This window comes from Streptomyces hydrogenans, assembly GCF_014656075.1.
GTDB lineage: Bacteria > Actinomycetota > Actinomycetes > Streptomycetales > Streptomycetaceae > Streptomyces > Streptomyces hydrogenans.
The window spans coordinates 57,456-102,450 of the sequence record NZ_BNBS01000012.1; the positions used below are offsets into that span (position 1 = coordinate 57,456).

Consider the following 44,995-nt stretch of genomic DNA (forward strand, 5'->3'; position numbering starts at 1 on the left):
CGTAGTCGCCCTCGAAGTAGACGTGGCCGAGCTTGTCGCCCTTCTTGAGCCCCTTCTCGGTGACGAGGAAGTCGACCGCGTTGATCGTCTCGACGTCGTAGGTGGCGCCGAGGACACGGATGTACGGGGAGCCGAGGAGGGACGCCGACCAGGCCTGGGGCATGACCAGGCCCTTGTCCTGGCCGTCGACGCGCTGCTTGACGGCGGCGACGAACGGGGAGCCGATGAACTGGGCGTAGCCGACGACCTTCGGCTCCAGCTCCGTGTAGGCGGCGAGCGCCTTCTGCGGGTCGTAGCCGTGGTCGCGGACGGTCAGCTCCAGCTTGCGGTCGCAGATGCCGCCGGCGGCGTTGGTCTGCTTCACCCACAGCTGCTGGGCCTGGGTGACGCTCTTGCCGAGGGTGGCGTAGACGCCGGTCATGTCGGTGAGCGCGCCGAGCGTGATGGTGGTGTCGGTGACGCCCTCGCCCATCTTCACCCCGCCCGCGCCGGTCTCCTTGGCGTCGCCGCTCTTCGCCTTCGAGCTGCATCCGGCGGCGGTGAGCGCGACCAGTGTCGCGAGCGCCGCGGCGAGGCCCCGCACGGCCTGTCGTCTGTGGTTCATCGAGTCTCCCCTGAGGGTCGGTGGATCGGGGTTCGCGCGACGAGCCTCGCGAGGCCGCCGGGCAGGAAGAGGACGGTGCCGACGACGGCGGCGCCGTAGAGGTAGCGGGCGGCCTCGCCGGGGGCGATGCCGCCGGTGCCGGGGGCGGAGACCAGCGGCAGGGCTTCGGCGTACCGGTTGAGGACCTGCGGGAGCAGGGCGACGAAGATCCCGCCCGCGACGGCTCCGGCGACGGAGCCGAGCCCGCCGATGACGATCATCGCCAGGTACTCCAGGGAGAGCGCCATGCCGAAGTACTCGGGGACGGTCCGCTGGAAGACCAGGGCGAGCAGGACGCCGGCGAGGCCCGCGTACATGGAGGAGAGGACGAAGACGGCGGCGCGGTGCCGGGCGACCGGGATGCCCATGACGCCGGCGGCGATCCGGTGGTCGCGGATGGCGTTCATGGCGCGCCCGGGGCGGCCCCGGAGCACCCCGCGGGCGAACAGCACCCCGGCGAGGAGCAGGGCCAGACCCAGGTACCAGAGCTTCTCGACGGCGCCGAACGGCACCTGGGCGACGAGCAGCTCGCTGTCGTCGAAGGTGAGGCCGAGGAGGTTCAGCGGCGGGACGGCGCGGCCGTTGTAGCCGCCGGTGAGGTCGTGGGCGTTGAAGAGGACGTGCTGGCCGATGAAGATCAGCGCGAGGGTGGCGATGCCGAGGTACGCGCCGTGCAGTCGGCCCGCGATGGGGCTGAACACCCCGCCGGCGAGGCCCGCGAGGCCGACGGCGAGGACGGCGGCGAGCCAGCCGGGCAGGCCGAGACCGGCCAGGCCGTCGGTGCCGTCGCCGGCCAGCGCGCAGTAGCCGTAGGCACCGACGGCGAGGAAGAAGGCGTGGCCCATGGAGAGCTGGCCGGTGGCGCCGGTGAGCAGGTTGATGCCGATGGCGCCGATGGCGGCGGCCATGGCGAAGAGCCCGGCCTGGAGCCAGAACCGCTCCAGGTAGAAGGGGAGGACGAGGAGGACGACACCGCCGAGGCCGGCGGCGGCGGCCCGGGCGTACGCCTTCGGGGGGATCCGGGGACGCTCAGACACGGGCGAGCTCCTTGGTGCCGAAGAGGCCGGCCGGGCGGATCAGCAGCACCGCGACCATCACCAGATAGGGGGCGAGGTCGCCGATCCCCCGGCCGAGGAAGGCGAGGTCGGACTGGTAGCCGGTGGCGAGGGACTCGACGACGCCGACGATCAGTCCGCCGGCGAGCGCGCCGGTGGTGGAGTCGAGGCCGCCGAGGATCGCGGCGGGGAAGGCCTTGAGGGCGGCGAGCGAGGTGCCGCGTTCCAGGCCGGGGGTGGGGAAGACGGTGAGGAAGAGCGCGGCGACGGCGGCCAGGGCCCCGGCGACCGCCCAGGCGCCGAGCGAGACCCGGCCGAGCCGGACGCCCATCAGGGCGGCGGTCTCCTGGCTCTCGGCGGCGGCCCGCATGGCGACGCCCCAGGAGGTGTGCCGGAAGGCCAGCAGGAAGGCGGTGATGAGGAGGGCGGCGGCGAGCAGGGCGGCGATCCGGGTCTCGGCGATCGTCACCGGGCCGACGGTGACGACGGCGTCGCCCCACGGGTCGCCGAGGGCGAGGATGTCGGTGCCGATCCGTCGGGTCAGCTCGGTGGCGAGGAGGATGTCGACGCCGATGGTGACGATGGCGAGGACGCTGTGGTCGGCCCCCCGGTGGCGGCGCATGACGAGGAACTCGACGGCGGCGCCGACGACGGCCGCGCCGGCGGTCCCGGCGGCCAGCGCGGGCCAGAAGCCGAGCGGTTCGTGGAGGACGGCGACGAAGTAGCCGCCGGCGAGGAGCAGCGAGGCGTGGGCGAAGTTGACGACCTCCGTGGCGCGGAAGATGACGACGAAGCCGAGGGCGATGAGGGCGTAGATGGAGCCCAGGGAGAGCCCGTTGATGAGGAACTCGGCGAAGGTGCTCACGCGGCGGTCTCCTCTCCGAGGTAGGCGCGGACGACCGCCGGGTCGTTCTGTACGTCGGCGGGGCTGCCGTCGGCGATCCGGCGGCCGAATTCGAGGACGGTGACGGAGTCGGCGAGGCGCATCACCAGGCCCATGTCGTGCTCGACGAGGAGCACGGAGATGCCGAGGCCGTCACGGACGCCGGCGATGACGGCGGCGGTGCGCAGCCGTTCGTCGGCGGTCATGCCGGCGACTGGTTCGTCGAGGAGCAGCAGGGTGGGTTCCATGCAGAGGGCGCGGGCCAGTTCGGCGAGCTTCTGCTGTCCGTACGGGAGCGAGCCCGCGGGTTTCGCCAGCTGGTCGCCGAGGCCGACGAAGTCGGCGATCTCCCGGACGCGGGCGCGGTGCCGGGCCTCCTCGCGGGCGGCGGACGGCAGCCGGAGCCCGGCGGCGAGGAAACCGGTGCGGGTGAGCCGGTGGCGGCCGAGCATCAGGCTGTCCTCGACGGTGGCGCGCGGCGGCAGCGCCAGGTTCTGGAAGATCCGGCCCACGCCGAGGTCGGCGATCCGGTGCGGGGGCAGCGAGGTCAGCTCGTGCGGGCCGAGGCGCACGGAGCCCGAGGTGGCCCGGTAGACCCCGGAGAGCACGTTGAAGCAGGTGGACTTCCCGGCGCCGTTGGGCCCGATGAGGGCGTGCACGGTGCCGGGGCGGACGGTGAAGTCGACGCCGTCGAGGGCGGTGAGTCCGGCGAAGCGGACGGTGAGGCCGGTGACGGTGAGGGCGGGGACGTCGTCGCGCGGCGAGGCGCCGGAGGGGGCCGGGGGGTCGGCCGGGGTGCGCGGGGCGGGGACCTCCGGATCGTCCGGGATGCCGTCCGGCGGTGGGGCGGTGCTCATCGGTTCTCCTTGCGGCGCAGGCCGCGGGCGGGAACCCGGGCCTCTTCGTCCCAGCGGGACAGGACGGGGTGGGCGGCGCGGGCGCGGGCGGCGTCCGCCGCGGCGTCGGCGTCGACGACGCCGAGGTAGCGGCGGCGGACCTCGTCGGAGGCGGCGAGTTCGTCCGCCGGACCGGAGAGGGTGACCTCGCCGACTTCCAGGACGTACGCGTGGGAGGCCAGCCTCAGCGCCAGCGCGGCGTTCTGCTCGACCAGCAGCACCGCCGTGCCCTGGGCGTTGATCTCCCGGACCGCGTCGGCGATGCGGGCGGCCATCAGCGGGGCGAGGCCGAGCGAGGGCTCGTCCAGGAGCAGCAGCTCCGGGGCGGCCATCAGGGCGCGGCCGACGGCGAGCATCTGCTGCTCGCCGCCGGAGAGCAGTCCGGCGGGCTGCCGGGAGCGCTCCGCGAGGACGGGGAACAGCTCGTGGACCCGGCGCAGGGCGGCGGCCTTGGCGGCGCGGTCGCCGCGCCGGGCGAGGCCGCCGGCCCGCAGGTTGTCCTCGACGGACATCCGGGCGAAGACCTGCCGGCCTTCGGGGACCTGGCAGACGCCGGCGGCCACGACCCGGTCGGGCGGCAGCCCGTCGAGCGGCCGGCCGGCCGCGGCGACCGTGCCGGAGACCACGGCTCCGCCGTGGAAGCGCAGCGTGCGCGAGACCGCCCGCAGCAGTGTGGACTTGCCGGCGCCGTTGCCGCCCAGGACGGTGACGACGGCCCCCGCGGGCACGGTCAGCGACACGCGCCGCAGCGCGTGCACCGGTCCGTATCCCGCCGTCAGATCCGTCACCGTCAGGGCGGGTGCGGTACCTCCCATGACTCCCCTTTTCCCGGCCGCCGTTGTTACTCGGCCGTTCGGTGGCGCTCACCCCAGCACCGCGCCGGACCGCCCGTCCACGCCCGGCGGCACAAACGCTGCCGGTGACCAGCGGGGCCGCCGGAGGGCTGTGCATGCGCACAACGCTGCGCGTCAGGGCGTTGCCGTCGGGCGCGGGGCGGTGGATGCTCCCGGCATGGGACGGCGCAGACGGCGGACCGGTGACGACTGGAAGGTGCTCGCCCGTGCGTGCACGACGCTTCTGGAGCGGGTGCCGGAGCTGGTGGACGAGCATCTGACGGAACTCCACGCGTACGAGCCCGCCTACGGGCGGATCGTGCCCTACGACCAGCACTGGCAGGAGGCGCACGAGGCGATCCGGATCGGCATCGAGATGATCTCGGCTCCCCGGCACTCGCCCCGGCGGGACCTGGAGCACGCGGAGCTGATGGGCCGGCGGCGGGCCGAGCAGGGCATGCCGCTGGAGCTGGTGGTGCACGCGTACCGGCACGCGGGGCACCTGGTGTGGGACGCGCTGATCGAGGGCGCGGGCCCGGACGCGGCGCAGCTCGCGGCGCTGATGCAGTCGGCGACGACGGTGTGGTCGGCGGTGGACGCGCAGGCGGACCGGGCCTCGGAGGCGTACCGCGCGACGGAGGCGGAGCTGCGGCGGCGCACGGACGAGCAGCTCCAGGCGCTGCTGGACGCGCTGTTGCAGGGCCAGCGGGGGCCGGAGCTGGTGGCGCGGGCGGCGGCGGGCCTGGACCTGCCGGAGCTGGGGCGGTACGCGGTGGTGGTGCTGCGGCCCGACCGCCGGGAGGAGCGCGAGCCCTTCCACCGGCAGGTGCGCGGCGAGGGGCTGCGGTTCCTGTGGCGGATGCGCGCGGACTGCGAGATCGGGGTGGTGGCGCTCGACGGGGGGACCGACCTGGACGCGCTGGCGGAGCTCCTGGACGGGCGGTGTCCGGGGCCGGGCGGCATCAGCCCCGTCGTCACGGGCCTCACCGAACTGGGCCGCGCCCGGCGCCTGGCCGAACTCGCCCTGCGCACCTGCCCGCCGGGCACACGTCAGGTGGTCCGCCTGGACCGGCGGATGGCCGGCGCGCTGATCGTCGGCCAGCCGGACCTGGCGGAACTCCTGGTCACGGACGTCCTCGGGGGCCTCCTCGAACTGGATCCGGCCGACCGCGCGGTGCTCCTGGAGACGCTGGACGCCTGGCTGGACTGCGAGGGCTCGGCGGGCCGCGCGGCCGGCCGCCTCTACTGCCACCGCAACACGGTCTTCAACCGGCTGCGGCGCCTGGAGCAGTTGACGGCGCGCTCGCTGTCCCGGCCGAGGGACCTGACCGAGATGACCTTGGCACTGGACGCGTTCCGGCTGACGGCGCCGGGGTGAGGCGCCGGGCCGGCAGGATGCCCCCGTGACGACGATGACGAACGCCCGTGCGACGGGGCGACGGCCGGTGCCGGGCGCGGTGCTGATCGCGGCCGGGCTGCTGGCGCCGGTCGTGCACGCGGTGGGCCATCAGGTGGCCGGGGCGACCCGGCTGCTGGTGCTGCTCACCGTGTTCGGGCAGGCGTGGCCGTACTGGTTCGCGATGACGCTGCTGTGCGGCGCGGGCGTCCGGCTGGTGAGCGCGCGCAGGTCGGTGTGGGTGCCGGTCGTGAGCGTCTGCGCGGCGGCGGCCGTCCTGCTGCTGCTCGGCAGGCTGGCCTTCGGCGGGCTGCTCTCCCCCGACTGGCGGGAGTCGCGGCGGGTGGCCGCGCCCGGGGGCGCGGAGCGGTACGTGACCGTGGAGACGGGGCGCGCGGTCATCGACCCGCTGTGGCGGGTGACGGTCGTGTCGGGATCGGGGCTCACCGCGCGCGGCCACGTGGTGGCCACGTACGGCGAGCGCTCGGGCTTCCTCGCGGTCGCCTGGGACGGCCCGGACACCCTGCTGGTCACCGGCACCGACGGGGTCGTCCCGATCCGCCTGGATTCCCGGACCGGGAAGCCGGACCGGACGGTCGACCTGGGCTGACGAGAACGGCCGGGCGCCCGTGGGCGCCCGGCGCGTGGGGGCTACGCCAGGAAGTCCCGGGCGATGTGGGAGGCGACCTCTTCCAGGAGGGGGCCGGCGTTCGGGATGGACTTGGCCGGGTCCGGCTCCAGGGCGGAGAGGGGGTAGGCGCGGCGGATGCCGGCGGCGCCCAGGGTCTCCGGGGGGAGGGCGAGGCGACCGCAGACCGCGACGACCTCCTTGCCGGCCGCCCGCGCCGCGGCGGCGACACCGGCGGGGGCCTTGCCGTGGAGGGTCTGCTCGTCGAGCGAGCCCTCGCCGGTGATGACGAGGGTGGCCCGCTCCAGGGCGGGGGCGAAGCCGAGGACGTCGAGCATCAGCTCGATGCCGGGGCGGAAGCCCGCGCCGAGGAGGAGGGCGCCGTAGCCGATGCCGCCCGCGCCGCCAGCGCCCGGGGAGGCGGCCAGCTCGGTGGCCTTCGGGCCGATCGCCTTCTCCAGGACCAGCGCGTAGTGCGCGAGGGCCGCGTCGAGGGTCTCGACGTCCTCGGGCGTGGCGCCCTTCTGCGGGCCGTAGACGGCGGGCGCGCCCTTGGGGCCGGTCAGCGGGTTGTCGACGTCACTGGCCAGGATGAACTCGACGTCGGCGAAGCGCGGGTCGAGGCCGGAGAGGTCGGCGGAGTGCAGGGCCGCGAGGGCCGCGCCGCCGGGGCCGACGGGCTCGCCGGCCGCGTCGAGGAAGCGGGCGCCGAGCGCGGCGAGCATGCCGGGGCCGCCGTCGGTGGTGGCGCTGCCGCCGACGCCGAAGACGATCGTGGTGGCGCCCGCGTCCAGCGCGGCGCGCAGCAGCTCGCCGGAGCCGTACGTCGTGGCGGTCAGCGCGGCGAACGTGCCGGCGGGGAGGAGCTGGAGGCCGGACGCCTCCGCCATCTCGACGACCGCGGTGGTGCCGCGCAGCGCGAACGCGGCGGTGACCGTCTCGCCGACCGGTCCCGTGACCCGTACCTCGTGCCGGTCGAATCCGGCCGCCACGGCCGCCGCGACCGTGCCGTCGCCGCCGTCGGCGACGGGCAGGGCCTCGACCGAGAGGCCGGGGACGACCTTCCGGAGTCCCGCCGTCACCCGCTCCGCGACCTGTACGGCCGTGAGCGAGCCCTTGAACTTGTCGGCCGCCACGAGCACGTGAGCGACCTGAGTTGCTGCTCCGTCCGTCACCTTGCATCCCTTGCTTTCGAACAGGCAGTCGCGCCAGGGCCGACCCTATCCGTACGGCCAGACGGCGTGCCACCCCCGGATAACAGCAAATATCCGACCATAGTGGGCGCACATGAGCACGGATATGAACGAGCGGACGTCTCCGGATCACGTACCGGAACGGCACAGCCCCGACGCGCAGGTCATCGGGATCGGCATGGCCGCCGTCGTCGCGGTCGTCGGCTGGGCGGCGCTCGGCAAGGATTCCTTCGACAGCGCCTCGTCCTCGGCCCTCTCCTGGGTGCTGGACAACTTCGCGTGGCTGTTCGTGATCGCGGCCGACACGTTCCTGGTGCTGTGCGTGGTGCTCGCGCTGAGCCGCTTCGGCCGGATCCGGCTGGGGGCGGACGACTCGGAGCCGGAGTTCACGAACCTGGCGTGGATCGCGATGATGTTCAGCGCCGGCATGGGCATCGGCCTGATGTTCTACGGCGTCGGCGAGCCGCTCCAGCACTTCCTGGACCCGCCGCCCGGCGGCGGCCCGGCGGGAACGGGCGCGGCGGCCCGGACGGCGATGGAGTACTCCTTCTTCCACTGGACGCTGACCCCCTGGGCGATCTACGGCATCGCCGGGCTGGCGCTGGCGTACGCGGGCTTCCGCAAGGGCCGCGGCAACCGGCTGAGCAGCGCCTTCGTGCCGCTCCTCGGGGAGCGCCGGGCCCGGTCCTGGCAGGGCAGGGCGATCGACCTGCTGGCGGTCTTCGCGACCGTCTTCGGCACGGCGACCAGCCTGGGCCTGGGCGCGCTCCAGGTGGCCGAGGGCCTGAACCTCACCCTGGGCGTCGAGGACTCGACGGCCACCGAGCTGATCATCATCGCCTCGCTGTCGGCGGCCTTCGTCCTGTCGGCCTTCTCCGGCCTGCACAAGGGCGTGAAGTGGCTGTCGACGCTGAACATCGTGCTCGCCGCGTGCCTGGCGCTCTTCGTCTTCCTGCTCGGACCGACCGTCTACGTCCTGGACACGATCCCGGCCTCGGTCGGCGGCTACCTCCACCAGCTGCTGCCGATGGCGAGCCGCACCGGCGCCTTCACCGACCGCGACTGGCTGGGCGCCTGGACGATCTTCTACTGGGCGTGGTGGCTGTCCTGGGCGCCGTTCGTCGGCACCTTCATCGCCCGGATCTCGCGCGGCCGGACCATCCGCGAGTTCCTGGTGGGCGTGCTGCTGGTGCCCTCCGGGGCGACCGTGGTCTGGTTCTGCGTGATGGGCGGCACGGCGATCCGGCTGGAGTCCACCGGCGAGGCCGATCTGGCGACGGCGGTGGAGGACGGGGCGGAGGCGTCGCTCTTCGCGATGCTGGAGGCGCTGCCGCTCGGCACGCTGACCTCGGTCGTGGCGATGCTCCTGGTGATGACGTACTTCGTCACCAGCGCCGACTCGGCCTCCCTCGTCATGGGCTCGCTGACCAGCCGGGGCTCGCTGAACCCGCCGACCTGGCTGGTGGTGACCTGGGGCGTGCTGATGGCGGCCGTCGCGGCGGTGCTGCTGGTCGCGGGCGGCCTGAACTCCCTCCAGACGGCGACGATCCTGGTGGCCCTGCCGTTCGTCGTGGTGATGCTGGTGCTGTGCTGGGCGCTGGTGAAGGAGCTGCGGGAGGACCCGGGCGCGGGCCCCGCCCGGCACCACGCGCTGCACGGGATGCGGGACGCGGTGCGGGCCCTGGTCGGCGAGGCGATGACCGAGCAGAGCGGCGGCCGCCACCACCGGCTGCACCGCGCGGCCCGCTCCCGCGCGGACGGGGAGAGCGGTCCGACCGACCCGCCGCGGGAAGGCGGGGGCGCCTGACCGACGCGGGACGACGGGGGCGCCCGGCCCGGCTCCCGGTGGCGGGGACCGGGGCCCCGAGTGGTCGGGGCCGGGGGGCGAACGGCTCCGGGCGGCCGGGACCCCGGAGCGACCCGCGCGGCCCCGGGCGGCCGGGGCCGGTCGCTACGCTGACGCTGTGACCCTCACCGATTACGCCACGTACATCGCCGGCCTCCCCCGCGTCCTGGCCGCGGCCGCCGCGCTCTTCCGGGACCCCTCGGGCCGGATCCTGGTCGTGGAGCCGAACTACCGCGAGGGCTGGACGCTGCCCGGCGGGACGGTCGAGTCCGACACCGGCGAGACGCCCCGGCAGGCGGCCCGCCGGGAGACCGCCGAGGAGATCGGCCTGGACCTGCCGCTGGGCCCGCTGCTCGCGGTGGACTGGGCGCAGAGCACGACCCGGCCGCCGATCGTGGCGTACCTCTACGACGGCGGGGTGCTGCCCGAGGAGCGGTTCGCGGAGATCCGGCTCCAGGAGGAGGAGCTGGTCTCCTGGAAGCTGATCGAGCCGTCGGAGGTCATGGCGCACCTCCTGGGCGGTACGGGCCCCCGGGTGCTCGCCGCGCTGGACGCGCTGGCCGGCGGGAACGGCCCGGCGGAGCTGGAGAACGGCCTGCCCGTCGCCTGACCGCCCGGCGGGGGTCAGCCCTGGGGCGGCTCCGGCGGCAGCACCGCGCCGGTGCGGTTCGCCTCGTCGCGGGTGGCGGTGCGGGCCTCCGTGCGGTGGCCGCGCGCGATGTAGTCGCGGACGACGGCCTCCACGGCGTCCTGCGGGCTGCCGACGCCCGCCAGGACCATGACTTCCACGACGAGTTCGGCGTCGAGCGCGATGTTCACCTTGGCCATGAGCGCGAACCTAGCACCGGGAAACCCGCTCGCGGGAGCGGATCCGGGATGCCTACGCTCCCGCCATGACGATGGTCGCGATCCTCTCCGGTGCCGGTATCTCCACGGACTCGGGCATCCCGGACTACCGGGGCCCGAACGGACTGTGGCGCCGGGACCCGGAGGCCGAACAGCTGGTCACCTACGGGCCGTACATGGCGGACCCGGACGTCCGCCGCCGCTCCTGGCTGATGCGGCGGGACGCCCCGGTGCTGACGGCCGAACCGAACGCGGCGCACCGCGCGATCGCGGCGTACGAGCGGAGCGGACGCGCGCTGCGGGTGATCACGCAGAACGTGGACGGGCTGCACCAGGCGGCCGGCGTGCCGGAGCGGAAGGTCTTCGAACTCCACGGCACCGCACGGTCGGTGGAGTGCACGGCGTGCCGGGTCCGGTCCCCGATGGCGGAGACCCTGGAGCGGCTGGAGGCCGGTGACCCGGACCCGGCGTGCCGGGACTGCGGCGGGATCCTCAAGCCGGCGACCGTCATGTTCGGGCAGCGGCTCGACCCGGTGGTGCTGGGCGACGCGATGTCGGTGGCGAAGGCGGCCGAGGTGTTCGTCGCGGTCGGTACCAGCCTCCAGGTGCAGCCCGCCGCCTCACTGGCCGGGATCGCGGCCGAGCACGGGGCCCGGCTGGTCATCGTGAACGCCGAGCCCACCCCGTACGACCCGCTGGCCGCCGAGGTCCTGCGCGAGCCGATCGGCACGGCCCTGCCCGCGCTCCTGGACCGGCTCGGCTAGAAGAGCGCGTCGGGGAGCCCGGCGCCGCCGGCCTCGAAGGCGAGCAGGCGCTGCTTGCGGTCGAGGCCGCCGCCGTAGCCGGTGAGGCTGCCGCCGGACCCGATGACGCGGTGGCAGGGGACGATGACGCCGACCGGGTTCTTGCCGTTGGCCAGGCCGACCGCGCGGGAGGCGCCGGGACTGCCGAGGGCCTCGGCGAGTTCGCCGTACGTGCGCGTCTCCCCGTACGGGATCAGCCGGAGCTGCTCCCAGACGCGCAGCTGGAACGGCGTGCCCTCCAGGTGGAGCGGCAGGTCGAAGTCGGTGAGCTCGCCCGCGAAGTAGGCGTCGAGCTGGCGGACCGCCTCGCCGAAGGGGCGGGGGTCGCGGTCGCCGAAGGTCTCCTCCGGCGGGCGGTGGCGCTGGCCGGTCATGTGGAGGCGGCTGAGGACGCCGTCGACGGCCACCAGGGTCAGCGGCTCGTAGGGGCTGTCCACGACCGTGTGCACGACCGTGCGGGGCGTGGTGGTGCGGGGCATGGCGGAACGTCCTTACGCGGGGAGGTGGTTGATCGGGTGGTTGTCGGTCGCCCACAGGTACTGGACGGCGTAGGCCCGCCAGGGCGCCCAGGGGGCGGAGCGGGCGGTGAGCGCGGCGGGGGCGCCGGGCAGGCCCAGCCCCTCGGCGGCGCGGCGGACGCCGAGGTCGCCGGGGAGGAAGGCGTCGGGGTCGCCGAGCGCGCGCATGGCGATGACCTCGGTGGTCCAGGGGCCGAAGCCGGGCAGCGCGAGGAGCCGGGCGCGGGTCTCCGCGCGGTCGGTGTCGGGGCCGAGGGCGAGACCGCCGTCGGCGAGGGCCCGGACGAGGGTGAGCAGGGTGGTGCGACGGCTCCGGGGCAGCGCCAGGGTCTCGGGGTCGAGTCCGGCGAGCGCCTCCGGGGTGGGGAAGAGGTGGGTCAGGCCTCCCTCGGGGTCCTCGACGGGCACGCCGTGGGCGGTGACGAGGCGGGCCGCGTGGGTGCGGGCGGCGGCGGTGGAGACCTGCTGGCCGAGGACGGCCCGGACGGCGAACTCGGCGGGGTCGACGGTGCCGGGGACGCGCCGGCCCGGCGCCTTGTCGACCAGCGGGGCGAGCAGCGGGTCGTCGCGCAGCCGGTCGTCGACGGCGACGGGGTCGGCGTCGAGGTCGAGGAGGCGGCGGCAGCGGCTGATGGCGTGGGTGAGGTCGCGCGGGTCGGTGAGGGAGAGCCGGCAGGCGATGTGGTCGGGGCGCGGGGCGAGGGCGACGATCCCGTGTCCGTACGGGAGGGCGAGGGTGCGGCGGTAGGCGCCGTCGCGCCACTCCTCGACGCCGGGGACGGCGGTGGCGGCGAGGTGGCCGAAGAGGTTGGACGGTTCGAGCGGGGCGCGGAAGGGCAGCCGCAGCGCGATCACGCCGGGGGTGTGCGGGGCGGCGGGCCGGGCGGCCCGGGCGCGCAGTTCGCCGGGGGTGAGGGCGAAGACCTGGCGGACGGTGTCGTTGAAGGAGCGGATCGAGGAGAAGCCGGCGGCGAAGGCGATCTCGCCGAAGGGCAGCGCGGTGGTCTCGACGAGGACGCGGGCGGTCTGGGCGCGCTGGGCGCGGGCCAGGGCGAGCGGGCCCGCGCCCAGCTCGGCGAGGAGCTGGCGCTCGACCTGCCGGGTGGACCAGCCGAGCCGGCGGGCGAGCCCGGGGACGCCCTCGCGGTCGACGACCCCGTCCTGGATCAGCCGCACCGCGCGGGCGACGGCGTCGGCCCGTACGTTCCACTCCGGGGAGCCGGGGCTGGTGTCGGGGCGGCACCGCTTGCAGGCCCGGAAACCGGCCCGCTGGCAGGCGGCGGCGCTGGGGTGGAACTCCATGTTCTCGGGCTTCGGCGGGACGGCCGGGCAGCTCGGCCGGCAGTAGATCCGGGTGGTGCGGACGGCGGTGAAGAAGACGCCGTCGAAGCGGGCGTCCTTGGACTGGACGGCCCGCACACAGCGCTCGGTCTCGGTGTGCATGGCTCCAGGATCGGGGATGCGCGGACACCGGGCTGGCAGGAAAACGACATGGACGTCCGGGCGGCCGCTCAGTCCACGGGCACGGTCCGGAAATGGGTGGTGAGCCGGCCGGTGTCGTCGAGGACGTGGAAGGCGACCCCGGGCGGGGTGTCCAGGTGGACGTGCGGGCTGTCGGGGCCCGGGTGCTCCCAGGGCAGCCGCAGGGTGGAGACGGTGCCGGGGGCGACGAGCAGGGGCAGGCCGGCGAAGGTGGTGGCGGCGGCGGTGTGGGCGTGCCCGGCGAGGAAGGCGGTGAGGTGCGGGTGGCGGGCGGCGAGCGCGGCGAGCCGGTCCTCCCCGTACTGCCGGATCTCGTCGACGTACGGGGTGTGCAGCGGCACCGGCGGGTGGTGGAAGGCGACGAGGACGGGCGTGTCGCGCGGGGTGTCGGTGAGGACCCGGTCCAGCCGCTCCAGGGTCCCGTCCTCCAGGTGTCCGTCGTCCTTGCCGGGGATCGAGGAGTCGCAGACGGCGAGGACGAAGCCGTCGCCGCGCAGCACCTGGTCGACGGGGGCGGTCGGGGCCGGGTCGCCGTCCTCGCGGAGCAGCGGCCCGAGCCCGGCCCGGAAGGCGGCGCGGTCGTCGTGGTTGCCGGGGCAGACGACCAGCGGGTGGCGGCCGGTGAGGAGTTCCCGGGCGCGGTCGTACTCGGCGGTGGCGCCGTGGTCGGCGACGTCCCCGGAGACCAGGACGGCCGCCAGGTCGTACGGCAGCTCCTCCAGGTGGCGCAGGACGGCGCGGGTGCGCGCGGTGGCGCGCTCCCCCGCGTCGATGTGGATGTCGCTGACGTGGGCGATGACGATCACGCGAGGGCCTCCGGCGGTCGGGGTGGACGGTGGTCCACCCGGCCGACCGTACGGCGGCCCGGGGCGGGGGCGTAAGGTCCACCGTCCGCGCGGTGGCCCCTTCGGTCACTCGAAGCGGGTGGGGTCCCCGGCCCCGACGCGGATGATCTCGGGGTCGCCGCTGGAGAAGTCGACGACGGTGGTGGGGACGGTGCCGCAGTCGCCGGAGTCGAGGACCGCGTCGACCTGGTGGTCGAGCCGCTCCTTGATCTCCCAGCCCTGGGTCAGCGGTTCCTCCTCGTCGGGCAGCAGGAGGGTGCTGGAGAGCAGGGGTTCGCCGAGCGAGGCGAGCAGCGCCTGGGTGACGACGTGGTCGGGGATGCGGACGCCGACGGTCTTCTTCTTGGGGTGGAGCAGCTGCCGGGGCACCTCCTTGGTGCCGGGCAGGATGAAGGTGTAGGCGCCGGGGACGGCGGACTTGACGGCGCGGAAGACCCGGTTGTCGATGTGCACGAGCTGGCCGAGCTGGGCGAAGTCCGCGCACATCAGGGTGAAGTGGTGCCGGTCGTCGAGGCGGCGGATCTCCCGGATGCGGGTGAGGCCGTCGTGGTTGCCGATCCGACTGCCCAGCGCGTAGCAGGAGTCGGTGGGGTAGGCGATGAGCCCGCCCTTGCGGATCGAGTCGGCCACGCCGTCGATGATGCGCGGCTGGGGGTTCTCGGGGTGCACGTCGATGTACTTGGCCATGGGCCGAGTCTAGGTTCCCCGGGCGTCCAGGTTTCTGAGGTGGCGCCAGACGTCCTTGGCCGCGTTGTGCCCCGACATGCCGTGGACTCCGGGTCCCGGCGGGGTGGCGGAGGAGCAGAGGAAGACCGCCGGGTGGGGGGTGCGGTACGGCCACGGGGAGAGGGTGGGGCGGAGCAGCAGCTGGAGGCCGCCGGCCGCGCCGCAGGCGATGTCGCCGCCGATGTAGTTGGCGTTGCGCGCGGCGAGTTCGGGCGGTCCGGCGGTGGCCCGGGCGAGGATCCGGTCGCGGAAGCCGGGGGCGAAGCGCTCGATCTGCCGCTCGACGGCGTCGGTGAGGTCGCCGCGCCAGCCGTTGGGCACGTGCCCGTAGGCCCAGAAGACGTGCTTGCCCTCGGGGGCGCGGCCGGGGTCGACGAGGGTGGGCTGGGAGGTGATGAGGAACGGCGTGTCGGGGGCGGTGCCGGAGGACGCCTGGCGCAGCGCGGTGTCGATCTCGCGGGTGGTGGGGCCGACCTGGACGGTGCCGGCCCTGCGGGCGGCCTCGGCGGTCCACGGCACGGGTCCGTCGAGGGCGTAGTCGAGCTTGAAGGCGGCGGCGCCGTACCGGTAGTGGGCGTAGTGGTGGGCGCCGAAGCCGGTGATGCGGGCCAGGGCGGTCGGCGAGGTGTCGAAGAGGTAGGCGCGGGCGGGCGGCAGGTCGTCGAGGCGCTTGACCTCGAAGCCGGTGTGGACGGTGCCGCCGAGTTCGGTGAGGTACGCGGTGAGGGCGTCCGGGATGGCCTGGGAGCCGCCCCGGGGCACGGGCCAGCCGCCGGCGTGCGCGGCGAGCGCGAAGACGAGGCCGACGGCGGAGGTGGCGAAGCCGTCGAGGGGGGCCATGACGTGCGCGACCATGCCGGCGAAGAGGGCGCGGGCCTTCTCGTCGCGGAAGCGGCGCAGCAGCCAGGTGGAGGGCCGGAGGCCGAGGAGGCCGAAGCGGGCGAGGGTGACCGGGTCGCGGGGCAGCGCGGTGAGCGGCAGCTGCATGAAGTCCCGGGCGAGGGCGTCCCACTTGCCGAGGAAGGGGGTGACGAGCCGGCGGTAGGCGCCGGCGTCGCGCGGGCCGAGGGAGGCGGCGGTCTCGGCGACGGAGCGGGAGAGGACGGCGGCGGTGCCGTCGTCCCAGGGGTGGGCCATGGGCAGCTCGGGGTGGAGCCACTCCAGGCCGTACCGGTCGAGCGGCATGGTCGCGAAGACGGGCGAGCCGGCGCCCAGCGGGTGGACGGCGGAGCAGGGGTCGTGGCGGAAGCCGGGGAGGGTCAGCTCCTCGGTACGGGCTCCGCCGCCGACGGTCTCCTTGGCCTCGAAGACGGCCACGGAGTGTCCGCGCCGGGCCAGCTCCACGGCGGCGGTCAGTCCGTTGGGCCCCGCCCCCACCACGACGGCATCGAGCAGCGACGTCACCTCGGACTCCTCACGTCGGCCGGCGGTTCGCCGGGCCCCAGGATAGGCCCGGACCCGCCCGCGCGGGCGCCGCACCCGGTCCGGGGCCGGTTCCGCGGCGGGCGGGGCGTGGTGAGCACGCGTCAGTCCCCGGCCGGGCCGGAGGCGAGGAGGGCTCGGATCCGCTCGGCGGTGGCCGCGTCCCGGGCCGCGGTGAACGGCAGCGCGTTGTCCCCGGCGATCCGGAAGGGCTCGCCGGCGACGGTGGTGTGCGCGCCGCCCGCCTCCGTGACGAGGAGCAGTCCGGCCGCGTGGTCCCAGGCGTACTCCCAGCTGAAGGCGGTGGCGTCGAGCGCGCCCCGGGCGACGGCGAGGTACTCCAGTCCGGCCGAGCCGCACGGCCGGGGCCGGACGCCCTCGGTGGCCAGGGCGAGCAGGGCCCGCTTCTGGTCCGGGGTGGTGTAGTCGGGGTGCGAGGTGGCGACCTCCAGGGCGGCGCCGGGGGCGGGCGAGCCGGACCGGAGCGGCCGCCCGTTCAGGGTGGCGCCGCGGCCGCGGACGGCGACGGCCAGCTCACCGAGGGCCGGGGCGTAGGTCCAGGAGGCGAGGAGCTCGCCGTGCCGGGCGAGGGCGACGAGGGTGCAGAAGGCCGGGTCGCCCTGGACGAACTGGCGGGTGCCGTCCACCGGGTCGACGATCCAGACGGGCGCGTCGCCGCGCAGCGCGCCGTACAGCTCCGGGTCGGCGTGCACGGCCTCCTCGCCGACCACGACGGAGCCGGGCAGCAGGGCGGTCAGGGACGCGGTCAGGTGTTCCTCGGCGGCCCGGTCGGCGACCGTCACCAGGTCGTACGGCCCGTTCTTCTCGACGATCTCGTGCTCGGAGAGCTGGCGGAAGCGCGGCGTGATCTCCGCCGCGGCCGCCTTGCGGACCGCCTCCTCCACCTCGGTCGTGCCGCCGTCGAGGACGTGCTCAAGGAAGGAATCGATCATGTGCCCAGCTAAGCACGCGGGTCCGACGATCGGTACAGGGCCTCCGCCGGGACCGGGCGCGCGGGGGCGGCGCCCGCGGGGCGGGGCGGGCGCGTCGCCGGGGACGCGTGGCGGCTGGCTAGGATCACCCTCATCCGCGGAAAGGGGACGAAACGGTGCACGGTGAGTACAAGGCGCCCGGCGGCAAGCTCGTCGTCGTCGATCTGGACGTCGAGGACGGGGTGCTGCGCGACGTGCGGGTGGCCGGGGACTTCTTCCTGGAGCCCGACGAGGCGATCCTCGCCGTCGACCGCGCGCTGGAGGGCGCGCCCGCCGACACCGACGCCTCCGGGCTCGCGGCCCGCATCGACGCGGCGCTGCCGCCGGGCACGCAGATGTACGGACTCACCAGCGAGGGCGTCGGGATCGCGGTCCGACGGGCGCTCGCCCACGCCACCGACTGGACCGACTACGCCTGGCAGCTGATCCACGAGCCGCCGCAGTCCCCCGCCCTGCACATGGCGCTGGACGAGGTGCTCACCGCCGAGATCGCGGCCGGCCGGCGTCCGCCGACCCTGCGGGTCTGGGAGTGGGGCGCCCCCGCCGTCGTCATCGGCAGCTTCCAGTCGCTGCGCAACGAGGTCGACCCGGAGGCCGCCGCGCGGCACGGGATCCAGGTGGTGCGCCGGATCAGCGGCGGCGGCGCCATGTTCATCGAGCCCGGCAACACCATCACGTACTCCCTGTCGGTCCCCGACCGGCTGGTGCAGGGCCTGACCTTCGCGGACAGCTACGCCTACCTCGACGACTGGGTGCTCGGCGCCCTCGGCGACATGGGCGTCACGGCGTGGTACCAGCCGCTGAACGACATCGCCACCGAGGCGGGAAAGATCGCGGGCGCGGCGCAGAAGCGGATGGTGACCGGCGACGGCGCGGTGCTGCACCACGTGACGATGGCGTACGACATCGACGCCGACAAGATGACCGAGGTGCTGCGGATCGGCCGCGAGAAGCTGTCCGACAAGGGCACGAAGAGCGCGAAGAAGCGGGTCGACCCGCTGCGCCGGCAGACCGGTCTGCCGCGCGAGGCGGTCATCGAGCGGATGATCGCCTCCTTCCGGCAGCGGTACGGCCTGACGGAGGGCCGGGTGTCGGAGGAGGAGCTGGCCGCCGCCGAGGAGCTGGCGGGGTCCAAGTTCTCGTCCCCGGAGTGGACCGCCCGGGTGCCCTGATCCGCCTTAGGCTTCCGGGCATGCGAGTGGAGTTCCCGGTGCGGCCCGGGCTGCGGATGGAGTGCGCCGACGGGCGGCGCCTGGTGCTCGTGCGGGAGACGGCCGGCCGGGGACCGGTGCCGGTGCTCTTCGCCCGGCAGCGGGTGACGCACCGGGGCGTGCACTACGCGCGGACCGGCCGGCACGTCTCGCCACTGGCCCCGCTGCGGGCCGAACGGGCCCGGGAGTACGCGGAGTTCGCGGCGCCCGGCGGCGCGGCGTGGCGGGACCGGTGGGCGGCGCACGCGGAGGCCGGTCTGCGCGCGGCGGACGCCGGACCGCTGCACGCGGGCGCGTGGCGGCTGGGCCCGGACGCCACCGGCTGGTTCGTCGAGCGGCACTGGGACCACCTGCTCCCCCACGACCGCGACCGGGGCCACCTCACGTGGTTCGGCTACGGCGACCCGGAGGGCGACGCCCGGGACCTGCTGCCGCTGCGGGCCCTGTCCCGGCCCGGGGCGCCCCGGGTGCGGGCGTATCGCCGCCAGTACCGCGAGGGCGTGCTGCCGCCGGTGTTCGCGTGGTGGATCAGCGGCCTGAACGTGCCCGTCGTCCTGGACGGCCACGACCGGCTGGTGGCGGCGCTGGCGGAGGACGGCCGGCCCGAGGTGCTGGTCCTGTCCCGGGCGGTCGGCGCGCAGGACGTCGCGCGGTACTCGGAGCACCTGGTGCGGGCGTACGAGGAGCGGATGGCGGCGCTGGAGGACGGCCCGCTGCGCGGGACCCGGGCGGCCGGCGCGGCCCGCCGGTTCGCGGGCGAGCTGGAGCGGGTCGCCGGCTCCCCCGACCGCACGCGCGCGTGGCCCTTCCCGGGCGGCGTCCGCGCCTGGGAGGAGGCGGCCGCCGCGCACGTCCCCGGCTGGCGGCCCGACGCGGACGGGTGACCTGCCCCGGCCCGGCTCGTTGACGTCGTGGACATGCTGGACCGACGGCCGCGGAGGGCACCTTGGGACGGGCGAGAGCACTGACGGCGGCGCTCCTGGGGGTGTTCCTGGCGACCGCGCCGGTCGCCCCGCGCGAGGCGGGCGCGATCGTCGGCGGCCGGGAGGCGGCCCCGGGGGCGTACCCCTACGTCGCGGCGCTGGTGGACGTCGCGCGTCACCGGCAGTTCTGCGGCGGCGCCCTGATCGGCCCCCGGCACGTCCTGACCGCCGCCCACTGCCTGACCGGCTCGTACGCCGACACCGGGCGGGTCGCGGTGCTCCTCGGCGCGCACGACCTGCGCACGGCGGCGGAGTCCGGCCCCCCGCGCGCGGCGCGCCCCGCCCGCTTCACCCTTCACCCCGGCTACGACCGCCGCACCCAGCAGAACGACCTCGCCGTGATCACCCTGTCCGGACCGGTCCGCCCGGACGCCGGCGTCCGCCCGGTCCCGCTCCCGACCGTCGCCGAATCGTTCACCCACACCCGGTTGGAGGCCGTCGGCTGGGGGGCGACCTCCTTCGGCGAGGGCCCCTCCCCCGTGCTGCGCGCGGTCACCCTGGACACCCTGTCCAACGCGGCCTGCGCCCTCCGGGGCGTCGACGGCCTCACCCCGGCCCAGCTCTGCACCTGGACCCCCGGCCGCGACACCTGCGTCTACGACTCCGGCGGCCCGCTGGTGCACCGCGCGCCCGGCGGCCGCCCCACCCTGGCCGCGCTCGTCTCCTACGGCCGCGGCTGCGCCACCGACACCCCCGCGGTCAACACGAGGGTCTCCGCCCACCTGCCCTGGATCCGCCGGGTCACGGGGGTCGCCCCGCCGGTCCCGTGACCGGTCGCGGCACATGCGAGAACGAGCCGTGCGGGCCGGTTCTCACCGGCCCGCACGGCTCGTCGTCGATGGTGTCCGAGGGGGGACTTGAACCCCCACGCCCGATAAAGGGCACTAGCACCTCAAGCTAGCGCGTCTGCCATTCCGCCACCCGGACAAGGTGTTGGTCGACCGCTGGTTTCCCCTGCGGCGACGAACATCAATCTACCAGGTGTTCGAGGTGCTTCTCACCCACGTTTCCGGTGGTCAGAGCGGGTCAGGAGGGCTGGCCGGCGATGTCGACCAGCCGGACCACGCCGAACGCGTCGGTGCGCATGCCGAAGACGTCGCCCCGCATCCGCTTCTCCAGGCCGCCGCCCTCCGCCGCGTGCCCCCCTCTCGGAGCGGCGCGTGCGGTGGACGGCGGCACGGTGCGCGGGGACGGTCAGGGCCCGGGGGCGGGTGCGCCCTCGCGCAGGGAGTGGAGCCACGCCTCCGGGGTGGTGCCGGGCGGGTCCGGGACGAGGGGGTCCCCGGTGGCGGGGCGGGTGGTGCCGACGTACGGGTAGCTGCCCAGGAAGCACACCTCGACCGAGCGGCGGCGCAGGGCCATCAGGGCGTCGCCGACGGCGGCCTCCTCGACGTGCCCGTCCAGGTCGAGGAAGAAGTGGTAGCTGCCGAGCGCCGCGCCGGTCGGCCAGGACTGGATCCAGGTGAGCCCGACGCCGCGGGTGGAGAACTCGGCGAGGATGTCGACCAGCGCGCCCGAGTGGGCGCCGTCCGCGGTCACCACGATCGAGGTGCGGTCCCGGCCGGTGCGGACGGGCCACGGTCCCGCTCCCCGCACGGAGACGAAGCGGGTGACGGCGTCCCAGCGCTCGCCGATCCCCGAGGCGAGGACGGACAGGCCGTAGCGGGCGGCTGCCACGGGCGCCGCGATCGCCGCGTCGTACCGCGCGCCGGGCGACGGGGACTCGGCGACCTCCCGGGCGGCCGCGGCCGTGGAGGCGGCGAGGCGCACCTCGGCTCCGGGGAGCCGCGAGGCGAGCCAGTGGTGGCACTGGCCGTGGGCGTGCGGATGGCTGAGGACCCGCCGGACGTCGGCCAGCTCCGTCCCGGGCCTGGCCATCAGGGCGAAGGTCACCGGCACCTCGATCTCCGCGTCGAGGCGGAGCGGGACGCCGCCGGACACCAGCTCGTCCAGCGTCGCGGGCACCACGCCGCGCACCGAGTTCTCCAGGGGGACGACGGCGCCCACGCAGTCGCCCGTCCGCACCGCGTCGAGGGCCGAACCCACCGTCGGGAAGGGGGCGTACACCGATCCCGCGGCCTCGGGCAGCAGTCGGAGCGCCGCTTCGGTGAAGGTCCCCTCGGGGCCTAAGTAGGCGTACCGCGACTCACCGCGCATGACGGTCCCCGCTCTCCTGCCGCGCCGGGACGGACGCGAGCCGGGTCCGGGGCAGTTCCATGCCGAGCCGGCTCTCTATCTCCGCGATGCGGGAGGTGAGTTCGCCGATCGTCCGGGACTGGGCGTGCAGCAGGGCGGTGAGTTCGGGCACGTCCGCGGGGACGGCGGTCCGCAGGATCTCCTGCTGGAGGCTCTGCACGCGGGCGGCGGGTTCCAGGCCCAGCCGCTCGATCATCGCCGTGCGCAGCCGCCGGTACACGGCGAGCGCGTCGGAGCGCCGGTCGGAGCGGTGCAGGGCGAGCATGTACTGGGCGTGCAGCCCCTCGTGGAGCGGATGGTCCACGCAGAGGCCGGCCAGTTCGCCGAGGAGTTCGCGGTGGCGGCCGAGCCGGAGGTCCGCGTCGACGCGGTGCTCCAGGACGATCAGCCGGGAGTCCTCCAGGCGCTGGGCCGCGGCCTGGAGCCTGCTCCCGGTCCGTACGTCCATCAGCGCGGACCCGCGCCACAGCCCCAGGGCCTTCTCGAATCTGAGGCCGGCCGCGGCGTAGTCGCCCGAGGCGAGCGCCTCGCGGCCGGCGGCGACCGACTTCTCGTACCGGTCGGCGTCCGACACGGTGCCGGGCGTCTTCAGCACGTACCCGCCGGGGGCGGCCCGCAGGATCTCCTGCGGATCGCTCCGGGAACCGTTCAGGAGACGCCCGATCACCTTGCGGATCTGGAAGATGTAGGTGCGGACCGTGGCGGCCGCGCTGAGACAGGGCGCCTCGCCCCAGAGTTCGTCCACGATCGAGTCGGTGAGCACGAGTTGACCCGCGTGCAGCACCAACAGGGCGAGCAGTGTGCGCTGTTTGGCGGCGGTGAGCTGAACCTGTCTCCCCTCGAAGGACACCAAGAGTGGACCCAGCAGTCCGATTTCCATCGAAAGACCCCCGTACTCGGTCCCCGCACGGGGCCCCGGGGACCTGAGGAGAGCGGCCCCCTTGCCGCGCCCACCCCCGGTGCCCCGCGCAGGGCACTTCGTCCTCGTGTCGTCCGGATTCCCGGCGGGATCCGCTAGGCGGCCTTCTGCTGCCCCCGTCCGACGAAGCCGAAGACTACGACGGATCCGATGAGCAGCAGGACGCCGGAGGCGATCACGCTCACCCGGGTGCCCGCCTCGATCGACGACGCGCCGTTCAGGATCGAGCCGAGGATGGCGACGCCGACCACGGCGCCCGTCTGGCGGGCCGAGTTGAGGGCGCCCGAGGCGATGCCGGACAGCTCCCGGGGCACCGAGCCCATGACGGCGACGACGAGCGAGGGCATCGCGTAGGAGATGCCGAAGCCGAGGAGGAGCAGGCCGAGGGAGCTGACGGCCACCGACACGGCCGAGTCGGACGTGGTGCCCGCCTGGACGAGGGTGCCGACGCCCATCAGCGCGAAGCCGGCCGTGGCCGGGGTGCGCGGGCCGATCCGGGCGACCAGCCGGCCGGTGAAGATCGGGTTGAAGGCGGTGGGCAGGGTCAGCGGCAGGAAGGCGAGGCCCGCGAGGAAGGCGGAGTAGCCCCGGCCCTGCTGGAAGAGGAGCGAGAGCGTGAACAGCACGCCGGACAGCGCGAAGTTGATCAGGAGTCCGGCGAAGAGCGCCGCCGAGAAGGTGCTGCTGCGGAAGAGCCGCAGCGGCAGCATCGGCGTGTGCCGCTCGGTGGCCTCGCGGCGCTCCACCGCGATGAAGACGCCCGCGGCGACGACGAAGAGGGCGAAGGAGCCGAGCACCTCGGGGGCCGTCCAGCCCGCGCCGCCCGCCTGGATGAGTCCGAAGGTCAGGGCTCCCAGCGCCACGATCGCGGAGACCTGCCCGGGCAGGTCGAGCCCGCGGGCGGTGTTGCGGCCGGTCTCCGCCGCGCCCTTGGCGGTGATCACGATGCTCACCAGGGCGATGGGGACATTGACCAGGAAGATGGCCCGCCAGCCGATGGAGTCCGTCAGGACGCCGCCGACGAGGGGGCCGGCCGCCAGCGCGACACCGGTGATCGCCGCCCAGGTGCCGAGCGCCTTCGCCCGGGCCGCCGGGTCGGAGAACGAGTTGGCGACGATGGCCAGCGAGGTGGGCAGCAGCAGCGCGCCGGAGACGCCCAGCAGGGCCCGGGCCACGACGAGCAGCTCCACGGAGCCGACCAGGGCGGAGGCGGCGGAGATCAGCCCGAAGGTCCACAGTCCGACGAGGAAGACCCGGCGGCCGCCGAAGCGGTCGGAGAGGGTGCCCGCGGTGAGCAGGAACGCGGCGAAGGTGAGCGTGTAGCCGTTGGACACCCACTGGAGGGAGCTGAGCCCGGCGTGGAGGCTGTGCCCGATGTCCGGCAGCGCGACGGTGACGATGGTCGTGTCCATCAGCACCATGAAGTAGCCGAGCGCGAGACCGAGCAGGAGGCCCTTGGTGGACCGGGCCGGACCGTCGCCGGCCTCCGTCGGGCCGGGGACGCCTGCGGGGGTGTTCGGCCGGGTGGCCGGAATTGCCATGAGTAACTCCCAGGAATGACGCAGTAGATGCTCAACGAGCACGAGGCCGTCATATCCGACGACCTCGCCGTATCCAGCCTGCCGCCGCCCCCGACCGGAGGGAAGCGGGCAGTTACGATGCGTGGTATCGAGGAGACCGATGCACATCTGAACCCGGGGGAAGGTTCGCGTCGCCCATGGAGATCCGTCATCTGAGGTCCTTCCGCGCCGTGGCGGAGAGTCTGAGTTTCACCAAGGCGGCGGCGGAACTGCACTACGCGCAGTCCAGCGTCACGGAGCAGATCCAGGCGCTGGAGGCCGAACTGGGCACCCGGCTCTTCGACCGGTCCCACCGGAAGCTGCGGCTGACCGGCGCCGGCATCCGGCTGCGGGCCTATGCCGACCAGGTGCTGCTGCTGGTCGACGAGGCGTCGACGGTCGGCGCCCTGGACGCGGAGGAGCCCACCGGAGAGCTGGCCATCGGCGGCCTTGAGACCTTCTGCACGCACGCGATCCCGCCGATCCTCGCGGAGTACCGGGCGCTGTTCGGCAAGGTCGACGTCACGGTGGACGTGGGGAACCGGCGGGAGCTGTACGACGCGGTGCGCCGCGGCGACCTCGACGTCTGCTTCACCTTCGACGCCCCGCCGAAGGACGAGGAGTACGCGAGCAGCGTGCTCTTCGAGGAGCGGCTGCTGGTCACGGTGCCGGTGGGGCACCGGCTGAGCCGGCGGGAGCGGGTGCGCGGGGCCGACCTGAGCGGCGAGCGGTTCCTCGCGACCCAGCGCGGGTGCGGCTTCCGGGAGATGTTCGACCGGGCCACGGCCGAGCTGGGCCCGGACAGCCTGCGGCTGGAGGCGGAGGTGTCCGGGATCGCGCCGCTGCGCGCCTGTGTCGCCGCCGGGATGGGCCTGGCGCTGCTGCCCGAGATGGCGGTGCGCAGCGAGGTGGAGCGGGGCGACCTGCTGGCGTTCCCGCTGGAGGACGCCGACCTGCGGGTGCCGGCGACGATGACGTGGCGGCGCCGGCGCGAGGCCGTGCCCAGTCTGGACCGGTTCCTCGCGCTGGCCCGGACGTCCCTCACCACCGGGATCCGGGCGGAGGATCGGCCCGGCCGATAGGGGTCCTCACCCCCGCTGACGGTCACCCTGCGTGACGGGGTGCGGAAAGGGGCCCGCCGGGTTCCGGGCGGGGGGGGCGTCCGGACCCGGCGGGCGGTTCTCAGCGCCGCGGGGCGGCGGCCGGGGCGAGCCGGCGGAGGACGGCGCGGGCGACGGCCACCTGGTGCTCGTTGAGGTAGAAGTGCCCGCCGCCGAAGGCCGTCAGCTCGAACGGGCCGGTGGTGTGCCGGGCCCAGTCGCGGACCTCGGCCACCGTGGCCTTGGGGTCGCCCTCGCCGGCGAAGGCGACGACCGGACAGCCGAGGTCGCCGCCCGGCTCGTAGCGGTAGGTCTCCGCGGCCCGGTAGTCGCTCCGGACCACGGGGAGGACCATCCGCAGGATCTCCTCGTCGTCCAGGACGTCGGTGCCGGTGCCGCCGAGGGCACGCAGTTCGCGCTCCAGGTCCGCGTCCGTGGCCAGGTGGAAGGTCTCCTCCCGGACCGTGGCGGGGCCGCGCCGGGCGGAGACGAAGAGCGCCGCCGGGGTGATGCCGCGGCGTTCGAGCCGCCGGGCCACCTCGAAGGCGACCGTCGCGCCCATGCTGTGCCCGAACAGCGCGAGGGGCTTGTCGCGCGCCTCGGGCAGCAGGGCCTCGGTGACCGCGTCGGCGAGCCGGCCGATGTCGTCGACGGGCGGTTCGGCGTACCGGTCCTGGCGGCCGGGGTACTGGACCGCGAGCAGTTCGACGGCCGGGGCGAGCCGGGCGGACATGCCGTGGAAGTAGCCGGCCGAGCCGCCCGCGTACGGGAAGCAGACCAGGCGGGTGGCGGCGTCCGGCGCCGGGTGGAACCGTCGGGTCCACGAAGGGCCGGTCGTGGGGCGGCTGTTCACCATGTCGGGCGTCCTCTCGCTGTGCCGTGCTCGCGTACGTGCTCCGCCGGCGCCACTAGAGGTCCTCCAGCAGGCGCAGCGGTCGCTCCACGCGGTCGGCGACGTGACGGAGGAAGCCGGCGGCCTCCGCCCCGTCGCACACCCGGTGGTCGAAGGTGAGGGAGAGCTGGACGGTCCTGCGGACGGCGAGCCTCCCCTCGTGCACCCAGGGCTTCTCGGCGATCCTGCCCACGCCGAGCATGGCGGCCTCCGGGTGGTTGAGGATCGGGGTCGAGCCGTCCACCCCGAAGACGCCGTAGTTGTTCAGGGTGAAGGTGCCGCCCGTCACCTCGGCGGGGGTCAGGGTGCCGGCGCGGGCCGCCGCGGTCAGCCGGGCGAGCTCGGCGGCCAGCCCCGCCGTGTCCCTGAGGTGCGCGTCGCGGACCACGGGGACGGTCAGCCCCCGGGCGGACTGGGCGGCGAAGCCGAGGTGCGTCGCGGGCCACCGGACGATCTCCTCGCGCGCGGTGTCGACGCTCGCGTTGAGCTGGGGGTGGCGGGCGAGCCCGGCGACGCAGATCCGGGCCAGCAGGGCGAGCAGCCCGATCGGGGCGCCGTCGGGCCGCGCGAGGGCCGCCCGGGCCTCCAGCAGGGCGGTGGCGTCGGCCTCCACCCAGCAGGTGGCGTCGGGGATCTCCCGGCGGCTCCGGCTGAACTTCGCGGCGGCGGCGGCCCGCCGGCCGCGCAGCGGTACGCGGACGGGCTCCGGCCCGTCGGACCCGTGGGGCCCGTGGGCCGGGCCGGGCACGGCGGTCACCGCTCCGACGCCGGCGGGCTCCCGCTCGGCGCGGCGGATCGCCGCGTCGACGTCGGAGCGGAGGATCAGGCCACCCGCGCCGCTGCCCGGCACGCTCCGCAGGTCCAGTCCGTGCCTCCGGGCGAGCTGCCGCACGAGCGGCGAGACCACGGGGACCGGGCCCGCCGGACCGGCGGGCGCGGACCCGGGCACCGCTGCGGGCCGGACCGGGACGGTGACGGCCGGGACGGCGGCGGGCGCGGGACGGCGGCGGGGCGTCTCCCGGGTGCCGTAGCCGACCAGGACGCTGCCGGACCCGGTGGCCCGGGGCTCCCCGGCCGACGCCGCCGTCTCCTCGACGGTGACGGCGACGAGCGGGGCGCCGACGGCCAGGACGTCGCCCTCGCCCCCGTACCGCCGGGTGACCACGCCCGCGTAGGGGCAGGGCAGTTCCACGGTGGCCTTCGCCGTCTCCACCTCGACGACCGGCTGGTCCACGGCGACCATGTCGCCGTCCGCCACCAGCCAGCGCACGATCTCCGCCTCGGTCAGCCCCTCGCCGAGGTCCGGCAGCAGGAACTCACGCACCGACGGCATACGGCTCACCTCCGTGCCGCGCGCGGGTGGCGGACGGCCACTGGAGGTCGCGGACGGCGTCGAGGACGCGGTCCACGCCGGGCAGGTGGTGCCGCTCCAGGAGCGGCGCCGGATAGGGGACGTCGAGACCGGTCACCCGCCGCACGGGGGCCTCCAGGTGGTGGAAGCAGCGCTCGCCCACCCGGGCGGCGATCTCCGCGCCGGCTCCGCCGAAGCCGGACGCCTCGTGCACCACCACGGCCCGTCCGGTGGCGCGGACCGCCGCGCACACCGTCTCGTCGTCGAAGGGCACCAGGCTCCGCAGGTCCAGGACGCCGACGTCCAGGCCCTCCTCGCGGGCCGCGTCCGCCGCCTCCAGGCAGACCGGCAGGCTCGGCCCGTACGTGATCAGCACGGCGTCGGTGCCGGGGCGGCGCAGGACGGCGCGGCCGATGGGCGGCACCGGGGCGGCGGGTCCGTCGGGCGACCAGTCCTCCTTGGTCCAGTAGCGGCGCTTCGGCTCCAGGAAGACGACGGGGTCGTCGGAGGCGATCGCCCGGCGGAGCAGGCCGTACGCGTCGCCGACCGTCGCGGGCGTGACGACGTGCAGGCCCGGCGTGTGCAGGTAGTAGCCCTCGGAGGAGTCGCTGTGGTGCTCCACGCCGCCGATGCCGCCGCCGTAGGGGACGCGGATCGTGAGCGGCAGGGGCAGCCGGCCGCGGGTGCGGTTGCGCATCTTGGCGACGTGGCTGACCAGTTGCTCGAACGCCGGGTAGGCGAAGGCGTCGAACTGCATCTCGACCACCGGTCGCAGGCCGTACATGGCCATGCCGACGGCGGTGCCGAGGATCCCCGACTCGGCCAGCGGGGTGTCGGCGCAGCGCGCGTCGCCGAACTCGGCGGCCAGGCCGTCGGTGATCCGGAAGACGCCGCCGAGGGTGCCGACGTCCTCGCCCATCACGTGGACGGCGGGATCGTCGCGCAGGGCGTGGCGGAGGGCGGTGTTGAGGGCTTCGGCCATGGTGGTGCCGCGGCTGGTCATCGGCTGCCCGCCTCCGCCCGGAGCTCGGCGGCGAGCCGCGCGCGCTGCTCGCCCAACTGCGCCGTGGGCGTGGCGTACACGTGCGCGAACAGCTCCATGGGGTCCACGGCCGGTTCCTCGGCGACGCGCCGGCGCAGGTCCGCCGCCATCGTCTCGGCGGCGGCCAGGGCCTGGCGTCCGGTCTCCTCGTCGAGCAGTCCGGCGGCCCGCAGATGGGTCTCCAGACGGGTGACGGGATCCTCCGCCCGCCACCGCTCCACCTCGTCGTCGGAGCGGTAGCGGGCGGCGTCGTCGGCGTTGGTGTGCGCGTCGAGCCGGTAGGTGAGCGCCTCGACGAGGGTGGGGCCGCCGCCGGACCGGGCCCTCTCGACGGCGGCGGACAGCACGCCGTGCACGGCGACGACGTCGTTGCCGTCGACCTGGACCCCGGGGACGCCGTAGCCGACGCCCTTGTGCGCGAGGGTCGGCGCGGCGGTCTGCTTCGCCAGCGGCACCGAGATGGCGTAGCCGTTGTTCTGGACGAGGAAGACCACCGGGGCGCGGGTCACGCCGGCGAAGGTGAGCGCCTCGTGGAAGTCGCCCTCGCTGGTGCCGCCGTCGCCGGTGAGGGCGAGGGCCACCAGGTCGTCGCCGGAGAGCCGGGCCGCGTGGGCCAGGCCGACGGCGTGGGGCAGATGGGTCGCCAGGGGCGTGCACAGCGGGGCGACCCGGTGCTCCACCGGGTCGTAGCCGGTGTGCCAGTCGCCGCGCAGGAGGGTGAGGGTCTCCACCGGGTCGACGCCCCGGGCCACCACGGCCAGGGTGTCGCGGTAGGTGGGGAAGAGCCAGTCGCGGGGGCGCAGGGCGAGGGCGGCGGCGACCTGGCACGCCTCCTGTCCCCGGCTCGACGGGTAGACGGCGAGCCGGCCCTGGCGGGTGAGGGCGGTCGCCTGCTCGTTGAAGCGGCGGCCGACGACCAGGTGGCGGTGGAGCTCCCGCAGGAGGGCGGGGTCCACGGCGTCCGCCGCGGGGGTGCCGAGGACGCGGGCGGGCCGGCGGTCGGGCAGCAGCGGGGCCGGGTCCCGCCCCGGCGTGCGGGGCTCGGCCGCCGCGCGCTCGGTGGTCTGCTGGAGGGTCATGGCCGGACGCCCTCCGCCAGGTGCAGCACGTCGAAGTCGAACCGTACGATCCGGCCTTCGAGTCCGCCGGTCAGCGCGGCGAACCAGACGGCCGGCCGGACGTCGGTGTGGCGGCGTTCGAGCACGATCTCGGGCGCGGCGGTGCTGACCTTGACGTAGCCGTCCAGCTCCTCCTCGGCCATGCCGGCGATCCTGGCGGTGCGGAGGATGGGTTCGAACTCGGGGATGTCGAGGATGTAGAGCGCGGGCATCAGCCGTTCTCCCTTCCCGCGTGGGTGCGGACGATCTCCGCCTTGCGCCGCCACATGTCCTGCACGGTCGCGTCGGGCTTGCCGGCGACGTCCGCGAGGGCCATGAGGGTCAGTTCGGCGTCCCGGGCGTCGACGTCGCCGAAGGGGCGGAGCGGCCGGGTGATCTCCAGCTGGATGCCGTTGGGGTCGTCGAAGTAGATCGACTCCAGGAGTTCGTGCTGCATCGGGTGGGTGACCCGCACGCCGTGCGACTTGATGCGCTCCCGCCAGGCGAGCATCTCCTCCTCGGTGTCCACGTGGAAGGCCAGGTGTCGCGAGCGGTGCATGAGGTCGCCGGGCGGCTCCTCCTCCGGGAGGCCGAAGAAGTAGAAGAACGCCAGGTAGTTGCCCTTGCCCAGCTCGAAGAAGAAGTGGACGAAGTCCGGGAAGTCCTCCTTGAGCCAGCCGGTCGCCGTGATGGCGTGGACCAGCGGCAGGCCGAGGACCCGGGTGTAGAAGTCGCAGGTCGCCGCCGGTTCCCAGGTGACGAGGGCGATGTGGTCGACGCCACCCATGCGCAGGCCCCCGTCGGGGCGCGGTTCGGTCATCACTTCTCCTCCGTTGCGAGTCGTTCGCGGATGGCCTTCTTGTCCACCTTGCCGACCGGGGTGAGCGGCAGTTCGGTGAGGACTTCCAGCTGTTCGGGCAGCTTGTAGTGGGCGACGCCGTGCCGGGCGAAGCGCTCGCGCACGTCGTCGAGCGAGGGGGCCGCCGCGCCGGCCGGGGCCAGGACCAGGCAGACCCGCTCGCCGAAGCGGTCGTCGGGGAGGGGCACGGCGGCCACCCGGTCGACGCCGACGAGCAGCCGGGCGAGGTTCTCGACCTCCTCGGCGGAGACCTTCTCGCCGCCCCGGTTGATGAGTTCCTTGCGCCGGCCCTCCACGGTCAGATAGCCGCCGGGGTGGAGCCGGACGAGGTCGCCGGTGCGGAACCAGCCGTCCGGGGTGAAGGCGCGGGCGTTGTGCTCGGCCGCCCGGTAGTAGCCGCGCGGGGTGTACGGGCCCCGGGTCAGCAGCTCGCCGGTGCTGCCGAGCGGCACCGGCCGGTCGTGCTCGTCGACGACCAGCAGTTCGTCGTCGGGGCTGACCGGCCGGCCCTGGGTGCCGAACACCAGGGCGTCCGGGTCGTCGGGGCGGGTGCAGCAGAGCAGACCTTCGGCCATGCCGTACAACTGCTGTACCTGTCCGCCGAGTTCGTCGCGGACCCGGCGGGCCAGGGCCGGGTCGACCACGGAGCCGCCGAGGGTGACGAGCCGCAAGGTGCCGAGGTCGTACCGGCCCCCCGCGGCCTCGGCCACCCACTGCTGGGCGACCGCGGGCACGACGGCCACGTCGGTGACGCCCTCCGCCGCCACGGCGGTCAGGGCGGTAGCGGCCTGCGGGGACGGCACCAGGACGACCGTGCCGCCGGAGTGCAGGGTGCCGAGGATGCCCGGGCAGCCGAGCACCGCGTTGTGCCCGGCGGGCAGCGCCGCCAGGAACACCGTCGAGTGGTCGAAGCCGGAGACCTCGGCGCTGCGCCGGACGTTGTACCCGTAGTCGTTGTGGGTGCGGGCGATCAGCTTGGGCAGTCCGGTGGTGCCGCCCGAGAGCAGGAAGAGCGCGACGTCGTCCGGGTGCGGCCGGTCCGCGTCGAGCGCGGCGGCCCGCTCCCGGGTGCCGGGGCCCGGCGCGAGGAGCCGTGCCAGGTCCAGGTGGCCCGGGTCGGCCTCGCCCTTCACCAGGACGCGGCACTCCCCGGGCGCCTCGGCGGCGATCCGGGCCGCGAGGGCCTGGTGGTCGAAGTCCCGCCAGCGGTCCGGCACCACGAGGAGCCGGGCCTCGGCGTGCCGGAGCAGGTGGGCGAGTTCGTGTGCGCGGTGCGCGGTCAGCGCCAGCACCGGGACGATCCCGGAGCGGAAGCAGGCCAGCACCAGGGCCACGAACTCCCAGGAGTTGGGGAGCTGGACGACGATCCGGTCGCCCCGGCAGAGTCCCTGCTCGCGCAGGGCGCCGGCCAGCGCGTCCACCCGGTCGGCGAGTTCCCGGTAGGTGAGCCGGGTGGCGCCGTCGACCAGGGCGGTCCGGTCGCCGTGGGCCTCGGCCCAGCGGCGGGGCCAGTGGCCGAGCGGCTGGTCCGCCCAGTGGCCGGCGGCCCGGTAGCGCGCCGCGTAGTCGGCGGGCCACGGCACCGTGTCCGGCTGCGGGGCGGGGCCGCCGGACGGACCGGCGACCCCTCGCGTCACGGCGGTCATGCGCCGGCCACCACCCGCGCCGCCGGGGCGGCCGTGTCGTCGCCGGAGGCCGCGGCGTCCGCGTCCTCGTCGGCGCCTTCCGGGAGGAGGCATTCGACGAGGTACTCGGCGATCGCCTGGACGGTGGGCCGGTTCCAGAGCAGCGTCGCGGGCAGCGTCAGGCCGAAGAGGCGCTCCAGCCGGCGGCGGACGGCCACGGTCATGACCGAGTCGAGGCCCATCTCCAGGAGCGGGCGCTGGAGTTCGAGCTCCTCGGGCGCCAGCTTGATCTCGCCGGCGACCTCGCGGCGGACCTCGTCGACGAGCAGGGCGAGCAGCTCCCCCGGCGCGTACCGCGTCCAGTCCCGCGTCTCGGCCGCGTCCCCGTCGGTCCCGTCGCCGACGGCGGCGAGTTCGCGGGTGAGGGGGATGCGGCGCGGGGCGCCGCCGGTCGCGATCTGCCGGAAGACCGCGTAGTGGGAGGCCCCGAAGCGCTCGGCGTACTCCCAGGCCCGCAGGGCTTCGGTGGCCGAGATCTCGGCCTGGCCGAAGGCGGCCAGTTCGGCGGCGATGAAGTCGGACGAGGCCGACATGCCGAGGCCGCGCCAGGACGTCCAGCCGAAGCTGACGGTGTCGTCGTGGCCGCCGGCCCGGCGGTGCCGGGCCAGCGCGTCGAGGAAGGCGTTCGCCGATCCGTAGGACGCCTGGCCGGGGAAGCGGAAGAGGTAGCCGCAGGAGGAGAACAGCACCATGAAGTCGACGCTGCCGGCGGGGAACAGTTCGTCGAGGACCAGCGCGCCGGTCACCTTGGGCCGCAGGACGGCGCGGAGCGCCTCCTCGTCCAGGTCGTCGATCATCTGGCCGTCGACGACGCCCGCGGCGTGCACCACGCCCCGGATCGGGGGCAGTCCGAGTTCGGTGGGGCTGAGCGCCTTGCGGGCCTGCTCCGGGTCGGAGACGTCCACGGAGACGACGGCGACGGTGACGCCGAGTCCCTCCAGCGCGCGGACGGCCTCGATCTGGGCGCGGACCGCCGGGTCCCGCTCGGCGTCCCACTCCGACCGCTCGGGGAAGGGCCGCCGGCCGGCGAGGACGAGGCGGCGGGCGCCGCGTCCGGCCAGCCAGCGGGCGACCTCCAGGCCGAGCGCGCCGAGGCCGCCGGTGACGAGGTAGGTGCCCTCCGGCCGGCAGGCGACGGGGCCGCGCTCCGGGGCGCCGTCCACGGCGAGCAGGACGGAGGAGACGGGCAGGCCGTCGCGGATCGCGATCACGTCCGCCTCGGGGCGGGCGCGCACCACGTCGAGCAGCGGTCCGTACGCGTCGGGCGCGGCCGGGTCCAGGTCGACGATGCCGCCCCACAGGTCGGGGTGTTCGGCCGCGGCGATGCGGCCCATGCCCCAGGCGGGCGACTGAGCGAGGGCGGCGCGGTCCGCGCTCTCCCGCACGCCGGTGGTGAGGGACCAGATCCGGGGCCGTCCGGTCGCGGCGGCGGCGGTCAGGCGCACCGCGCGGCCCAGCTCCCAGGCGGCGTCGTGGGCGGCGCGCGCCGGGTCGTCGGGGTCGGTGCCGGAGGCCGCGGCGACGAGGACGGCGGTGGTGTCGGTGAGCCGGTCGGCGAGGGCGTCGAGGCCGTCCGGGCCGGGGACGGGCAGGAAGTCCAGGCCGTCCTCGGCACAGGCCCGGGCCAGGGCGTCGAGCGCGTCCGGGTGGCCGCCGACGGCGACGACGGTGTCCAGCGGGCGGGCCGCGGGCAGGTCGAGCGGGCGCCAGACGATCTCGTGGACCAGCTGCCGGGGCGAGGCGGTGGCGCTGGGGTCTCCGGTCAGCACGGTGAGGCGGATGCCGGTGACGTTCGCGATGACGTTGCCGTCCATGTCGGCGACGACCACGTCGAGGGTGTCGGCTCCGTCGGCGCCCTCGGCGGCGCGGACCTGGACGTTGGCCCGCCGGGGCGGGTCGCCGATCAGCGCGAGGCGGGCGATGTGCGAGGGCATCCGCAGGATGGGTTCGCCGAGGAACAGCACCGAGGTGACGGTCATGGCGCCGTCGAGCAGCGAGGCCCAGGTGGCGGTGGCCTCCTCGCCGGTGTCGATGACCGCGAACAGCTCGTGCGGGCCGCCGCGCCGCAGCTCCTGGATCTCCCAGGGGAAGCCCATGCCGGCGACGCCGATCTGCGCCACCCGCTCCAGGACGTAGTCGGTGCTGACGATCTCGGCGCAGCGGGCCCGCGCCGCGTCGAGGTCGAAGCGGTCGTCGAGGACGCCGCCGGCCGGGTCGATCGAGGCGGTGGTGTGGGTGAGCCACGACTCCTCGGTCTCCTGGTCGCCCTCCTCGCTGATCCGGGAGGAGAGCCGCAGGGTGGAGTCCTGGTAGGAGATCTGGACGTCGCGCGGGACGGTCACCGCGACGGGCACCTTCAGGGCGACGTCGACCAGCGCGGGCCGCCGGCCGTCGGGGGCGGACACCCCGGCCCGGGCGAGGGCCTCCAGGAAGGTGTTCATCAGCACGGCCGCCGGGATGATCTCCACGTTGTGGACCGGGTGGTGGCCGGGGTACGGGCGGCTCTCCTCGTCCAGGTGGGTCTGCCACAGCCACAGCGGGGTGCTGCCCGCGATCCGGGTCGCGCCGCCGAGCAGCGTGTTGACCGCCGGGTCGTGCTGCCGCACCCGGCGCCCGGCGCCGGGCCGGGACTCCTTCCAGTACGTCTGGTGCTGCCAGGCCGTGCCGGGCAGCTCCGCGAGGTCCCGGCCCGCGAACTGGACGCCCGGGTCGGCGTCGACGCCGGCGCAGTACAGGGTCGCCAGGTTGCCCAGGAGGGTGGTGCGGTCCGGCGTGCCGCGGCGGAGCGTCCCGACGACGGTGGCGTCGTCGACGCCCAGCTCGCCGAGGGTCTCACCGATGGAGTGGGAGACGATCGGGTGGCTCGACACCTCCAGGAAGTGCCGGTGCCCGTCCTCGACGGCGGCGGTGATCGCCTGGGAGAACCGCACGGGGTTGCGGAGGTTGCCCGGCCAGTACCCGGCGCCGAGGTCGACGTCCGCGCGCGGGTCGTCCCGCGAGGTGGAGTAGAAGGTCACCTCGGGCCGGCCGCCGGTCAGGTCGTGCATGACCGAGGGCAGCGCGGCGGCGAAGGGGTCCATCTCGGAGGAGTGGAAGGCGATGTCGGCCTGGACCCGGCGGACGACGAGCTCGCCCTCCGCCTCCCAGGCACGGACGGTCTCCTCGACGGCGGCGGCGCTGCCGGCGATCACCGTGGAGAGCGGCGAGGCGGAGATCGCGGCGGTCACCCCGGACCGGCCGGCGAGCCGCTCCTCGGCCTCGGCGAACGGGAGGTTGACCAGGGCCATCGCACCCTTGCCCGCGGCCGGACGCATCATCAGGGCCCGGCGGCAGACCAGCCGCGCGCCGTCGAGGAGGGACATGCCGCCGGCGGTGACGGCCGCCGCGAGCTCGCCGATCGAGTGGCCGACGACAGCGGCGGGCCGCAGCCCGAGGGAGCGCCACACGGCGGCGAGGGCGACCTGGACGGCGTACGTGACGGGCTGGACGACCTCGGGGCCCTCCAGGGTGTCGCCCTCCAGGACGGAGCGGGCGGTGAAGCCGAGCTCCGCCTCGTAGACCGGCCCCAGTTCGTCGATGACCCGCGCGAAGGCGGGCTCGCCGGCGAGCAGGTCCCGGCCCATGCCGATCCACTGGGCGCCCTGACCGGCGAAGACCCAGACGGCGTCCTTCGGCGTGCCCTCGGCGGTGCCGGCGGTCACGCCGGCGACCTCCTCGCCGGCGGCGAGGGAGCGCAGCGAGGCGACGAGGCCCGCGCGGTCCGCGGCGACGACCGCGCCGCGGTGGGCCAGCGGGGAGCGGCGCGCGGCGAGGGTGTGGCCGACGGTGCCGGTCGGCACGGTGGCGCCGGTGCCGTCGAGCCAGTCGGCGAGGCGGGCGGCGTTGTCGCGCAGGGCGGCCCGGGAGGCGCCGGAGAGGGGGAAGAGCCAGGGGGCCGTGCGGCCGCCCTCGGCGTCCGCCGCCGGTCCGGCCGCGGTGGCGGCGGGGCCGGTGGGCTCCTCCAGGATGACGTGACCGATGGTGCCGCCGAAGCCGTAGCCGGAGACGCCGGCGCGGCGCGGTCCGGCGGAGGCGGGCCAGCCGGTGGGCTCGGTGACGACCTTGAGGCCGTTGGTGTCCCACGGGATGGCCGGGTTGGGCTCGACGCAGTTGAGGCTGGGCGGGATCTCGCCGTGCTGGAGGGCGAGGACGGCCTTGATGACGCCGGCGACGCCCGCGCCCGCCTCCAGGTGGCCGATGTTGGTCTTGACGGAGCCGATCAGGAGCGGCCGGTCGCCGGGACGGCCGGCGCTGAGCACCTCGGACAGCGCGGACGCCTCGATGGGGTCGCCGACGTTGGTCCCGGTGCCGTGCGCCTCGACGTAGCCGACCGACTCGGGGGCGATCCCGGCGGTCCGGTAGGTGTGCCGCAGCAGGTCGGCCTGGGCGTCGCGGCTGGGCTGCATGATGCCGTTGGTCTTGCCGTCCTGCATGATGCCGGTGCCGCGGACGACGGCCAGCACCCGGTCGCCGTCGGCGACGGCGTCGGAGAGCCGCTTGAGCACGAGGGCGCCGGCGCCCTCGCCGCGGCCGTAGCCGTCGGCCGAGGCGTCGAAGGACTTGGAGCGTCCGTCGGGGGAACAGGCGCCGGCGGCGTCCATGATCATGGTGACGGCGGGGTGCACCATCGCGTTGACGCCGCCGGCGATGGCCAGGGAGGTCTCCCCGGAGGCCAGGGCCTGGCAGGCCAGGTGGAGGGCGACGAGCGAGGCGGAGCACGCGGTGTCCACGGCCATGCTGGGGCCGCGCAGGTCCAGGTGGTACGAGATCCGGTTGGCGGCGGCGCAGTGCACGGCGCCGATGCCGGTCCACGCCTCGATCCGCGGCAGGTCCTCCATCAGCCGCCGCCCGTAGTCCTCGGTGCCGATGCCGACGTAGACGCCGGTGTCGCCGCCGGCGAGCAGGTGCGGCGGGATGCCGGCGTGCTCCAGGGCCTCCCAGGCCACCTCCAGCATCAGGCGGTGCTGCGGGTCCATCTGCTCGGCCTCGCGGGGCAGGATGCCGAAGAAGCCCGCGTCGAAGCCCGCGACGTCGTCGAGGAAGGCCCCCACCCGGGTGGTGTGGCGCAGGGCGGCGGCGTTCTCCGCGCTCGCCTCTACGTAGGCGGCCCAGCGCTCCTCGGGCAGTTCGGCGACGCCGTCGCGCCCCTCGATGAGCATGGTCCAGAATTCCTCGGGCGAGTGGGCGCCGCCCGCGAACCGGCATCCCATGCCGATGATCGCGACGGGCTCCGGCCCTCCGTCCTCGTGCGGTGCCTGTGCGTGGGTCTCGGACATGCGCTCGTCACTCCTTGGTCGAAAGGTCGTCGAGAGGTGGTCGGCCGGATCGGCGGCCGCGCGGGCAGGGGTCGGCCCCGCGCCGGCGGATCCGGCGAGGTGGGGGTCGGGGGTCAGCCGGCGGCCGGGACGGCCGGGCGGGTGACGGTCGGCGCGGCGGAGACGACGAGGTCGATCCGCCCGGTGACCAGGGCGAGGTGGATCCGCGTCGGCCAGGCGTCGCCGCCGGTGGAGCCGGGCAGGTCGAGGGCCCACCCGTCGGGGACCGGGACCGCCACGACGGCGCCCGTCTCGGTCCTGACCCGCTCGGCGTGCCCGAGCAGCGCGTGCCACCGGGCGGCGGGGTCGCCGACGGGTCCGGTACGGGTCCCGTCGGCGCGGACGGGGACGGAGTCGGCGGGTGAGCCGATGCCTGGGTCGGTACGGGTCTCGGCGGCGGTGCCGGGGTCGGTACGGGTCCCGGCGGCGGTGCCGGGGTCAATTCGGGTCCCGGCGGCGGTGCCGGTACGTGAGCCGGGCCCGGTGCCGGGATCGGTACGGGTCCCGGCGGCGGGCCCGGGGGCCGAGTCGGTGCGTGAGCCGGGGGTACGGTCGGTGGAGGGGGTCGGGTCCGGGGTCAGCAGGACGCCCTCGCAGCCCCGGGCGACCAGGGCCCGTACGGTCGCGGTCAGTTCGTCGCCGGCCGGGCCCCAGGCGTCCGCGGCAGGGCACGCCACCTCGGCGAAGAGCGGGGCGGTCCGCGCGGCGGTCTCCCGCGCCGCCGCCCCGCCGCCCCGCTCCGGGCGGAGCACCGAGCCGACGGCGACGTCCGGGCGGGGCACGGTCCCTGCCCCGCGCAGCAGGACCAGGCCCGCGCCCCGCGCCCCGGCCGCCCGGACGGCGGCCGCCGGGTCGTCGCACTCCTCGGGCACCACCTCGACCAGCCGGTTGGGCAGCCGGACGGAGCCCAGCAGCAGGGGGGCCGCGACCCCGTGCGCCGGCCCGGGGGCCGCGCCGGGGCGCGCCGCGGTGCCTCCGGCCGTGCGGTACGCCTCCTCCGCCTCGTCGACGCGGTCGGCGAAGCGGCGCCGCAGTCCCTCGTACGTCAGGGCGGAGGTGCGGGTCATGAAGTGCAGGCCGAACTGGGCGGGGGCCATGTGCAGGCGCCGTCCGAACGTCTCCCACCAGCGCATGCTGGGTTCCGCCCACTCCTGGGTGCGGGTCACGAGGGCGCGGCGTTCCCGTTCGTACGCGGCGAACGCCGCCCGCGGGTCGGCGTCCCGGTCGAGGGCCGCCGCGAGCGCGATCGCGTCCTCCATCGCGAGCTTGGTGCCGGAGCCCACCGTGAAGTGCGCGGTGTGGGCGGCGTCTCCCAGGAGGACCGCGTTCCCGTCGGACCAGCGGGCGTTGCGGACGATCCGGAAGGTGGCCCACCGGCTGCGGTTGCCGAGCAGCTTGTGCCCGCCGAGGTGGTCGGCGAAGAGCTCGCTCAGCCGCTCCAGGGACGCCTCGTCGCTGCCGCCGGGATTCCGGGCGTGGTCGGCGGGCCGGTCCATGCCGGAGGCCTGCCAGGTGGCCGGGTCGGTCTCGACGACGACGGTCGTCAGGCCCTCCGCGTAGGGGTAGGCGTGCGCCGCGAAGTGGCCGTGTCCGGTGGCCACGAAGGCGAAGGTGGCCGCGTCGAAGGGCGCTTCGGTCCCCAGCCACATGTAGGGGGAGGCACCGTACCGGACGGTGGTGCCGAACCGCTCGGGGCGCGCGTCGCGCTGGGCCGAGTTGGCCCCGTCCGCGTAGACCACGACGTCGGCGTCGTCGAGGCTGCCGGGGGCGGCGTGGTGGCCGAAGTGGAGGACCGCGCCCGCCGACGCGGCCTGCTCCTGGAGGATCGTGAGGAGCGTCTGCCGCGAGATGCTGGAGAAGTCGAAGCCGCCGTAGCGCAGGGTGGCCCGCGGGTGGCGCAGCTCCATGTCCGACACGGTCACGCTCGCCCGCACGATCCGTGCGTGGGTCTCGGGGTCGGACCTCCTCAGCCGGGACATGGTGCGGGCGGAGAAGACGACGCCGAAGCCGTTGGCCTCGTGCGGCGCGTTCCGCTCGTACACGTCGACCCTGGCGTCCGGTCTCGCCCCGCGGATCAATCGCGCCAGGAACAGGCCGGCCGGCCCGCCCCCGACGACTGCGACTTTCCCCCACATCGCCGCGCCCCCGTTCACTTGCTCGATTTCTTCGAGCCAGATCATGCGCGGCGTGTGTGGAGCCCCCGTTGAGCATGTGTTGAGCGGGGTGTGCCGGCGTCCCGCCCCTCCCCCACGACCGGGAGAAACGGTCCTTTACGACCGGGAGGAACGGCCCTTCGTGAGCACGGCGTGGAGGAGCGGGGAGGTGGCGGGGTGTTCAGGAGGTGAGGGCGGGGATGACCGTGGAGCCGTAGGCGTCGACGGTGCCCTCGCGGTGGTCGTGCATGGCGTAGACGGCGAACTGGTCGACGCCGAGGTCCTTGAGGTGGCGGAGCTTGTCGATGTGGGCCTCGGCGGGGCCGAGGAGGCAGAAGCGGTCGACGATCTCGTCGGGGACGAAGGTGGTGTCGGGGTTGTCGGCGCGGCCGTGGTGGGAGTAGTCGTAGCCGTGCCGGTCCTTGATGTACGCGGTCAGCTCCTCCGGGACCATGCCGGAGTGTTCGCCGTACCTGGCGACGAGGTCGGCGACGTGGTTGCCGACCATTCCGCCGAACCACCGGCACTGGTCCCGGGCGTGGGCCAGGGCCTCGGGCGAGTCGTCGGCGGTGACGTACGCCGGGGCGGCGACGCAGATGGTGAGCGCGTCGGGGTCGCGGCCGGCCTCCCGGGCCGCGTTCCGCACCGCCTTGACCATCCACTCGGTGAGGAAGGGGTCGGCGAGCTGGAGGATGAAGCCGTCGGCCTTCTGCCCGGCGAGCGCGAGGGCCTTGGGGCCGTACGCCGCCATCCAGACCGGCAGCTTCCCGTTCTTCACCCACGGGATCCGGATCGGGTTGCCGTCGACCTCGGCCTCGCGGCCCTCCGCCAGGTCGCGGATGACCCCGATCGCCTCCCCGAGGCGGGCGAGGGTGTTGGGCCTGCGGCCGGCGACGCGCATCGCGGAGTCGCCCCGGCCGATGCCGCAGACGGTGCGGTTGCCGTACATGTCGTTGAGGGTGGCGAAGGTGGAGGCGGTCACCTCCCAGGTGCGGGTGCCGGGGTTGGTGACCATGGGCCCGACGTGCAGCTTGGTGGTGTGTTCGAGGATCTGGCTGTAGATGACGAAGGGTTCCTGCCACAGCACGGCGGAGTCGAAGGTCCAGCCGTAGCGGAAGCCGTTGCGTTCCGCCCGGCGCATCAGGCCGACGACCTGCGAGGCGGGCGGGTCGGTCTGCAGGACGAGTCCGAAGTCCAAGGGGCGGCCTCCTAGTTCAGGTACTGACAGGTGGAGCGGGGGAGGAAGGCGCCGTGGCCGGCGTGGCCGACGTAGGTGCGCCCCTCGATGACCGGGACGCCGCGCGAGAGCACGGTCTCGACGCGGCCGGTGACGGTCTTCCCCTCGTACGCCGAGTAGTCGACGTTCATGTGGTGGGTCTCGGCGGACAGCGTCTGCGTGGCGTGCGGGTCGTAGATGACGACGTCCGCGTCCGCGCCGGGCGCGATCGTGCCCTTCTGCGGGTAGAGGCCGAACATCCGGGCCGGGGTGGCGCAGGCGATCTCGATCCAGCGGCGGCGGGAGATGTGCCCGTCGACGACGGCCTGGTGGAGGAGGTCCATGCGGTTCTCCACGCCCGGCAGGCCGTTGGGGATCTTCGAGAAGTCGCCCCGGCCCAGCTCCTTCTGTCCCGTGAAGCAGAACGGGCAGTGGTCGGTGGACACGACCTGGAGGTCGTTCGTCCGCAGCCCCCGCCACAGCGCGGCCTGGTGCTCCCTGGGCCGGAGCGGGGTGCTGCACACGTACTTGGCGCCCTCGAAGCCGGGCTCCGCGAGGTTGTCGGTGGAGAGGAACAGGTACTGCGGGCAGGTCTCGCCGAAGACCGGCAGGCCCTTGTCGCGGGCCGCCGCCAGCTCGGCGACCGCCTCCTCGGCCGAGACGTGGACGACGTACAGCGGGCTGCCCGCGACCCGGGCGAGCTGGATCGCCCGGTGGGTGGCCTCCGCCTCCAGGAGCGCCTTGCGGACCTCCCCGTGGAAGCGGGGGTCGGTCTCGCCCCGGGCCAGGGCCTGCTCGACGAGGACGTCGATGGCGATGCCGTTCTCCGCGTGCATCATGATCAGCCCGCCGGTGTCGGCGGCGACCTGCATGGCCCGCAGGATCTGCCCGTCGTCGGAGTAGAAGACGCCGGGGTAGGCCATGAAGAGCTTGAAGGAGGTGATGCCCTCCTGGACGAGGAGGGCCATCTCCTTCAGCGTGGTCGGGGTGACGTCCGACATGATCATGTGGAAGGCGTAGTCGACGGCGCAGTTGCCGTCGGCCTTGGCGTACCAGGTGTCCAGGCCCTCGCGGAGGCTGTGGCCGACGGACTGGACGGCGAAGTCGACGATGGTGGTGGTGCCGCCCCAGGCGGCGGCCCGGGTGCCGGTCTCGAAGGTGTCGGAGGCGAAGGTGCCGCCGAAGGGCAGTTCCATGTGGGTGTGGGCGTCGACGCCGCCCGGGATGACGTAGCGGTCGGTGGCGTCGAGGACGCGGTCGGCGGTCCAGCCGGCCGCCGCGTCGGAGCCGTGGGCGGCGAGGGCGGCGATGCGGCCGTCCTCGATGAGGACGTCGGCGTGGAGTTCGTCGGAGGCGGTGACGACGAGGCCGCCCCGGATCAGGGTTCGGGTACTCACGGGACTACTCCCTGCCCACTAGATGGATCGGAGGGCCTGTTCGAGGATCTCGGCGCCCTCCTCGGCCTCGGCGACGGTGAGGGAGAGCGGGGGCGCGACGCGCAGGGCGCTGGTGTCGTGGCCGCCGCCCTTCCCGATGAGGAGGCCGCCCGCCCGGGCCGCCTCCAGGACGGCGGAGGCCGCCTCGGGGGCGGCGCGGCCGGTGTCGGGGTCGGCGAGCTCGATGCCGATCATGAGGCCGCGGCCGCGGACCTCGCGGACGGCGTCGACGCCCGCCGCGGCGGCGCGAACGCGTTCGATGAGCAGGCCGCCGACGCGCCGGGCGTTGCCCTGGAGGTCGTGGTCGAGGAGGTACCCGAGGTTAGCCAGGCCCGCGGCCATGGTGACGGGCGAACCGCCGAAGGTGGAGATGGAGTTGGCGTCCAGGCAGTTCATGATCTCGGCGCGGGCGACCACGCCGCCGATCGACATGCCGTTGCCGATGCCCTTGGCGAAGGTGAGCATGTCGGGCGGTCCGGCCTGGTCGTGCGCCTGCCAGCCCCAGAAGTGGTCGCCGGTGCGGCCCCAGCCGGTCTGCACCTCGTCGGAGATCCACAGGACGCCGTGCCGGTCGAGGACGCGACGGAAGGCGGCGTACAGGCCGTCGGGCGGCGAGGTGAAGCCGCCGACGCCCTGGACGGGTTCGGCGATGAGGGCGGCGGTGCGGTGGGTGTGGCCCAGGAGGTCTTCGAGGTCGGCGACGGCGGCCTCGGTGAACCGCTCGTCGGTGAGGCCGGCGAAGGGGCCGCGGGTGCGGACGGCGCCGTGCACGTACAGGGTCTGGAGCGGGGAGAGGCCGGTGGGCGACCAGGCGCGGTTGCCGGTGACGCCGACGGTGGAGAAGGAGCGGCCGTGGTAGCTGTTGCGCATCGCCAGGATCTGGTGCGAGCGGCGGTACGCGGTGGCGAGGAGCAGGGCCGTTTCGTTGGCCTCGGTGCCGGAGGTGGTGAAGAAGACCCGGGCGTCGGGGATGCCGGAGAGGGTGGCGATCCGTTCGGCGAGCTCCACCATCGGCCGGTTGAGGTAGAGCGTGGAGGAGTGGACGATCCGGCCGGCCTGTTCGGCGACCGCCTTGGTGACCTCGGGGAGGGCGTGGGCGGTCATGGTGGTGAGGATGCCGCCGAAGAAGTCGAGGTAGCGGCGGCCCTCGGCGTCCCAGACGTGCCGGCCCTCGCCGTGGGTGATCTCGATCGGCTCGTCGTAGTAGAGCGCCAGCCAGTCGGGGAGGACGGCGCGGTGCCGGGCGTGCAGGCTCTTCACGGCTGGACCAGCCCGTCGTACGCGTCGGGGCGGCGGTCGCGGTAGAAGGCCCACTGCTGCCGGACCTCCTCGATGACGCCGAAGTCGAGGTCCCTGACGACGAGCTCCTCGGCCTTGTCGGAGGCGACGTCGCCGACGAACCGGCCTCGCGGGTCGACGAAGTAGCTGGTGCCGTAGAAGTCGTTGTCGCCGTACTCCTCGACGCCGACGCGGTTGATGGCGGCGACGAAGTACTCGTTGGCGACGGCGGCGGCGGGCTGCTCCAGCTGCCACAGGTAGGAGGAGAGGCCGCGGTGGGTGGCCGACGGGTTGTAGACGAGCTGGGCGCCGTTGAGGCCGAGTTGGCGCCAGCCCTCGGGGAAGTGGCGGTCGTAGCAGATGTAGACGCCGACCTTGCCGACGGCGGTGTCGAAGACCGGCCAGCCGGCGTTCCCCGGGCGGAAGTAGTACTTCTCCCAGAACCCCTTGACCTGGGGGATGTGGTGCTTGCGGTACTTGCCGAGGTAGCTGCCGTCGGCGTCGATGACGGCGGCGGTGTTGTAGTAGAAGCCCTCGGACTCGACCTCGAAGACGGGGACGACGATCACCATCCCGGTCTCGCGGGCCAGCTCGCGCATCCGGGTGACGGTGGGGCCGTCCGGCACGGGCTCGGCCCAGCGGTAGTGCTCGGGTTCCTGGACCTGGCAGAAGTAGGGGGCGTTGAACACCTCCTGGAAGCCGATCACCCGGGCGCCCTGGCGGGCCGCCTCGCGGGCGTGCTCCTCGTGCTTGGCGATCATGGATTCGGTGTCGCCGGTCCAGGTCGCCTGGACGAGTGCGGCGCGTACGACGGTCATGAGCAGCTCCTTCGGCGCGGCGTCGATGAGCCTCTACGCCCGTAGACACGATGCGTAGGAGGAGAACGTAAGCCCCGTCACACCTCGGAGCAAGACTGCCGCCCGGAAGCCCTGCAGTCGATCATGTTTCATACCGGAGTGGTCCACACCGGACACGTACCGACACGTACGGAATGCTCCCCGCTCGTACGTTTCCGCTTCCCGGCCCGTTCCGGTCCGACGCTCAGCCCCCGAGCACTCCCCCGACCCGCAGCGCGTGCCGCAGGGCCCGGTCGTCGGCGGCCGAGAGGGAGCGGGCCGCCACGCCGAGCCGGGGCACGAGCAGGGCGGGGTGCACGGCCGCGAGCCGGGCCGCCTCCTCGGGGGTGCGGACCCGGATGAAGGCGGTGAGCAGCGCCTGGGCCTCCCGGTCGTGGCCCTCGGCGACCAGGGCGGCGACGGCTCCGGCCAGCTCCTCCACCGGCCGGGCGAGTCCCTGGCGCAGCAGCTGTTCGCAGTCGTCGGGGCGGCCGGCGTCGGCGAGAGCCACGGCGATGGCGGCGAGCCGGGCGGCCGGCAGCGAGGCGGCCTCCCAGAGCAGGGTCGCCCAGTCGGCGCCGAAGCCGGCGCGGTGGAGCGCGGCGGCGAGCGCGGGCAGCCGGGCGGGCGGCCCGCCGAGCGCCTCGCAGAGCAGCACGTGCGCCTCGCCGGTACGGCCCTGGGCGCGGAGCCGCTGGAGGGCGTAGACCGCGTTGGCGGCGGCGCGCTCGGCCGCCTCGGCCGCCTCGCCGTCGCCGGGAGCGGCCTCGGCGGGCGCGGCGGGCGCGGCGGTACGGTCGGCGGCCCGGCCCCGGAAGCGG

Annotated in this window: 39 protein-coding genes, 1 tRNA gene and 1 pseudogene (1 of these 41 running past the window's edge); 9 read left to right on the forward strand and 32 right to left on the reverse strand. The window is 74.9% G+C overall.

Features of this window, described 5'->3' with window-relative positions; all coding sequences use genetic code 11:
• The 5 genes in view from IE321_RS08045 to IE321_RS08065 are tightly spaced (at most 10 nt apart) and all read right to left on the reverse strand, a layout consistent with a single transcriptional unit that may run on beyond the window.
• Window positions 1-604, reverse strand: the beginning of a protein-coding gene (locus tag IE321_RS08045; protein ID WP_190222295.1) for an ABC transporter substrate-binding protein. The gene continues 662 nt to the left of window position 1, outside the view; the window shows 604 of its 1,266 coding nt (coding positions 1-604); its start codon is at window positions 602-604; its stop codon lies beyond the left edge, outside the window.
• The gene (locus IE321_RS08050) at window positions 601-1,662 is read right to left on the reverse strand and encodes a branched-chain amino acid ABC transporter permease (RefSeq protein WP_226652813.1); all 1,062 of its coding nucleotides are present in this window, start codon (window positions 1,660-1,662) and stop codon (window positions 601-603) included. The genes IE321_RS08045 and IE321_RS08050 overlap by 4 nt, the downstream gene beginning before the upstream one ends.
• Window positions 1,663-1,672: 10 nt before the next feature.
• A complete protein-coding gene (locus IE321_RS08055) occupies window positions 1,673-2,563 on the reverse strand; it encodes a branched-chain amino acid ABC transporter permease (RefSeq protein WP_043224031.1) in 891 nt (296 codons plus the stop codon).
• Window positions 2,560-3,438 carry an ABC transporter ATP-binding protein gene (locus IE321_RS08060; protein WP_051842014.1) on the reverse strand — a complete coding sequence of 293 codons (879 nt, stop codon included), beginning with the start codon at window positions 3,436-3,438 and terminating at the stop codon, window positions 2,560-2,562. The genes IE321_RS08055 and IE321_RS08060 overlap by 4 nt, the downstream gene beginning before the upstream one ends.
• Window positions 3,435-4,292 carry an ABC transporter ATP-binding protein gene (locus IE321_RS08065; RefSeq protein ID WP_051842010.1) on the reverse strand — a complete coding sequence of 286 codons (858 nt, stop codon included), beginning with the start codon at window positions 4,290-4,292 and terminating at the stop codon, window positions 3,435-3,437. The genes IE321_RS08060 and IE321_RS08065 overlap by 4 nt, the downstream gene beginning before the upstream one ends.
• 196 nt (window positions 4,293-4,488) lie before the next feature.
• On the opposite strand from IE321_RS08065, the gene IE321_RS08070 reads away from it, so the two are divergent.
• Window positions 4,489-5,688, forward strand: a complete 1,200-nt coding sequence (locus IE321_RS08070) for a PucR family transcriptional regulator (RefSeq protein ID WP_043224030.1) — start codon at window positions 4,489-4,491, stop codon at window positions 5,686-5,688.
• Between the two features lie 25 nt (window positions 5,689-5,713).
• Window positions 5,714-6,316: a hypothetical protein gene (locus IE321_RS08075; RefSeq protein ID WP_190222296.1), complete on the forward strand. Its 603-nt coding sequence runs from the start codon at window positions 5,714-5,716 to the stop codon at window positions 6,314-6,316.
• 41 nt (window positions 6,317-6,357) lie between these two features.
• Here the strand turns inward: IE321_RS08075 and IE321_RS08080 are convergent, their stop codons facing one another.
• Complete coding sequence (locus tag IE321_RS08080; protein WP_190222297.1) at window positions 6,358-7,509, reverse strand: glycerate kinase; 1,152 nt, start codon at window positions 7,507-7,509, stop codon at window positions 6,358-6,360.
• 112 nt (window positions 7,510-7,621) lie between these two features.
• Here IE321_RS08080 and IE321_RS08085 point away from each other — a divergent pair, with 112 nt between their 5' ends.
• Both IE321_RS08085 and IE321_RS08090 read left to right on the forward strand, forming a co-directional pair.
• Window positions 7,622-9,334, forward strand: coding sequence for a BCCT family transporter (locus tag IE321_RS08085; RefSeq protein WP_190222298.1), 1,713 nt, complete (start codon window positions 7,622-7,624; stop codon window positions 9,332-9,334).
• 157 nt (window positions 9,335-9,491) lie between these two features.
• The gene (locus tag IE321_RS08090; protein ID WP_190222299.1) at window positions 9,492-9,983 is read left to right on the forward strand and encodes an NUDIX domain-containing protein; all 492 of its coding nucleotides are present in this window, start codon (window positions 9,492-9,494) and stop codon (window positions 9,981-9,983) included.
• 14 nt (window positions 9,984-9,997) lie between these two features.
• Here the strand turns inward: IE321_RS08090 and IE321_RS08095 are convergent, their stop codons facing one another.
• Entirely contained in the window at window positions 9,998-10,201 is a 204-nt protein-coding gene (locus IE321_RS08095) for a type II toxin-antitoxin system VapB family antitoxin (protein WP_043224023.1), read from the reverse strand.
• Between the two features lie 65 nt (window positions 10,202-10,266).
• Between IE321_RS08095 and IE321_RS08100 the strand changes: the two genes are divergently transcribed.
• Window positions 10,267-10,983 (forward strand): SIR2 family NAD-dependent protein deacylase, encoded by a 717-nt coding sequence (locus tag IE321_RS08100; protein ID WP_190222300.1) that lies wholly within the window; start codon window positions 10,267-10,269, stop codon window positions 10,981-10,983.
• On the opposite strand, the gene IE321_RS08105 is transcribed toward IE321_RS08100, so the two are convergent.
• From IE321_RS08105 to IE321_RS08130, 6 genes are all read right to left on the reverse strand, one after another.
• A complete protein-coding gene (locus tag IE321_RS08105; protein ID WP_043224019.1) occupies window positions 10,980-11,501 on the reverse strand; it encodes a methylated-DNA--[protein]-cysteine S-methyltransferase in 522 nt (173 codons plus the stop codon). The genes IE321_RS08100 and IE321_RS08105 overlap by 4 nt on opposite strands.
• 12 nt (window positions 11,502-11,513) lie before the next feature.
• Window positions 11,514-12,983 carry an AlkA N-terminal domain-containing protein gene (locus IE321_RS08110; protein WP_190222301.1) on the reverse strand — a complete coding sequence of 490 codons (1,470 nt, stop codon included), beginning with the start codon at window positions 12,981-12,983 and terminating at the stop codon, window positions 11,514-11,516.
• Window positions 12,984-13,051: 68 nt separating this feature from the next.
• Entirely contained in the window at window positions 13,052-13,828 is a 777-nt protein-coding gene (locus IE321_RS08115) for a metallophosphoesterase (RefSeq protein WP_190222302.1), read from the reverse strand.
• A gap of 105 nt (window positions 13,829-13,933) precedes the next feature.
• A complete protein-coding gene (locus tag IE321_RS08120; RefSeq protein WP_043224014.1) occupies window positions 13,934-14,554 on the reverse strand; it encodes an L-threonylcarbamoyladenylate synthase in 621 nt (206 codons plus the stop codon).
• A gap of 9 nt (window positions 14,555-14,563) precedes the next feature.
• Window positions 14,564-15,997, reverse strand: a complete 1,434-nt coding sequence (locus tag IE321_RS08125; RefSeq protein ID WP_051842004.1) for a phytoene desaturase family protein — start codon at window positions 15,995-15,997, stop codon at window positions 14,564-14,566.
• A gap of 122 nt (window positions 15,998-16,119) precedes the next feature.
• The gene (locus IE321_RS08130) at window positions 16,120-16,968 is read right to left on the reverse strand and encodes an inositol monophosphatase family protein (RefSeq protein ID WP_043224012.1); all 849 of its coding nucleotides are present in this window, start codon (window positions 16,966-16,968) and stop codon (window positions 16,120-16,122) included.
• A gap of 155 nt (window positions 16,969-17,123) precedes the next feature.
• Between IE321_RS08130 and lplAB the strand changes: the two genes are divergently transcribed.
• From lplAB to IE321_RS08145, 3 genes are all read left to right on the forward strand, one after another.
• On the forward strand, window positions 17,124-18,179 hold the full coding sequence (gene lplAB / locus IE321_RS08135) for a lipoate-protein ligase LplAB (RefSeq protein WP_190222303.1): 1,056 nt from the start codon (window positions 17,124-17,126) through the stop codon (window positions 18,177-18,179).
• A gap of 20 nt (window positions 18,180-18,199) precedes the next feature.
• Complete coding sequence (locus tag IE321_RS08140; protein WP_190222304.1) at window positions 18,200-19,102, forward strand: hypothetical protein; 903 nt, start codon at window positions 18,200-18,202, stop codon at window positions 19,100-19,102.
• A gap of 62 nt (window positions 19,103-19,164) precedes the next feature.
• Window positions 19,165-19,971, forward strand: coding sequence for a S1 family serine peptidase (locus tag IE321_RS08145; RefSeq protein ID WP_226652793.1), 807 nt, complete (start codon window positions 19,165-19,167; stop codon window positions 19,969-19,971).
• A gap of 69 nt (window positions 19,972-20,040) precedes the next feature.
• Here IE321_RS08145 and IE321_RS08150 read toward each other — a convergent pair.
• The 5 genes from IE321_RS08150 to IE321_RS08170 form a co-directional block, all read right to left on the reverse strand.
• A tRNA-Leu gene (locus IE321_RS08150) sits at window positions 20,041-20,128 on the reverse strand.
• Window positions 20,129-20,227: 99 nt separating this feature from the next.
• The gene (locus IE321_RS08155) at window positions 20,228-20,380 is read right to left on the reverse strand and encodes a hypothetical protein (RefSeq protein ID WP_190222305.1); all 153 of its coding nucleotides are present in this window, start codon (window positions 20,378-20,380) and stop codon (window positions 20,228-20,230) included.
• Between the two features lie 15 nt (window positions 20,381-20,395).
• On the reverse strand, window positions 20,396-21,358 hold the full coding sequence (gene pheA / locus IE321_RS08160) for a prephenate dehydratase (protein ID WP_190222306.1): 963 nt from the start codon (window positions 21,356-21,358) through the stop codon (window positions 20,396-20,398).
• Window positions 21,348-22,247, reverse strand: a complete 900-nt coding sequence (locus tag IE321_RS08165) for an AfsR/SARP family transcriptional regulator (protein WP_190222307.1) — start codon at window positions 22,245-22,247, stop codon at window positions 21,348-21,350. Before IE321_RS08165 ends, pheA begins: the two co-directional genes overlap by 11 nt.
• A gap of 164 nt (window positions 22,248-22,411) precedes the next feature.
• Window positions 22,412-23,857: an MFS transporter gene (locus IE321_RS08170; RefSeq protein ID WP_190222308.1), complete on the reverse strand. Its 1,446-nt coding sequence runs from the start codon at window positions 23,855-23,857 to the stop codon at window positions 22,412-22,414.
• 176 nt (window positions 23,858-24,033) lie between these two features.
• Between IE321_RS08170 and IE321_RS08175 the strand changes: the two genes are divergently transcribed.
• Complete coding sequence (locus IE321_RS08175; protein ID WP_190222309.1) at window positions 24,034-24,957, forward strand: LysR family transcriptional regulator; 924 nt, start codon at window positions 24,034-24,036, stop codon at window positions 24,955-24,957.
• A 100-nt stretch (window positions 24,958-25,057) separates the two neighbouring features.
• Here IE321_RS08175 and IE321_RS08180 read toward each other — a convergent pair whose 3' ends face one another.
• The 14 genes and pseudogenes from IE321_RS08180 to IE321_RS08245 form a co-directional block, all read right to left on the reverse strand.
• Window positions 25,058-25,831 carry a thioesterase II family protein gene (locus IE321_RS08180; protein WP_190222310.1) on the reverse strand — a complete coding sequence of 258 codons (774 nt, stop codon included), beginning with the start codon at window positions 25,829-25,831 and terminating at the stop codon, window positions 25,058-25,060.
• Between the two features lie 52 nt (window positions 25,832-25,883).
• Window positions 25,884-27,200: a dihydrolipoamide acetyltransferase family protein gene (locus IE321_RS08185; RefSeq protein WP_190222311.1), complete on the reverse strand. Its 1,317-nt coding sequence runs from the start codon at window positions 27,198-27,200 to the stop codon at window positions 25,884-25,886.
• Complete coding sequence (locus IE321_RS08190) at window positions 27,184-28,221, reverse strand: alpha-ketoacid dehydrogenase subunit beta (protein WP_051841996.1); 1,038 nt, start codon at window positions 28,219-28,221, stop codon at window positions 27,184-27,186. Before IE321_RS08190 ends, IE321_RS08185 begins: the two co-directional genes overlap by 17 nt.
• On the reverse strand, window positions 28,218-29,339 hold the full coding sequence (pdhA, locus tag IE321_RS08195) for a pyruvate dehydrogenase (acetyl-transferring) E1 component subunit alpha (protein ID WP_190222312.1): 1,122 nt from the start codon (window positions 29,337-29,339) through the stop codon (window positions 28,218-28,220). Before pdhA ends, IE321_RS08190 begins: the two co-directional genes overlap by 4 nt.
• Window positions 29,336-29,590 (reverse strand): hypothetical protein, encoded by a 255-nt coding sequence (locus IE321_RS08200; protein ID WP_043224005.1) that lies wholly within the window; start codon window positions 29,588-29,590, stop codon window positions 29,336-29,338. The genes pdhA and IE321_RS08200 overlap by 4 nt, the downstream gene beginning before the upstream one ends.
• The gene (locus IE321_RS08205; RefSeq protein WP_190222313.1) at window positions 29,590-30,177 is read right to left on the reverse strand and encodes a VOC family protein; all 588 of its coding nucleotides are present in this window, start codon (window positions 30,175-30,177) and stop codon (window positions 29,590-29,592) included. Before IE321_RS08205 ends, IE321_RS08200 begins: the two co-directional genes overlap by 1 nt.
• Window positions 30,177-31,862 carry a (2,3-dihydroxybenzoyl)adenylate synthase gene (locus IE321_RS08210; protein ID WP_190222314.1) on the reverse strand — a complete coding sequence of 562 codons (1,686 nt, stop codon included), beginning with the start codon at window positions 31,860-31,862 and terminating at the stop codon, window positions 30,177-30,179. Before IE321_RS08210 ends, IE321_RS08205 begins: the two co-directional genes overlap by 1 nt.
• Complete coding sequence (locus IE321_RS08215; RefSeq protein WP_190222315.1) at window positions 31,859-37,216, reverse strand: type I polyketide synthase; 5,358 nt, start codon at window positions 37,214-37,216, stop codon at window positions 31,859-31,861. Before IE321_RS08215 ends, IE321_RS08210 begins: the two co-directional genes overlap by 4 nt.
• A gap of 113 nt (window positions 37,217-37,329) precedes the next feature.
• Window positions 37,330-39,297 (reverse strand): FAD-dependent monooxygenase, encoded by a 1,968-nt coding sequence (locus tag IE321_RS08220; protein ID WP_190222316.1) that lies wholly within the window; start codon window positions 39,295-39,297, stop codon window positions 37,330-37,332.
• Between the two features lie 292 nt (window positions 39,298-39,589).
• On the reverse strand, window positions 39,590-40,606 hold the full coding sequence (locus IE321_RS08225; protein WP_190222317.1) for a TIGR03842 family LLM class F420-dependent oxidoreductase: 1,017 nt from the start codon (window positions 40,604-40,606) through the stop codon (window positions 39,590-39,592).
• 11 nt (window positions 40,607-40,617) lie between these two features.
• Window positions 40,618-42,021 (reverse strand): dihydropyrimidinase, encoded by a 1,404-nt coding sequence (hydA, locus tag IE321_RS08230; RefSeq protein ID WP_190222318.1) that lies wholly within the window; start codon window positions 42,019-42,021, stop codon window positions 40,618-40,620.
• An 18-nt stretch (window positions 42,022-42,039) separates the two neighbouring features.
• A complete protein-coding gene (locus IE321_RS08235; RefSeq protein WP_190222319.1) occupies window positions 42,040-43,320 on the reverse strand; it encodes an aspartate aminotransferase family protein in 1,281 nt (426 codons plus the stop codon).
• On the reverse strand, window positions 43,317-44,156 hold the full coding sequence (locus IE321_RS08240) for a nitrilase-related carbon-nitrogen hydrolase (RefSeq protein ID WP_043223999.1): 840 nt from the start codon (window positions 44,154-44,156) through the stop codon (window positions 43,317-43,319). The genes IE321_RS08235 and IE321_RS08240 overlap by 4 nt, the downstream gene beginning before the upstream one ends.
• 223 nt (window positions 44,157-44,379) lie before the next feature.
• A pseudogene (locus IE321_RS08245) lies at window positions 44,380-44,995 on the reverse strand (UL36 very large tegument protein); the annotation flags it as partial.

What these genes read in the sequence shown, in the direction of transcription:
- IE321_RS08060 (WP_051842014.1), bottom strand. Translation starts at nt 3,438, where the DNA reads ATGAGCACCGCCCCACCGCCGGACGGCATCCCGGACGATCCGGAGGTC.
- IE321_RS08065 (WP_051842010.1), bottom strand. Translation starts at nt 4,292, where the DNA reads ATGGGAGGTACCGCACCCGCCCTGACGGTGACGGATCTGACGGCGGGA.
- IE321_RS08070 (WP_043224030.1), top strand. Translation starts at nt 4,489, where the DNA reads ATGGGACGGCGCAGACGGCGGACCGGTGACGACTGGAAGGTGCTCGCC.
- IE321_RS08085 (WP_190222298.1), top strand. Translation starts at nt 7,622, where the DNA reads ATGAGCACGGATATGAACGAGCGGACGTCTCCGGATCACGTACCGGAA.
- IE321_RS08095 (WP_043224023.1), bottom strand. Translation starts at nt 10,201, where the DNA reads ATGGCCAAGGTGAACATCGCGCTCGACGCCGAACTCGTCGTGGAAGTC.
- IE321_RS08100 (WP_190222300.1), top strand. Translation starts at nt 10,267, where the DNA reads ATGACGATGGTCGCGATCCTCTCCGGTGCCGGTATCTCCACGGACTCG.
- IE321_RS08105 (WP_043224019.1), bottom strand. Translation starts at nt 11,501, where the DNA reads ATGCCCCGCACCACCACGCCCCGCACGGTCGTGCACACGGTCGTGGAC.
- IE321_RS08110 (WP_190222301.1), bottom strand. Translation starts at nt 12,983, where the DNA reads ATGCACACCGAGACCGAGCGCTGTGTGCGGGCCGTCCAGTCCAAGGAC.
- IE321_RS08120 (WP_043224014.1), bottom strand. Translation starts at nt 14,554, where the DNA reads ATGGCCAAGTACATCGACGTGCACCCCGAGAACCCCCAGCCGCGCATC.
- IE321_RS08130 (WP_043224012.1), bottom strand. Translation starts at nt 16,968, where the DNA reads ATGATCGATTCCTTCCTTGAGCACGTCCTCGACGGCGGCACGACCGAG.
- IE321_RS08140 (WP_190222304.1), top strand. Translation starts at nt 18,200, where the DNA reads ATGCGAGTGGAGTTCCCGGTGCGGCCCGGGCTGCGGATGGAGTGCGCC.
- pheA (WP_190222306.1), bottom strand. Translation starts at nt 21,358, where the DNA reads ATGCGCGGTGAGTCGCGGTACGCCTACTTAGGCCCCGAGGGGACCTTC.
- IE321_RS08170 (WP_190222308.1), bottom strand. Translation starts at nt 23,857, where the DNA reads ATGGCAATTCCGGCCACCCGGCCGAACACCCCCGCAGGCGTCCCCGGC.
- IE321_RS08175 (WP_190222309.1), top strand. Translation starts at nt 24,034, where the DNA reads ATGGAGATCCGTCATCTGAGGTCCTTCCGCGCCGTGGCGGAGAGTCTG.
- IE321_RS08180 (WP_190222310.1), bottom strand. Translation starts at nt 25,831, where the DNA reads ATGGTGAACAGCCGCCCCACGACCGGCCCTTCGTGGACCCGACGGTTC.
- IE321_RS08185 (WP_190222311.1), bottom strand. Translation starts at nt 27,200, where the DNA reads ATGCCGTCGGTGCGTGAGTTCCTGCTGCCGGACCTCGGCGAGGGGCTG.
- IE321_RS08190 (WP_051841996.1), bottom strand. Translation starts at nt 28,221, where the DNA reads ATGACCAGCCGCGGCACCACCATGGCCGAAGCCCTCAACACCGCCCTC.
- pdhA (WP_190222312.1), bottom strand. Translation starts at nt 29,339, where the DNA reads ATGACCCTCCAGCAGACCACCGAGCGCGCGGCGGCCGAGCCCCGCACG.
- IE321_RS08200 (WP_043224005.1), bottom strand. Translation starts at nt 29,590, where the DNA reads ATGCCCGCGCTCTACATCCTCGACATCCCCGAGTTCGAACCCATCCTC.
- IE321_RS08205 (WP_190222313.1), bottom strand. Translation starts at nt 30,177, where the DNA reads ATGACCGAACCGCGCCCCGACGGGGGCCTGCGCATGGGTGGCGTCGAC.
- IE321_RS08210 (WP_190222314.1), bottom strand. Translation starts at nt 31,862, where the DNA reads ATGACCGCCGTGACGCGAGGGGTCGCCGGTCCGTCCGGCGGCCCCGCC.
- IE321_RS08215 (WP_190222315.1), bottom strand. Translation starts at nt 37,216, where the DNA reads ATGTCCGAGACCCACGCACAGGCACCGCACGAGGACGGAGGGCCGGAG.
- IE321_RS08240 (WP_043223999.1), bottom strand. Translation starts at nt 44,156, where the DNA reads ATGACCGTCGTACGCGCCGCACTCGTCCAGGCGACCTGGACCGGCGAC.